The sequence below is a fragment of the Tsukamurella sp. II2bb genome (assembly GCF_057815145.1).
The window spans coordinates 57672-114594 of record NZ_JBYPZI010000008.1; the positions used below are offsets into that span (position 1 = coordinate 57672).

Genomic DNA, 56923 nt, shown 5'->3' on the forward strand with positions numbered 1-56923 from the left:
CCAGGATCGTGGGCGTCACGGCGGCGTACCGCAGCGCCGCCGCGGTCCGCTCCTCCTCGGGCAGGTCCATCAGCGGCTGCTCGCCGAGGCCGAGTGCGGCGAGCGCGACGCGCAGCGCGTGCATCGGCTCGGTCCCGGGAGCGACGCTCGCGCGCAGCAGGTCGACGGTGCGTCCGTCGAGCGCCCGGAGCGCGCCCACCCGGCGGCGGAAGGCACCGTCGGGCCGGGGGAGCGAGCCGAAGAGCACGAGGTGCCAGGCGTCCTCGAAGGTGACCTCGGCGGCGAGCCGCGCCGCGTCGTGGCCGCGGTAGTGGAAGAAGCCCTCCTCGCCCCGGACATCGCCGAGTTCGGTGTCGGTCACGATGACGTTCTTGAGCCCCGCCGGGGCGATGAGCGGTGTGGTCATGGCACGAGTGTGAGCGATCTTGATCAACACCCGCAATGTTGATTGAATCAAGCTCGTGGACAGGTGGATCACGACGTCCGAGGCCGCCGAACGTCTCGGAGTCAAACGCGGCACGTTGTACTCCTACGTCAGCCGCGGCGTGCTGCACTCGCGGCGGATGCCGGGGCAGGCGGAGTCGCTGTTCGACCGCACACAGGTGGACTCGCTGGCCGCCGCGAAGCACGACGGCCGGCGCGAGGCCGAGCGGCTCCTGCGGTTCCGGGCGGTGACCACGCGGGTCTCGGTCCTGCAGGGCGACGCGCTGTACCTGCGCGGGCGCCCCATCGCCGAGGTCTGCTCCACGATGGACTTCGCTGCGGCCGCCCGCTTCGTCCTCGAGGCCGACGATGCCGTGCCCCCGCCCGCCGTGGACCTCGACGCCGCGCGGGCGGTGTCGCTCGAACGCCGGATCCCGCTGGCCGTCGCGCTGCTCGCGGCGCAGGATCCGGTGCGGGCGGACCGGTCCCACACCGCCGAGCGAGCCCTCGGGTTGCTGCCGGTGCTGGCCGGACTGGTGCCGGAGGTCCGGTTGGAGCATCCCTGGGTCGACGCGCTCTCCACCTCCCTGATCGACAACGGTCTCGCCGCGTCGACGACGGCCGCGCGCGTCGCGGCGTCGGCTCGGGCGGGCCTCTACGATGCGCTGCTCGCGGGCTACGGCGCACTCGCCGGGCCGCTGCACGGCGGGGCGCCCGCGGCCGCCTACGACCTGCTGGGCCGCGTGCTCGACGGCGGCGACGCCGACCGCGCGATCGCCGACGCGTCGCGGAGCGGGCACCTCCCGGGCTTCGGGCACCTCGTCTACGCGGGGGACGATCCGCGCGCCACCGTCGTGCTGGACCTCGTCCGCGCCGATCGGCCGGACGCGCCCGTCCTGCGCGCGGTGCAGGCGCTCGTGGACCGGGTGGGGCGCGCCGTGAACATCGACCTCGCGGGCGCGGCGGTCGCGCATACCCTGGGGCTGCCCGCACACGCCACCGAGGTGCTGTTCCAATACGGACGCACCGTCGGGATGGCGGCGCACATCGCCGAGGAGTACGAGGAGGCGCCGCTGCGCTGGCGCGGCGCGAACAGCGGGGGAGCACGATGACGGAACTGGTCGACGGGATCCGGGCCCGGCTGCGCGCGGAGGCGGATCCGGGGCGGGCACCGACCATGCAGACGTACATGAAATCCGCGATGCCCTTCCTGGGCGTGCCCTCGCCCGCTGTGCGCAGCATCACCGCCGCCGTGCGCCGCGAGCACCCGCCCGCCGACCTCGACGAGCTGCGCGCCGCCGTGCTCGCGCTGTGGGACGACGCGCAGTTCCGGGAGGAGCGGTACGCGGCCCAGAACCTCCTCCGCTACCGGCTGGGCCGGGGAGACCCAGCGCTGCTGCCGCTCCACGAGCACATCGCCGTGACCGGCGCGTGGTGGGACCACGTCGACGAGATCGCCCGGCACATCGCCGATCTGCACGACGCCCGTCCCGCGGACACGGCCGAGGTCGTCCGCGCCTGGAGCCGCGGCGAGAACCTGTGGTTGCGGCGGCTGGCGATCATCTCCCAGCTGGGCCGAAAGGACCGGCTGGACGCGCAGCTCCTCGAGGATGTGATCGAGCCGGCCCTGGCATCGTCGGAGTTCTTCCTGCGCAAGGCGATCGGCTGGGCGCTGCGCGAACACGGCAAGACCGATCCGGACTGGGTGCGGGCGTACGTCGCCGAGCACGAGGACCGGCTCAGCGGACTGTCGCGGCGCGAGGCGCTCAAGCACCTGTAGTGGCTGGTCAGCCGCGGGGGCTGCTGCGCGTCAGCAGCCGCAGGACCTGCGGACGACGATCTCCGGCACGATGACGGGGGCTTCGTCGAAGGGCCGCCCCGCTATCGCCGCGAGCATGGCGCGCCCGGCTCGGCGGCCCACCTCGGCCGGCGGCCCGGACAAGGAGGTGAGCGGCGGCTCGAACAGCTCGGCCGCATCGATGTCGTCGAAGCCGACCACACGGACGTCCGACCCCAGGCCGGCGTCGTGGAGCGCCCGGTACAGGCCCATGGCGACGGTGTCGCTGTGGCAGAGCACGCCGTCGGGGAGCGGGCCCGCGGCGATCAGGTCCCGGCCTGCGGCGTAGCCACCGCGGGCCGTGGTGGGGGCGTGGATCTCGGTGACGGGGTCGGCGAGGCCGTGGTCCGCGGCGGCGGCGCGCGCGCCCTTCACGCGGTCGATCCGGGCGATGGCGTCGGGCCGGCCGCCGAGGTAGACGAGGGTGCGGCAACCGTGCGCGGCGATGAGGTGCTCGGCCGCGAGCCGGCCGCCCGCGACGTCGTCGGTCCCGATGTAGCTGTTCAGCGCGGCCCCGCTGGTGGCGCGGGACAGATTCACCAGCGGGAGCCCCCGGGCGACGAGGGAGTCGAAGGCGTCCGTGGGGGTGTCGAACGCCGGGACCACGACCACCCCGGCGACGGGGGTCTCCTGCAGGAACCGGACGAGCTCGGTCTGCCGGACCACGTCGTTGAGCGTGTTCGCGATCGTCGTCACGTAGCCCGCGCGGCTCAGTTCTTCCTCGAGCCCGATCAGGACCTCGGCGAAGAAGGGATTCGCGACGCTGGTCACCAGGGCACTGACGACGTTGCTCTCGGGCGAGCGCAGGGCCGCGGCGCTGCGGTTGTAGACGTACCCCAGCTCCTCCATGGCGGCGTGCACGCGGTCCCGGGTGGCTTGGGAGACGCGGCCGGTGCCGCGTAGCACGAGCGAGGCGGTCGCGCGGGACACCCCGGCCCGCGCGGCCACGTCGACGAGGGTCACCCGGCTTCCGCCCATGGGCCTATTCTCGCATCGCCTCCCTCACCCGCTTCGCCTGGGCGCGGGCCACCTCGGGGGAATTGCCCACGTACCGGCCCGGTTCGAGCAGCGCGTCGATCTCGGCGGGGGAGAGGTTCTCGGAGACCCGCGGGTCGGCGGCCAGCAGCGCCGCGAACGAGGTCCGGGGGTCCTGCGCGGCCCTCTGCGCGGCGCCGTAGACCACGTCGTGCGCGTTCTGCCGGCCGATCGTTTCGCCCAGCGCGAGCATGATCGCCTCGGACATGATCAGGCCGCCCGAGATCGCGAGGTTCGCCCGCATCCGGTCGGCGTGGATCTCCAGGCCGGTGGCGATGACATCCACCCGGACCAGTGATTCCGCCGTGAGCGAGCAGGCCCGCGCCACGGTGTCGAAGACGAGCGACGGCCGGTTGTCGGCCTCGTGTTCACTGATCGCCGCCTCGAGGGCGAGCGGGACGAGCGCCCGGACCTCCGAGGAGATGCCGATCACGTCCTGGCACAGTTGCGGATTGCGCTTGTGCGGCATCGTCGAGCTGCCGACGGTGCCGGCGGGCATCGGCTCCTCCGCCTCGCCGTACTCCGTCTTCATCAGCTGGTAGATCTCGGAGCCGAACTGCCCGGCGACGACCGCGACGAGGCCCAGCACCGTGGCGAACTCGGCGATGTGATCGTTGATCGCACGGGACGGGACCGGCATCGCGGTGAGTCCGAGCCGCGCGGCGACGTCCGCCTGCAGCGCGGTTGCGTGCGTGCCGAAGCCCGCCGAACTCCCCGCCGCACCGCCGAGGAGTGAGACGGCGAGCCGGGGCCGCAGCTGGTCCATCCGCTCGACGGCGCGGAGGAACTGATCGCACCAGCCGGCGGCCTTGAGGCCGAACGTGATCGGGACCGCGTGCTGTCCGTGGGTACGCCCGGCCATCGGGGTGTCGGCGGTGCGCTCGGCGAGATCGCCGAGCGCCCGGACGATGCCGCGCAACCGCTGCGTGAGCAGGTCGTGCGCCCGGACGAGCAGCGCGACGTCTCCGGTCTGGGTGATGTTCTGCGACGTCGCGCCCCAGTGCACCCAGCCGCCGTGCGGATCGCCCACGGCCCGGCTCAACTCGACCACGAGGGGCATGAACGGGTGGCTCGTGCGCCGCATCTCCCGCCGGACGCGCTCGGGGTCGAGGTCGTCGACGTGGCACGCCGCGGCGATGGCGCGGCCGGCCTCCGGCGGGATCATGCCGAGTTCGGCCTGCGCGAGGGCGAGCTGCGCTTCCACATCGAGCCACGCCTGCCATTGCGAGGTGGTGTCGAACAGGTGCTCCATCCCGGTCTCGGGGACGCGTCCGGCGGTGAACCGTTCACTCACGGTGCTCATTCTCCTTTTCGTGGGACTGCGGGCGGGTCGGTTCGCGCCGCCTACGTGGCCGTGGCGACGGCGACGTTCTCGCGCGAGGACGTCCGGTCCCGGGCGAGGAGGTTGTTCACCACGAGGACGACGAGGATCAGCGCGATCTGCAGGCTGCCGTAGGCGGCGGCGGTGCCGAACTCCGACGAGTAGATGCGGTTGAAGATCTCCACCGACAGCGGCGGGTACGCGGCCGGGTAGATCACGACCGACGCCACGTACTCGCCGACGCCGTCGACGAAGGCGAGCAGCGCCCCGGCGATGATGCCCTTGGCGATCAACGGCACCGTCACCGTGCGGAGCACCCGCAGCGGGCCCGCGCCCAGGTTCCGGGCCGCCTCCTCGAGGGACGGGTCCACGGTCTCGAGCGCGGCGTTCGTCGAGCGGAAGACCAGCGGGACGAAGCGCACGAAGTACGCGACGGGCAGGATCCACAGCACACCGACGAGGGTCAGGCCGAGGTTGGACGGCTGGGGCTCGTTGAAGGCGTTGACCAGGTTCACGCCGATGACGGTGCCCGGTACGGCCCACGGGAGCATCACCATCAGGTCCACGGCGCTCTTGCCGGGCCCGCGCCAGCGCGCCACCACGTACGAGCCCGCGACACCCACGAGCACCGCGGCCGCGGTGGCGACGACGCTCATCTGCACGCTGACCGAGATCGGCAGCAGGCTGCCGGGGTCGGTGAACAGGGTGCCGTAGTTGCTCAGCGTGTACGACGGCGGAACGATCTGGTTCGTCCAGCTGTTGTCCGCGGAGAACGAGACCAGGACGATCACCGCGACGGGCGCCATCAGGAAGACCGTCAGGAGCGCCGAGCCCGCGCCCGCGAGCCAGCGGACGGGTCCCTGGCTGCGGGCGCGATCGCGCTGCACGCCCTTGGACAGGCTGCGGTGCACCCGGCGGCCCTGGTACCACTTCATGCCGATGAGGAACAGGATCGACACCACGGCCAGCACGGTGGCCTGAGCGGCGGCGAGCTCCTGGTTGCCCACCGTCTTGGTGGTCACGATCTGCATGGTCAGGGTCTGCACGTTGTAGAGCTGGGGTGCGGTGAAAGAGGCCATGGAGATCATGAAGGTGAGCAGCGCGCCGGACACCAGGGCGGGCGTGAGCATCGGGAGGATGACGGTGCGCCACACCCGGCCCCGGGTCGCGCCGAGGTTCTGCGCGGCCGACTCCAAGGACGAGTCCATCCCCGCGAGGCCCGCCGAGACCGGCAGGTAGAAGAAGGGGTACATGGTGAGCACGTGCACCAGGAGGACGCCCGAGATGCCGGTGACGGACACCGTCGACGGATCGGCGCCGAACCAGGCGGCGAGGGCCCGGGGGACGATGCCGGTATGGCTGTAGAGGAGGACGAAGGAGACCGCGCCGATCAGCGGTGGCAGGGCCATCGGGAGGATGGCCACCGTCTCGAGGACGCGGCGCCCGGGGAAGTCGAACCGGTTGAGCAGCACCGCGAGACCGGTCCCGATCAGGCCGGCGCCGAGCACCGAGCCGACGGAGATGATCACGGACAGGAACAGCGCGCTACCGGACGCGCCGCCGAGGAAGGTGCCGTAGTTCTTGGCGGCGCCGTCCCCGTGAGCACTGGTCACGGCGGTGTAGGTCATGGGCATGACGACGAAGAAGGCGAGGATCGCGATGACCGGGGCGGCCAGGACGTAGACGAACCGGTCGCTGGAACTGCCCGGCATGCGCGACATCATGCTCCTGCTCATTTCTGCACCGCCCACGCCGTGCCGGAGGTGAGCCCGAGGGAGACGGTGTCGCCGACCGTGGGATTGCCGGGGTGGTAGGCGGCGGTGATCTCGATGCTGCTCGCGTCCGGTGTCCGCACCACGAACCGGCAGCTGGCGCCGGTGAATTCGACCTCGGTGACCGCGCCGGAGTACAGCCCGCGGTCTTCCTCCACGAAGCCGAGGGTCTCGGGCCGCAGCGAGACCGAGGTCTCGTCCCCGGCCTTCAGATCGAAGGAGGGGCGCGGTGCCGTCGTCGTGGTGCCGTGCGGGAACCGCAGCCCGACGGTGTCGGTGCCCACCTCGGTCACCGTCGCCGTGACGACGTTGCTGCGTCCGATGAAGCGCGCGACGAACTCCGTCGCGGGCCGGTGGTACACCTCGTGCGGTGAGCCGATCTGGTGGACGCGCCCGGCGTCGAGCACCGCGATCCGGTCGCTCATCGCCATGGCTTCGGCCTGGTCGTGGGTCACGTACACGGCGGTGATCCGGGCGTCGGTCTGCACGCGGCGGATCTCGGCACGGGTCTCCTCGCGCAGCTTGGCGTCGAGGTTGGACAGGGGCTCGTCGAGCAGGAGCACCGAGGGCTCGATGACGATGGCGCGGGCGAGCGCCACGCGCTGCTGCTGGCCGCCCGACATCTGGTCGATGCGGCGATCCCCGTAGCCCGTCAGGCCGACCTGCTCGAGGGCCTTGGCGATCCGCGGCTCCCGGTCCTGCTTCGGCACCTTGCGTGCCTTGAGCCCGTACGCGGTGTTCTCGGCGACGGTCATGTGCGGGAACAGCGCGTAGTTCTGGAACACCATGCCGGTGTCGCGGACGTTCGGCGCCGCGTACGTGACGTCGCGGTCGCCGAAGAGGATGCGGCCGTCGGTCGGCTTGACGAAGCCGGCGATCATCCGCAGGAGAGTGGACTTGCCGCAGCCCGACGGGCCGAGCAGCGTGAACAGCTCGCCCGCGGCGATGGTGGTGTCCATGGTGATGTTGGTCGTGGGTCCGTAGACCTTCGTGAGCTTGTCGAGAACGATGGGGATCACTGGTTACTCCGGGGTGGTGAGGTGGAAGCGGGGCGGTCGAAGGCGGGTGCCGGGGAGGTCAGCCGCGACCCTTGATGTTCTGGGCCCAGTAGTTGAGCCAGGTCTTCTCGTGCTGGTTCACCGCGGGCCAGTCGACGGGCAGCTCGCGCAACCCGATCTCGGCGAGCCAGGCCGGTTCCTTCGGCAGGGGCACCGTCGGGAGTTGGAAGAACTTGTCGGCCAGGGCCTGCTGCTGCCCCGGACTGAGCAGGAACTGGAGGAAGTCGTCGGCGGCCCCGCCGTGGGGCGCGTCCTTGAGCTTGGCGACACCGTCGAGCAGGATGGGCGCGCCGGAGGCCGGCATGACCGGCGTGAACGGGGCTCCCTTCGCGCGCTGGATGAGGACGTCCTGCAGGTTCCACAGACTCAGCGGTGCCTCCTGGCGCCGGACGCGTAGGTAGAGGTCGCTGGGGCTCGCGACGTAGTCCTTGGTGTTGCGGTCGAGCGCGCGCAGGTAGTCGTAGCCCTGGTCGGGGCTGTGCGTGGTCGCGTAGGTCTGCCAGATCATCGCCGAGTAGATGCTGCGCATCGTGCCCGACGGCGCGACGTCGCGGATGAGGATCTTGTCCCGCCACTGCGGCGCGATCACGTCGGGCCAGTCCTTGGGGGCCTGTTCGGGCGTGATCATCGCGTGGTTGTAGAAGAGCACCTCGGCCATGCGCATTTCGGCGAGCCACGCGTCGCCGGTGCCGCGGTACTGCGCGGGGACGGCGTCGACGACGGTGCGCGCGGCGGGAGCCAGGAGGCCGTTCTTCGTGGCCTGCTCGAACTGCTGGCTCGTGCCGCCCCACCAGATGTCGGCCTGGGGGCGCCTGGCTTCGGCGCGGACGCGCTGCAGGGCCTCCGCCGCGCCGAGGCTCAGAATCCGGACCCGGCCCTTGTACTCGGGCTTCGCCTTCTCGAACGCGGCGAGGACGTTCTTCTGGATGTCTTTGGTGCGCGGCGTGTAGATGGTGAGCGCCGTCGCGGTGGGGCCCGACGTCAAACCGCAGGACGTCAAGAGGGTGGCGAGTACCGCAATCACTGCGAGGTACGCGCGGCGAGGGGTGGATCTCATGGGCGGGGGACTCCTCGGACTTCACGTGGTAGATCGATCTATCACTGTGACGGAGATTACGTGACGATCAGGTCGGAGGTCAATGTTTTCGGCGGGATTCGCAGGGTGGTCGACTCATGACGTGTCGAAAGCTGTTGCGGCGGAGTGATTGTCATGCATTTCATGCATGCGCCGGCGGCGATTGGTACTGGATCGAGCTCAACGGCGGCATGCCTGTGGGGTGCGCCCAAGACTGAGGAGGTTGCTGCGCCGGCAGCGCCACGAACGGAAAGCCGCCGAAGCCCACGCACGACAGCGGGCGGAGGAACGCGCCGCAGCCGAAGCCGCCGGCCAGGCCTACGACGAGAGTGCTCCGCTCAAACCCCCACCCTTTTGAGTCGGGGCCCGGCCGTCAGCTCCTGACCCAAATGGCCTGCGCTGCGACGTCTCCCAGGTCGAGGGGGGCACCGTCGTCGACGGTGACGGCGATGGTCCCGAGGAACTTGCGCAACTCCACCACGGCGATCCGTGCGTCGGGGGCGATGCCGACCTCCTGGAAGTAGCGCAGCATCTCGGAGTCCGAATCGGAGATCCGGGCGACGGTGCCGGACTGCCCGGCCTCGAGTTCGGACAGCAGGCAGGCCTCGGGCGTGGGGACGGTGCCGTCGGGCTGGGGGATGGGATCGCCGTGCGGGTCGCGATCCGGGTAGCCGAGCCGCTCGTCGAGACGCGCGAGGAAACGCTCGGAGACGGCGTGCTCGAGTACCTCCGCCTCGTCGTGCACCTCGTCCCAGCCGTAGCCCAGCTCGGAGACGAGGAAGGTCTCCAGGAGCCGGTGCCGGCGGACCATCGCCGTCGCGGCGGTGCGGCCGTCGTCCGTGAGAGTCACCGCCCCGTACTTCTCGTGGTCGACCAGCCCCTGGTCGGCGAGCTTGCGGATGGCCTCGGAGGCGGTGGACGCCGAGACGCCGAGCGCGTCCGCGAGCGACTTCGTGGTGACCTTCACATCCGACCATTCCTGGGCGGTCCAGATCTGCTTGAGGTAGTCCTGCGTGACCGCGGACAGCTCGCCGACGGGGCGCGGCGAATCGGGCAGGGGAGGCTTAGTCACGCACCCACCATAGGCCGTCCGATAGGGTGAGTGCGTGCTTCGCTGGCGAGGGCTCGATGACGTTCCCGCGGACTGGGGACGCTGTGTGGTGACGATCGGCGTGTTCGACGGTGTACACCGTGGTCACGCCCAATTGATCGCACGTGCGACCGCGGAGGCCCACCGGCGTGGGCTCCCGGCCGTCCTGATGACGTTCGATCCGCATCCCGCCGAGGTGGTGCGCCCCGGGTCGCATCCGCCGCAGCTGACGACGCTGACGCGGCGGGCCGAGCTCGCGGAGGAACTCGGCATCGACGTCTTCTGCGTCATGCCCTTCACCGCGAACGTGATGGCGCAACCCGCCGAGGACTTCGTGCACTCGGCGCTGGTCGAGCGGCTGCACGCCGCCGCGGTCGTCGTCGGCGACAACTTCACGTTCGGCTACCGTGCGCTCGGCAATGTCGAGATGCTCGAGCAGCTCGGCCACAAGTTCGGTTTCTCCGTCGACTCGGTGCCGCTGCTCACCGAGCACACGGTCACCTACTCCTCGACCTACATCCGGTCCTGTGTGGACGCGGGCGATGTGAAGGCCGCCGCCGAGGCCCTGGGCCGCCCGCACCGCGTCGAGGGCGTCGTCGTGCGCGGCGACGGCCGCGGGCGCGAACTCGGATTCCCCACCGCGAACGTGGCGCCGCCCATGTTCGCGGCGATCCCCGCCGACGGCGTCTACGCCGCGTGGTTCACGGTGCTCGGGGCCGGTCCCGTGGTCGGGCAGGTCACGCCGGGGGAGCGCTATCCCGCGGCCGTGTCCGTCGGCAGCAACCCGACCTTCTCGGGGCGCACCCGCACCGTCGAGGCCTTCGTTCTGGACACCTCCGCCGATCTGTACGGCCAGCACGTGGCCGTGGACTTCGTGGACCGCGTGCGCGGCATGGAGCGGTTCGAGTCGGTGGAGGCGCTGCTCACCGCGATGGGCGGCGACGTGGACAAGACCCGCGCGATTCTGGGAATCCCCTGATCCCTGGTAATGTGGCCACTCGTGCCTGCTGCAGTTCGCGGCGGCGGTACGGAATTCTGACGACGCGATACTGAAACAAGGAGCAATCCATGTCGCTCACCACTGAGCAGAAGAAGTCGATCCTGGCCGAGTACGGCCTGCACGAGACCGACACCGGTTCCCCCGAGGCGCAGGTCGCCATGCTGACCAAGCGCATCGTCGACCTCACCGAGCACCTCAAGAAGCACAAGCACGATCACCACAGCCGTCGCGGTCTGCTGCTGCTGGTCGGCCGTCGTCGCCGCCTGCTGAAGTACGTCGCCTCGGTCGACATCAACCGCTACCGTTCGCTCATCGAGCGCCTCGGCCTGCGTCGCTAAGAGCTCTCACCGAACCGCCCGTCCCTGGTCGCCAGGGGCGGGCGGTTCGCCGTTTCCGGGTTCGACGGTGCGCCGGCCACGCGGTCGTCGCCGCTCAGCTCAGGATGTCGGGTCTGGAGCAGGTACGAGTGTCGTCGCGCACCTCTGACCGCGCAGAACCCGACATCCTGAGCAGCGCCCCGGATACCGCTATGCGTAGGTCAGCACGACCGCCCGGTCGAAGGGCAGGCGGTGCCGCTCGCGGTGGTGGCGAAGACGCCATGGGGCGCGCGGGATGCCGAGACCGCCGCCACCGTGGCCTCGGTGACCTCACCCGGTGACGACACCCACGGCAACCCGCTCACGGCGAGAATCCGCGGGATCCACAGCGTATTCGGCCGGCGAGCACCCTACGACTCGGGTGAACGCGGTGGTGAACGCCGTCGCGGACCGGTACCCGAGGCGGTGGGCCAGCTGAGCGACCCCCGGTCGTTCGGTCCGCAGCGACTCCTTGGCCACGGCGACCCGCCACTCCAGGAGGTACCGCATGGGCGGTATCCCCACGGTCCGACGGAATCTCTCGGCGAACACCGCGCGCGAGACCGACGCCGTGTCGGCGAGCCGCCCAACGGACCAGCTCTCCGCGATGTCACGATGCATCGCCCGCAGCGCGGGGGCGACCACCGGGTCCGCCAGCCCGGCGATCAATCCGCGGTCCCGCAGGCCCCAATCGGACGTGGCGGGGACCCGCATCGCCTCGATCATCAGCACCTCGACGAGATGCCGGAGGATCATGTCGCGGCCCGGCCCGTCGACCTCCACCTGCTCCGCAATCAGTTCGACGATCCGCCGTAGTCGGGGGGCTCCGGGCTGCGCGCTCCGGACCAGGACCATCGACGGAAGGAGCGCGACCAGCAGAGCGGCGCTGGCCGGGTCGAAGCGGAAGTAGCCGCCGAGCATGCGCATGGTGACCGGATCCGTCGGACAACCGTGGTGGGTCGCACGGGAGTGCTGGAGGGGCGTGAAGATCGGGGCCAGGTCGGGAGCGCTGCGCATGGTGAACTCCGGTGTCTGCGGTAGTAGCAGGAAGTCGCCGCGGCGGACCTCGACGGGGTCGAGCCCGTCGACCTCCAGCACGCACGAGCCCTCCAACAGCAGGCAGAAGGCGGGGTCGCCGTAACGCGGCTTGCGAATGCTCCACGGCCCGGCCCCGGTGATGATCTTGGCGAGCACGGCCTCGGGACGAAGGAGCGACATCAGTTCCTCCAGCGGTTCCACGTCACCCATGCCGCTGACGGTAGCGCGCAGGTCGCTCAGTCCGTGTCCGCCAGCGCGACAGCGTCAGGGCCGGCCGGATACCTGAGCCGCTCCGAGGTGTCCGTCGCGGCGCGGTACACGACATCGGCGACGTCGTCGGGCGTGGTGACAGCACCGGGCTGGGCGAAGGCATCCAGAATCGGCGACGCGAACGGCAGGTAGTCCTCGGGGATCAGCCCCGCCATCCGGGCGGCACCGTTCCGGGTGAAGGCCGTCGACGGACCGTATCCGGGCTCGACGAGCTTGACCCGCACGCCGAAGAAGCCCAGCTCCAGGGCGAGTGACCCGGAGAAGCCCTCGATCGCGGCCTTGCTCGCGGTGTACACGGCGGCCAGCGGCATGTCCGCCAGGGTGACGCTGGAGGTGACGTTGACGATCACCCCGCCGCCGCGCGAGCGCATCTGCGGCACGACGGCCCGGGTCATCGCCATGACGCCGAAAGTATTGGTGTCGAACAATTCTCGCGTGAGCTCCATGGGGGTCGCTTCGAACGCTCCGATGGACCCGATCCCCGCGTTGTTGACGAGGACGTCGATCCTTCCGCTCGCGTCGACCGCAGCCGCGATGCTGTCCGCGTCGGTCACGTCCAGCGGGAGAACGGTCAGCCGATCCGAGGGCGGCAAGACATCGGACTGCGGCCTTCGCATCGTCGCGACGACCTCCCAGCCCGCGTCGAGGAACCTCCGCGCGGTCGCCAGACCGTAACCGGAGGAACAGCCCGTGATCAGTACTTTCGTCATTCCCGGAACGCTATTGCGCGTTCCGGGCGCCGACAACGCCGCGGCGTCCGAGATCGCTTCGAGATCGTCTTGACCGCGCCCCAGGGCCGACGCCCGGGGCCGACGCCCGGGGCCGACGCCCGGGTCGAGGTCAGCGGTCCTGGGGCTTGACGAACGGGAAGGCCAGGGTGGCACGGATGTTCACGCCGGCCAGCAGCATGACGACGCGGTCCACGCCGATGCCGAGGCCGCCGGTCGGCGGCATCGCGTACGAGAGCGCGTCGAGGAAGGACTCGTCGAGCTCCATCGCCTCCGGATCGCCCGCCGCGGCGGCCATGGACTGCGTCGTGAGCCGCTCGCGTTGATCGATCGGATCCGTGAGCTCGGTGTACGCCGTGCCGAGTTCGGCGCCGAAGCCCACCAGGTCCCACTGCTCGGTGAGCCGGGGATCGTCGCGGTGCTTGCGCGCCAGCGGTGAGACCTCGATCGGGAAGTCGCAGTAGAACGTGGGGAACTCGGTCTGCTTCTCGACCAGCGCCTCGTACAGTTCCATCACGAGCTTGCCCGCGCTCGCTCCGCGCGGTATCGCGACGTGGTGACGTGCGCACACGGCGGCCACCACGTCGAAGGTCGACGCGGAGGTCAGTTCCACGCCCGTCGCGCGCGAAACCGCTGCGTGCACGGTGACGACCGGCCACTCGGCGGTGAGGTCGACCTCTCGGGTGCCGCCGGCCCCGTCGGGCCGCACGGCCACCGGCCGGCCGTTGACGGCGACGGCCACGGCGAGGATCACCTCGCGGGTGAGCGTCCGCATCGTCGTGTAGTCGCCGTACGCCTCGTAGGCCTCGAGCGAGGTGAATTCGGGGTTGTGGGTGGCGTCGGCGCCCTCGTTGCGGAAGTTGCGGTTCAGCTCGAAGATCCGGCCCATGCCGCCGACCGCCAGCCGCTTGAGGTACAGCTCCGGCGCGATCCGCAGGTACAGGCCCATGTCGTAGGCGTTGATGTGCGTCGTGAACGGCCGGGCCGCGGCGCCGCCGTGCACGGACTGCAGCATCGGCGTCTCGACCTCGGTGTACCCGCGCTCGACGAAGACCGACCGCATCGCCGCGACCGCCCGCGAGCGCCGGTACAGCAGGTCGACGGCACCGTCGTCGGTGATCAGCTCCAGCGGGCGGTTGCGCGCGCGGGTCTCCTCGCCCAGCCGCACCCGCACCTTCGGGACGGGGGAGAGGCACTTGCCCGCCATCGCCCACGACGTCAGCAGGATCGACGGCTCGCCCGTGCGGGAGCGGATCGGCTCGCCCGTCACGGAGACGAGATCGCCCATGTCGATGGATGTGCGCCACAGTGCCCGCGCCTCCTCGGGGGTGCGGGAGCGCTCGGCGATCACCTGCAGGTGCGTGCCGTCCTCGTGCAGGTCCACGAAGGTCACGCCGCCGTAGTCGCGCACCGCCCGCACCCGGCCGGTGACGGAGACGACGGTGCCGGGGGCGTCGCCGGAGTCCTCGAACTGCTTCCGGACCGCCGCGAGCGAGGTCGTGCGCGGGACGGACGGGGGGTAGCCGGGCATCCCGGCCGCTTCGAGGGCCTGCAGCTTGCGCCGCCGGACCCGTTGCTGTTCGGACAGTCGCACCGGCGGAGCCTCCCGGCGCAGGAGGCGCTCCTCCTCCGCGAGCAGGCGGTCCACGAACTCCGGTTCCCTGGGGAACTCATCGGGGATCGACGGCCCCGCCAGGAACTTCGGGCCGATCTGCGGCAGGAAGCCCTCCGCGGTGCCCACGGCGATGCCGGCGCGGACCGCGGTGAGCGAGGGGTCGTAGCAGAGGATGCGGGGCACCCACTCGGGGCGGTACTTGTCGTTGGATCGGTACAGCGATTCCAGCTGGTAGAACCTCGACGCGAGACTGAGGACCGAGTCCACCATGCGGGTGACGGGCCCGGCGCCCACCCGGTCGGCCTCGGAGAAGACGGAGCGGAAGACCGCGAAGTTCAGGGAGATCCGGCGGATCCCGAGCTCGCCGCACCGTTCGATCAGCGTGGCGACCATGTACTCGTTGAGGCCGTTCTCCGCGTCCCGGTCGCGCCGCATCAGGTCGAGCGAGAGTCCACGCGTGCCCCACGGGACGAAGCTCAGGAGGCCGCGGACGGTGCCCTCCGCGTCGTGGGCGGAGACCAGCACGCAGCGGCCGTCCACGGGATCGCCGATCCGGTTGAGGGCCATGGAGAATCCGCGCTCGGTCTCCTCCCCGCGCCACTTCTCCGCCAGTTCCGCGACCTCCGCCAGTTCGGCGGCCGAGAGTTCCGAGTGGCGCCGCACCCGCAGGCTGTACCCGGCGGCGCTCACCCGCGTCACGGCCTGCCGCACGGCGCGCATGTCCCGGCCCTTGAGGGTGAAACCGTCGACGTGGATGATCGCCTCGTCGCCGATCGTGAGCGTGCGCAGGCCCGCGTCCTTGTAGACGTTCGCGCCGTCGGCGCTCGCCGCGAGGACGGCGGGGTAGAGGCTGTGCGAACGGCAGTCCTCGATCCACGCGGCGACCGCCGCCGGCCAGGAGTCGCGGTGGCCGATCGGGTCGGCGCTCGCCATCGACACCGGCCCGACGGCGCGACAGGTCACGACCGCCCTCCGGTCCGGGGACGAGATCACGGCCTTGTCCCGGCGGGTCGCGAAATAGCCCAGCGAGTCGTCCTCGCCGTATTCGAGGAGCAGCCGCCGGACCTCGAGCTCCTCCGGCTCGGTCATCAGCTCGTCGCCGCGCCCGGCGCGCCAGAACGCCATGAGCGCGAGGATCAGGACCGAGGCCGAGAGCACGCCGGCCAGGGAGTAGATCCAGACGGGGCCGCTGTGCCCGTTGAGCGCCAGGTCGAGCCGGCGGGGCACCGCGACGCCGAAGGTCGACCGGAACGACCAGACCAGGATCTCGACGGTGCCGTTCAACCGGCTCGGGCCACGGCCGGGGAAAGTGGAGGCCAGCGCCACCACGACCAGGTAGACGCCGATGAAGCCGCCCACCAGCACGCCGACCGCGGCGCGCCGGGACCCGCGGGCGAGCCGCGCGGGGAAGCGTGGCCGGGCGAGTACCACCAGAGCCAGGCAGGCCGCGCTGATGGCGGCTGTGAACGCCGCGCCGGGGAGCGAGTAGCGCACCGCGGCGTAGGTCTCGAGATAGGACGGAAGATGGCGGGTCTCGGCGGGATCGAGCGGCTCCAGCGTGATGATCGCGACCATCGCCAGGTTCACGAGCACCTGGAGCGACATCATGATCACGGCCACCGTGTGCGCGGCGCGCAGCCGTCGCCGAAGTGCTCCGCTGAGCACGGTCAGCGCCGCGACCAGCAGCAGGCTCGGGTGGGCGGGGATACCGACGATGCTCAGCAGATCGACCGCGAAGGGGAGCACGCGGTCACCACGGATGACGGCGCTCAGGAGGGAGACGATCGCCGCGACCAGCGTCATCCGGGCGATCCACGCCGCGGTCACCTCCTGAGCGCGTCCACGGCTCATCAGCGACACGGCGAATCCTCCTCGATGTGTACGGGGCACGGCGTGTGCGACTCACGTGGAAACGACCCCCGATGATAACCTTGTCGCAGGTCCGTCCGACGTCGGTGCCGGTAGATCCGGCCACGACCTCTGCGGGTGCGCCGTCCTGGTGTCACTCCCCGCGGGGTGGTCCTCGGTAGTGGTTGCCGGAAACCTCGCCCACCAGGGGCGAGCGGGTCCGGCGGCTTCGATCGATGACCGCGCCCCCGGCGCCCCGCCGCCATGTCGAACGACTCCGGCCGTGCGCACCATGCGCGCCGCCAGGTGGGGACGGTCCGCGCGAGGAAAGGTTTCTTCCCCAGAACATGTCAGACAACACCCAGATCGACTTCGACGACGACATCACCGAAGCCGTCGCCGTCATCGACAACGGTTCCTTCGGCACCCGCACCATCCGGTTCGAGACCGGCCGGTTCGCGCAGCAGGCCGCCGGCTCCGTCGCCGCGTACCTCGACGACGAGACGATGCTGCTCTCGGCCACGTCGCACAGCAAGCACCCGAAGGAGCACTTCGACTTCTTCCCGCTGACCGTCGACGTCGAGGAGCGCATGTACGCCGCGGGCCGCATCCCCGGCTCGTTCTTCCGTCGTGAGGGCCGTCCGTCCACCGACGCGATCCTCACCTGCCGCCTGATCGACCGGCCGCTGCGTCCGTCCTTCGTCGACGGCCTGCGCAACGAGATCCAGGTCGTCGTGACCGTCATGTCGCTCGATCCCAAGGATCTGTACGACGTGGTCGCGATCAACGCCGCCTCGGCGTCGACCCAGATCGCCGGCCTGCCCTTCTCCGGCCCCGTCGGCGGTGTGCGCGTCGCCCTCATCGACTCCCAGTGGGTCGCCTTCCCGACCGTCGAGCAGCTCGAGCGCGCCGTCTTCGACATGGTCGTCGCCGGCCGCATCGTCTCGGGCTCCGGCAAGGACGCCGATGTCGCGATCATGATGGTCGAGGCCGAGGCCACCGAGAACGTCATCGAGCTCATCGCGGGCGGCGCCACCGCGCCGACCGAGGCCGTCGTGGCCGAGGGCCTCGAGGCCGCCAAGCCCTTCATCGCCGTGCTCTGCGAGGCGCAGAAGCAGCTGGCCGCCGGTGCCGCGAAGCCGACCGGCGAGTTCCCGCTGTTCCCGGCCTACCAGGACGACGTCTTCGCCGCCGTCGAGGCCGCGGGCGCCGCGAAGCTGAACGATGCGCTGTCGATCGCCGGCAAGCAGGAGCGCGACAACGCCACCGACGTGGTCAAGGCCGAGGTGCTCGAGGCCGTTGGCCCGCAGTTCGAGGGCCGCGAGGGCGAGATCGGCGCGGCCTTCCGCTCGCTGACCAAGAAGCTCGTGCGCCAGCGCATCCTCACCGACCACTTCCGCATCGACGGCCGTGGCATCACCGACATCCGCTCGCTCAGCGCCGAGATCGGCGTGATCCCGCGCGCCCACGGCAGCGCGCTGTTCGAGCGCGGCGAGACCCAGATCCTGGGCGTCACCACGCTGGACATGGTGAAGATGGCGCAGCAGATCGACTCGCTGGGACCCGAGACCAGCAAGCGCTACATGCACCACTACAACTTCCCGCCGTACTCGACCGGTGAGACCGGCCGCGTCGGCTCGCCGAAGCGTCGCGAGATCGGCCACGGCGCGCTCGCCGAGCGCGCCCTCGTGCCGGTCCTGCCCTCGGTGGAGGAGTTCCCCTACGCCATCCGCCAGGTCTCCGAGGCCCTGAGCTCGAACGGCTCCACCTCGATGGGCTCGGTCTGCGCGTCGACGCTGTCGCTGCTCAACGCCGGCGTGCCATTGAAGGCCCCCGTGGCGGGCATCGCCATGGGCCTGGTCTCCGACGAGGTCGACGGTCAGGCCCGCTACGTGGCCCTGACCGACATCCTCGGCGCCGAGGACGCCTTCGGCGACATGGACTTCAAGGTCGCCGGTACCGCCGACTTCGTCACCGCCCTGCAGCTGGACACCAAGCTCGACGGCATCCCGTCGCAGGTTCTGGCCGGCGCGCTGGGGCAGGCGAAGGACGCCCGCACCACGATCCTCGAGGTCATGGCCGAGGCGATCGACACCCCGGACGAGATGAGCCCGTACGCTCCGCGGATCACCACGATCAAGGTGCCCGTGGACAAGATCGGCGAGGTCATCGGACCCAAGGGCAAGACGATCAACTCGATCACCGAGGAGACCGGCGCCAACATCTCGATCGAGGACGACGGCACCGTCTTCGTCGGTGCGGCCGACGGCCCGTCGGCGCAGGCGGCGATCGACCGGATCAACGCCATCGCCAACCCGCAGCTGCCGAAGGTGGGCGAGCGCTTCCTGGGCACCGTGGTCAAGACCACGGCGTTCGGCGCCTTCGTCTCCCTGGTCCCCGGCCGCGACGGCCTGGTCCACATCAGCAAGCTGGGCAACGGCAAGCGCGTGAACAAGGTCGAGGACGTGGTGAACGTCGGTAGCAAGCTGCAGGTCGAGATCGCCGATATCGACGAGCGCGGCAAGATCAGCCTGATCCCCGTCGTGGAGGAGAAGGCCGAGGAGGCGGTCGCCACCGCCGCCGCTCCCGCGGGCGAGGAGTAGGAACTGAGCAGCCTGACATCACGGGCTGCGCGGACGGGGGTATCCGGATCGGGTGCCCCCGTTCGTCGTAGCGTGCTCCCCGGTGGCCTGCGGGTGGTCACGGAGACGGTTCCCGGTTCCCGGTCCGCCGCCGTCGGCCTGTGGGTCGCGGTCGGCTCGCGCGACGAGCACCCGGCCTCCGCCGGCTCGGCGCACTTCCTCGAGCACCTGCTGTTCAAGGCGACCCCGCATCGGGACGCGGCGTCGCTGGCCGCCGAGGTGGACGCCGTGGGCGGCGAGATCAACGCCTTCACGTCCAAGGAGCACACCTGCTACTACGCGCACGTGCTCGACACCGACCTGGACCTCGCCGTCGACGTCGTGACCGATGTCGTCCTGGGCGGTCTGTGCCGGCCGGCGGACGTCGAGGTCGAACGCGAGGTCGTGCTCGAGGAACTCGCGATGCGCGACGACGATCCCGAGGATCTGGTCAACGAGGCCGCGACCGCGGCGCTCCTGGGCGATCACCCGCTGGCCCGCCCGGTTCTCGGCACCGAGGAGTCGGTCTCGGCGATGACCGCCGCGCGCCTGCGCGGCTTCCACCGCCGGCGCTACACGCCCGAGCGGATGGTGCTCGCCGTCGCCGGCAATGTCACGCACGCGCAGGTGGTCAAGCTGGCGCGGAAGGCCTTCGAGGGCAGGCTCGACGGTGCCGCCGAATCGGCTCCGGTGCGGACGGGGATCCGCCGCCGGCCGGGCGCACCGTCGTTGGAGGTCGTCAGCCGGGACGGGGAGCAGTCGCACCTCGTCGCGGGGACCCGTGCCTACGGGCGGTTCCACCCGGACCGCTGGGCGCTGTCGGTGCTCAACACCGCCGTCGGCGGCGGCCTGAGTTCCCGCCTGTTCCAGGAGATCCGGGAACAGCGCGGCCTGGCCTACACCGTCTATTCCGCCGTGGACACCTACGCCGACACCGGGCTGTTCTCGATCTACGCCGGGTGCTCGCCCGAGCGCCTGGGCGAGGTGGCGACGGTGGCGCGCAAGGTCCTCGAGGACGTCCGGGACGACGGCCTGACCGCTGAGGAGCTGGCCCGCGCGAAGGGTTCGCTCCGTGGTGGGCTCGTGCTCGGCCTGGAGGACGCGCAGTCCCGCATGCACCGGATCGGCCGCAGCGAGATCAACTACCAGAACCAGCGCACCGTGACCCGCACCCTCGCCGCGATCGACAAGGTCTCGGCGGCCGACGTGAACCGCGTCGCGCGGGACCTGCTCTCGCAGCCCTTCGGCGGCGCCGTCCTCGGTCCGCACCGCGGCAAGCGCGGCGTCCCCGCCCCGGTCCGGAACTGGCTGGGCTGAGCGCGGCTAGTCGGTACGGGGGGTGGCGACGCTCCGTCGTACGTGCTCGCGCAGTGCGGCTCCCGCCGCGAGCAGGGGGTCCGGGCTGCGCAACGACCGGGCGAGGATGAACGCGCCCTCGAGGGAGCTCAGCACCGCCAGCGTCAGTTCCCGTGCCGCGTCCTCGGCGAGACCACGCGCGGCGAAATACACGGTGCCGCGGGCGATCCAGTCCGTAAAGACCTCCGCGGCCGCGGACGCCACCTCGGGCTCGGAATCTGCGACCTCCCCGGCCACCGTGCCGACGGGGCACATCGTGATCCATCCCGCCTCGGCGATGTGCTCGGCCGCCAACGCGAAAGCGCCCGGGATCGCGTCCGCGACGTCCGGCGCACCGTCGAGGAGCGCGGGGAGCAGGGCGATGTACGCCTCACCGGAGGAGCGCAGTGCCGCTGCGGCCACCTGGGGCTTCCCGCCGGGGAAATGGTGGTACAGCGAGCCCATGGTGGCGCCTGCGGTCTCGGTGAGCTGCTTGACGGAGGTGGCCCCGTATCCCTGGCGCCGCAACAGTTCTCCCATGGCGACGATGAGGCGTTCGCGCGTGGGTATTGACCGGTCGATCATCACGCCCTACATTCTAGAGCAAGCGTTCTAGAGTGAATGCTCTAATGGGAGGTGATCCACGATGCCGGAGGTTCGAGTGCCCGCAGGCCGGGTCCACTACGAGGAGATCGGCGACGGTCCGCCGGTGGTGCTGCTGCACGGCCTGCTGATGGATCACACGGTGTGGGATGACGTCCTGCCGCTTCTGCCGTCGGGGTATCGATACGTCCTGCCCGACCTGCCGCTCGGCGCGCACCCGATCCCACTCGACCGGGGCGCCGATCTGTCGAACCAGGGGATCGCGCATCTCATCGCCGATGTCCTCGACGCCCTCGATCTGCGTGATGTCACTCTCGTGCACAGCGATTGGGGCGGAGGCCTGCTCCTGACCTCGCTCGGCCGCGACGAGCGCATCGGGCGTCTGGTGATCCTTCCGAGCACCGCCTTCGACAACTTTCCGCCCGGCCTCCCTGGCAAGGTCGCTGCGCTGGCCGCGCGACTCCCCGGCTTCGGCGTCGGGCTGCGCGCGATGAGAATAGGGGCCGTTCGGCGCCTGCCCCTGCTGTTCGGACACATGGCGCGGCACATCCCCGACGCGACGATGCGCGCGTGGACCGGGCCCGCGATCACTGACCCGCTGATCCGCCGGGACCTGCTTGGACACGCCCGCGCGCCGTACGATCCAGCGGATCTCACCCGGCGCACCGAGGCGTTGCGCGACTTCACGGGACCCGCGCTGGTCCTATGGTCGACTGAGGGGTCGGTGATGCCGCGTGAGCACGGGCGTCGACTCGCCGAGCTGTTGCCTCGCGGTCGCCTCGTGGAACTGGATGACTGTTACGTCCTGTCCATGCTGGACCGTCCGGATGCCGTCGCCGCCGAACTCGCCGAGTTCCTCGCGGAATCGGCGCCGGCCCCACGGGACTGAGCCGCGCCGGATCATTTCGTGAACGACGGTGGCAGCGGCCTGCCCTCGGTCGCCAGCACGCCGCGCAGGCGGGTGGGGTAGTCGGTGATGATGCCGTCGACGCCGAGGGCGAGCTGCGCGCGCATGTCCTTGTCCTCGTTGACGGTCCACGGGATCACCTTCAGGCCCGCCGCGTGCGCGGCGCGCACCGTCGTCGGGTCGGAGAGCGAGTAGTCGGGGGAGAGCACGTCGAAGCCCGCGGCCTTCGCGGCGCGGACGACGTCACCGTCGAACTGCTCGAAGGTGACCGGCCCGAGCCAGGCCGAGCCCCTCTTCCAGGTGGTCGCGTCGTAGAGCGCGACCAGCGGCACCGTCGGCGCCTGGGCCCGCACGAGCGGCAGCGAGCGCCAGTCGAAGCTCTGGATCTCGATCCGGTCCAGCACGCCGGCGCGACGCGCCGCGCCGAGGATCTGCGTCACGAACGCGGCGGGCTCCGCAGACTTCGACCGGTCCTCGGCCTCGATCTTGGTCTCGATGTTGAACCGCACGGTATTGCCCCGGTACTGCGCAGCGAGGTCGAAGAGTTGCGGCAGCGTAGCGATCCGGTTGCCCTCGACCACCTTCGCCGCGGGGAACTTCGCCAGCTTCTTCGCGCACACCAGCGTCTGCACCTGGGCGTACGTGAGGTCGTGGATCGTCTTGCCCACGTAGGGGAACTGCCTGTCCCCGGGAGTCGCGGGCGCGGTGTCGGCGCACTTGTCGGCCTGCACCGTCGGGTCGTGCCAGATCAGCGGGACGTCGTCCTTCGTCAGCACGATGTCCAGTTCGAGCGTGGTGACCCCGAGCTCGATCGAGCGGGCGAAGCCGTACAGGGACTCCTCCGTGTGCTCGCCCCTGCCGCCCCGGTGCGACTGCAGGTCGACGGTTCCCGACGGTGCCGCCTGGACCGGGGACGTCAGGGCGCCGCCGCCCAGCGCGACGAGGGCCACGGCCAGTGCGGCGAGGCGGGCGAGGGGACGAGAGTGCAGGGACATGGCCCGCACCGTAGCGGCGACGGATGAATCGCCGGTGAACGTGGAACACCCGCCGGCGGAACCGGCGGGTGTTCGCGAGCGTGTGCGCGTTACTTCTTCGCGTCGTCCAGCGACCAGGTGGGGGCGAGGTCGCCGCCCGTGTGCTCGATGACCTTGGGCTTCACCGCGATCCAGCCGACCACGAGGATGACGATGAAGGCCGGGATGCCGAGGACGACGACGATGAGGTTCGTCTTGTCCCAGAAGCCGCCGTCGGACTTGTAGCCCGAGTAGGCCATGCCGACGAGGACGAGCGCCAGGAAGACCAGTCCGACGTAGCTCATCATCGGCGCGAGCGGGGCCCGGAACGGGCTCTTGGTGACGATTCCCGCGTCGGAGAGCCTCCGGTAGCGGATGTGGCACAGGAAGATCATGCTCCAGACGCCGACGACCGCGATCGCCGATGCCTCGAGGGCGATGTCGAAGGCGTTGCTGGGCACGACGGCGTTGAGCACGGCGCCGAGCACGTAGAAGATCGACGTGACGATGATGCCGGTCGCCGGGACGCCCGACTTGCTCATCTTCATGAACATCGACGGTGCCTCGCGGCTGGCGGCGAGGCTGCGCAGCATGCGGCCCGTGGTGTACAGGCCGGCGTTGAGCGAGCTCATGGCGGCGACGATGAGGACGCCGTTGATCAGCGTCGCCATCCAGCTGATGCCCATGCGCTCGAAGACCGTGACGAAGGGCGATTCGAGATCGCCGTCGGCGTTGCGGGTGCCGTACTGGCTGGTGGGCAGGATGCAGACGAGGAGGAAGATCGAGCCGCAGTAGAAGACGCCGATCCGGAGGATCACCGAGTTCACGGCCTTGGGCACCTCGCGCTGCGGGTTCTGCATCTCGCCCGCGGCGATGCCGACCATCTCGATGGCGGCGTAGGCGAAGACGACGCCCGACATCACGACGATCGGCGCTATCCAGCCGAAGGTCTCGCTGTGCGGCCAGAACCCGCCCGGGTTCGACCAGAGGTTGGAGATACCGGCCTTGTGGGCCAGATCGCCCGTGCCGACGGTGATCTGGCCGACCACGATGACGATGCCGACGACGAGGAAGACGACGATCGCGGCCACCTTGAGCACCGACGCCCAGAACTCGAACTCGCCGAAGGCGCGGGCCGAGAGGAGGTTGATCACCAGGACCACGCCGAGCGCGATGATCACCGAGACCCAGTTGGGCAGGTCCCACCACTTCCGGACGTACACCGCCACGGCGGAGAGCTCGGCGACGCCGGTGAGCGCCCAGAAGATCCAGTAGAGCCATCCGGCGGCGTAGGCGGCCGCCTCGCCGAAGAACTCGCGGGCGTAGGAGACGAAGGCGCCTGAACTCTGGCGGTAGAGCACCAGCTCGCCGAGGGCGCGCATCAGGAAGAAGGCGATCACGCCGACGAAGGCGTAGCTGAACAGAAGCGCCGGCCCCGTGCTGTTGAGGCGGCTGGCGGATCCCAGGAACAGGCCGGTGCCGATGGCACCGCCGATGGCGATCATCTGTACATGTCGGCGGCCGAGGGTCTGCTTGTAGCCCTCCTGCTCGGCCGCGAACTTATCGACGGGTTGCGTCATGGATGAGTCTTTCTCCTCAACGTTTCGTTGCGCGTAGGAGTGTGCGCGGGATGAATGTAGACCTCGCAACGGTTCCGCGGATGCGTTACCGAGAGATGACTTCGAGATGTCGATCGACGGGGACGTGTAAACATAGGGCCATGACGGACTTCTCGGACCTGGGAGAGCTGTTCGCCTTCCTGTCCGGTCACGCGCCCTTCGACGGCCTTCCCGACGACGTTCGTGCACGTCTCGTGGCTGAATCGTCGATCAGCGAGTTCCCCGAGGGCGCAACGATTCTGGACGGTTTGTCCGCTTCGCCCGATCATGCCTACGTGGTGCTCGCCGGCCGGGTGGGCGTGTGGAACTTTCCGGCGCGGGCCGCGACCGAGCCGGGGGACGTCGACGAGGTGGTCGGCCCGGGCGGCGTCTTCGGTTACGTGGTCATCCTCGTGGGCGCCAAGGGCGGCCCGCGGGCGGTGGCGCTCTCCGACGTGACCCTGCTCCGCCTGCCGGCCTGGGCGGTGGCGGACATGTTCTCCACACCCGCCGGGGCCGCCTTCCTCGCGACCGAGCTCGCGCGCCCGGTCACTCCGCTCGCGGCCGATGAGGTCCGCGAGCGCACGGCCGGGGAGATCGTGCGGCGGGCACCGGTCACGTGCCCGCCCACCGTGACCATTCAGGAGGCCGCGACCACGATGACCGCGGCCAGGTCCGGCTACATCGTGGTCGAGAACACCTCGCGCGAGCCGCTGGGCATCGTCACCGATCACGACCTGCGCGCGCGGGTGATCTCGGCGGGGCGGCCGGTGACCGAGCCCGTCGCGACGGTGATGACGGCGCCGCTCGCCGCGGTCCCGGAGACGGCCCTCTCGTCCGATGTGCTCATCGAGATGCTCGACCGCAAGCTGCACTACATGGCCGTGCTCGACGAGCACGCCGCCGTCATGGGGGTCGTCCAGGACGTGGACTTCCTCACCGTCCCCACCACGTCCACTTTCGCGCTGCAGCGCAGGATCGAACGAGCGGCCGCGGCGGAGCTGCCGGAGATCGGCGCCACGATCAGGGAGATCTTCCCGGTGCTGCTGGGACAGCAGGCGCCGGTCCGGCACATCTCCGGCGTCGCCGCCGTCGCGATCGAGGCGATGGTCCGCCGCTGCATCGAGCTCGAACTGCCCGTGCACCCGGAACTGCGCGAGGGCGACTTCACCTGGCTCTCGCTCGGCAGCGTCTCCCGCCGCGAGGTCGTCCCGAGTTCCGATGTGGACAGCGCGATCATTCTGCGGGACATGCCCGGCGCCACGCCGGAGGAGATCGAGGTCCGACGGTCCGCCGCGCTCGCGCTGGCGGCCGCGGTACACGGTCGCCTGGAGGAGTGCGGCATCCCGTCGGACACCAACGGTGCCGTCGCCGCGCAGCCCCGGTTCTGCCGTACCGAGGCCGAGTGGCTGTACGCCGCCGGCGAGTGGATCGAGGCCCCACTGTCGAACAACGCCATGATGATGGCGTCGCTGCTCGTGGACGGCCGCCCCGTCTGGGGCGACCTGACTCTGCAGCCGGTGGCCGGTGTCTATCAGCATCTCTCGGAGCATCCGCGGGCCTTCATTCTGATGTTGCGGGAGGCGCTCACGGCCAAGGCGAGGCTGCGGTCGGTGCGCGATGTGATCTCGTTGCGGGGTGGAACCTTCGACATCAAGGCGCACGCCCTGGTGCCGGTGGTCAACATCGCCCGGTGGGCGGCGCTGAGCCGAGGCTCCACGAAGCTGCAGACCCGCAACCGGCTCGCGGCCGGCGCGGATTCGCCCGTTCTGCCGGACGATTCGGCCGAGGTGCTGCTCGAGGCCTTCTCGATTCTCGAGCGGATCCGGATGGAGCATCAGGTGGAGCAGATGGCCGCGGGGCGCACCCCGGGCGACGTGCTGTCGATCCGCCGGATGCCCTCCCTGGACCGCGGCCTCCTCGAGCAGTGCGTGCGCGAGGTGGCCGCGGTGCAGCGGCGCATGGCCAACCTCGCCCAGTACCTCGACGCGGGCGAGTGGTGAGCCTCAGGCCAGCACGCCCTGCGGCTCCTTCGACGGGATGTCGAGAGCCGCACCGACGCTCGCGTTGAGCAGCACGCCGTCGTGGGTGGACAGGCCGGCGGCGAGGGCGGGGTCCTCGGTGCACGCCGTCCGCCAGCCCTTGTCGGCGATGCGCAGGACGTAGGGCAGCGTCGCGCCGGTCAGCGCGAAGGTGGACGTGCGGGGCACCGCGCCGGGCATGTTCGCGACGCAGTAGAAGACGGTCTCGCCCACGGTGAAGGTCGGGTCGTCGTGCGTGGTGGGCCGGGAATCGGCGAAGCAGCCGCCCTGGTCGATCGCGATGTCCACCAGCACGGCGCCGGGCCGCATGCGGTGCACGAGCTCGGTGGAGACGAGCTTCGGGGCTGCAGCACCGGGGATCAGCACGGCGCCGATCACCAGGTCCGACTCGACCACGGCCTCCTCGAGTGCGAGCGACGTCGAGTAGCTGGTGTGCACCCGGCCGCCGAACTGCGCGTTCACGGCGCGCATCTTGCGCACGTCGAGGTCGAAGACGGTGACGTCGGCACCCATACCGGCGGCGATCTGCGCCGCGTTGATGCCGGAGACACCGCCGCCGATCACCGTGACCTTTGCGGGCGCGGTGCCGGGGACGCCGCCCATGAGCACGCCGCGGCCGCCCTTGGAGCGCATGAGGTGGTAGCTGCCGACCTGCGGGGCCAGGCGGCCGGCGACCTCGGACATCGGCGCAAGCAGGGGGAGCGAGCCGTCCTCAAGCTGCACGGTCTCATAGGCGATGGAGGTGGTCCTCGATGCGAGCAGCGCGTCGGTGCACGGACGGGACGCCGCCAGGTGCAGGTAGGTGAAGATCGTCTGATCGGCGCGCATGCGGCCGTACTCGGCCTCGATCGGCTCCTTGACCTTGAGCAGCAGGTCGGCCTCGCCCCAGACGTCGTCCGCCGTGGGAACGATGCGCGCGCCCGCCGCGACGAAGTCCTCGTTGCCGATCGCGGAGCCGAGGCCCGCCCCGTCCTCGATCAGCACCTCGTGGCCGCGCCGCGCGAGCTCGGCGACGCCACCGGGCGTGATGGCCACGCGGTACTCGTTGTTCTTGATCTCGGTGGGGATTCCGACGCGCATCGTGTGCTCCTGTCAGGCGGGGTGGCTTGTGTCACATAGTCTGAAGAAGCGTCGAGAAGTGATCAAGGGATTGGTAGAAGATTCTGTAGAATCTAACGATGAGTGAAGTATCTTTCGGCAAGTCGGCATATCGCGCCCCGTCGTCGAACGATCGTCGCCCCCTGCTCGATGACGCCGACCGGCGCATCCTCCTCGCCCTGCAGCGCGACGGGAGGGTCTCCAACGCGGCGCTGGCCGAGGAGGTGGGGCTCGCACCGTCGACCGTGCACACCCGCGTGCGCCGCCTGATCGACGCGGGGGTGATCCGCGGCTTCTTCGCCGATGTCGATCCCGCCGCCGTGGGCCGGCCGCTCCGCGCGATGATCGCGGTGACCCTGCGCTCCACCGCGCGGCACCGGATCCGGCAGTTCGTGGAATCGGTGATCGACCTGCCGCCGGTGATCGACGCCTACTTCCTCGCCGGCGGCGACGACTACCTCCTGCACGTCGCCGCGGTCGACACCGACGACCTGCGCCGTCTCGTCGAGTACCTCAGCGCGCGCGACGAGGTCGCGGGAACCAACACCTCGCTCGTCTTCGAGCACGTCCGCGGCTCCGCGCCGCTGTAGATCCGCAACCCGCTGCACCTGTTCGACGGGGTCGTGGCGACGATCGCGGTCTCAGCGGCCGGCGCGGGTGCTTCCTCCGCGGTCCGAACCGTTGGTCGTCGCAATAGCGGCGATCCGTTCCACTGCCTCGGCGGCGCCGTTGCGAGCACGGATCTCGCGGCCGAGCGCCGCGGCCGCAGCGCGATGGCGCGGCTCGCCGAGGACGGACTCGACGGCATCGCGGATCGCGCGGGTCGACGCCGACCGGCGGAGGGCCAGGCCCGCACCGGAGGCGGCCACCGTCCGCGCGAGGATCGGCTGGTCCGTCATCGGATTGGAGGGGAGAAGGACGAGGGGCACGTCGTGCGCGAGCGCACGGACCGTCGTCGAGTGGCCGCCGTGGCCGATGACGAGCGAGCAACCGGGCAGGAACGTGAGGTGATCGGCGTAGCCCACCACCTCGACGTTCGCCGGCGCTGTGAACGTACCCGGCTCGAAGACCTCGCCCGTGGTCACCGTCGCGCGTACGGGTAGTGCGCCGAGCGCGGCGATGATCCGGCGGAGGGTGCGGCGCTGTCCGGGGAATCCGTTGGTCGACAGGCTCACCAGGACGTGCGGTGGACCGTCGGGGACCGGGCCCGGAGCGCCGGCGGGGCCGACGACACCGGTCCAGTACACGTTCGCCGGCTGCGGCCGGCCGGCGGCCCGATCGAGCGACGGCGTGGTGGCCACGAGGTTGGCCCGCGCGCTGTTCCACAGATCCGCGACATCGTATCCGGCGAGACGGGCGAGCGGCGCGGACGTGAACCGGTACGGACCGTCGAAGAAGGCCTTCACCGTGTGGGTGAGCACGATCCGGGGGATGCCGAGTTCCTCCACCGCCGCATGCGCGGGCACCAACATGCAGTCGACCACGACCGCGTCGGGCCGTCGCTTTTCACATACCCGGCGAACCTCCGTGCGGATCCGGCGGTCGAGGAGCATCCGCGCCCACGGGGAGAACGGACTGTTCGCGGGTCGCGTCCCAGGTGAGGGTGTTCCGATACGCGGTGAGCGCGAGTCCGCGCTCCGTGGTGCGCGGGCGCAACCGCTCATGACCGAGTACACGCACGTCGTGCCCGGCCGCTGCCGCCGCCGCGGCGATATCGAGCATCGGCGGCACGTTGCCGCCGGCGTCCATCGTGATGAACAGCAGGTCACTCATCGTCGTGCTCCTCGGATCGGGTGAGAACGGCCCAGCACAGGGCGTGCATGTGCGCGGCGGTCTGCTCGGGGCTCAGGCCGCGGTCGCGTCGCAGGAGCTTCCAGGTGTAGAGGTCCGTGGCCACGACGAGAAGGCGCTGGTCACGCTCGTTCCCCGGCACGAAGGTGGTGGTCACCCATTCGTCGTGGAAGTGCCGCCCCAGGTCGGTGATCCGCCGCGCGAGCGGGTCGGTCGCCTCCTGGCCGAGGAAGAGCAGGGTGCGATCGCCGTACTCCTCGTAGTGGTCGACCACGACGTCGACCGCGGCCCGCGGATCACCCGGAGCCACGAGTCGCTGATGCCGGACGGCCTGCGAGAAATGCTCCACGGTCCGTTCGAGTAGGTCGTCGCGGCTGCCGAAACGACGCAGCACGGTCTGTACGGTGACGCCGGCCCGTGCCGCCACGTCGTTGAGCGTGATCGACGCGAGAGGCATCTCGGCCGAGAGGTCGAACACGGCCGTGAGGACCCGCGAGTGGGTGCGCTCGGCCGCCTCTGCCCTCGCCCGTTGCCGATAGGCGCGCTTTCCGGGCTCTCCGCTTTTCATGTTAGTTGACATTAAACTGAAAGTGGCCTTCGCGCCAGAGTGTGCCTCCGTCGAGTCCGCAACCCGCTGCAACGTTCGACGGGGACCCGCCACCGGGACGAATGTGGGCTGTGTCACACGCATCGATCAGGAGGCCAGCCATGCGAGCAGCGCGCTACTACGACCGAGGAGACGTCCGGATCGAGGAGGTTCCGGCGCCCGAGACGGCGCCCGGCACCGTCGCCATCGACGTCGCGTGGTGCGGGATCTGCGGAACCGACCTGCACGAGTACGTCGACGGCCCGATCTTCGTCCCGCCGCACGGCCATCCGAACCCGGTCAGCGGCGAGGCGGCGCCGCTGACCATCGGGCACGAGATGTCGGGCGTGGTCGCCGCGGTCGGCGACGGCGTCGACGACCTCGCGGTCGGCGATCACGTCGTGGTGGAGCCGTACATCATCGCCGACGACGTGGACACCGGCCCGGGCAGCACCGACTACCACCTCTCGCCCAACATGAACTTCATCGGTCTCGGCGGCCGGGGCGGAGGACTCTCCGAGCGGATCGTCGTGCAGCGGCGGTGGGTGCACCGGATCTCCAAGGACGTACCGCTGGACCAGGCCGCGCTCGTGGAGCCGCTCGCCGTCGGCTATCACGCCCTGCAGCGCTCCGGCGCCGAGGCCGGAGCATTCGCGCTGATCACCGGTGCCGGCCCGATCGGGCTGCTCACCGCGGCGGTGTGCACGGCGAAGGGGCTCACCGTCGCGATCAGCGAGCCCAGCCCCCTGCGCCGTGCTCGCGCCGCCGAGACCGGCGTCGCCGCGCACGTCTTCGACCCCACGCAGGTGGACGTCGTCGAGGCGGTCCGTGAGCTGACGGGCGGACGGGGCGCCGACGTCGGCTTCGAGTGCACGTCCGTCCAGCCCGCCCTCGACACCCTGTTCGACGCCCTGCGGCCGCAGGCCGTCCTCGTGGTCGTGTCCATCTGGGGGCACCTCGGCACCGTCGACATGCAGAAGCTGGTGCTCAAGGAGATCGACATGCGCGGCACCATCGCCTACGTCAACAACCACGCCGAGACGATCGCCCTGGTCGAGAGCGGCACCGTCGACCTGGCGCCGTTCATCACGGGCAGGATCGGCCTGGACGAGCTCGTCACCGTCGGCTACGACACACTGCTCCATCACAACGAGACCGCCGTGAAGATCCTCGTCTCGCCGTCCGGCGCGGGGCTGCCGGCCGAAGCCTGACGGTGCCTGCGCCTACGCTGGCCGGGTGAGTGAGAGCAGGATCATCCGGGAGGCCGATCGGACGCACTGGCGTGGCGACGGCCTGTACACCCGCCAGTCCTTCCCCTTCACCGGGAACTTCGACCTGGGCGCGAACGCGCACGGGCAGTTGCTCGTGCACAACGACGACCTGATCGATCCCGGCTCCGGCGTCGACCGGCACTTCCACCGCGATGCCGAGATCATCACCTGGGTGATCGCGGGCGAGGTGCACCACGACGACTCCTCGGGCGCGAGCGGCGTGGTCCGGGCCGGGCAGGTGCAGGCCATGAGCGCGGGAACCGGAGTGAACCACCGCGAGCAGAACCCGCGTGCGACCGGTGTGGTGGCCCGGGTGATCCAGATGTGGCTGCCGCCGAACGAGCCCGGCGGCGAGCCCGAGTACCGCACCGCCGACGTCCCGCTGGACGGCCGCGGCCTCGTGCTCGTCGCCTCCGGGATCGAGGGCCGCGATCCGGCCGTCGTGATCGCCAACGACGCCGCGGCGCTGCACGCCGCGCGGCTCGCGGCGGGGGAGTCCGTGGTCCTGCCGGCCGCGCGGTACGGGCACCTGTTCGTGGTCTCCGGATCCGTCACCGTCGGCGGGCAGCGGCTCGCCGAGGGCGACGCGCTCCGCACCGTCGGGTCCACGGACCTGCGCGTTCGCGCTGACGAGGGCGGCACGGAGGTCCTTTTCTGGGAGATGTACGTTCAGGCCCGTTCGGCTTTGGCTTAGGCCCACCGGCCGCGGGACCGCGCGGTGTGTAGGAAAATCCTCCGGTGCAGAACACGGAATCGACGGCCGAACACCGCCGCCTCGCCGAGAGCCCCGGCCCCGACGGGCCGTGGCGCCTCTGGGGCCCGTACCTCGCGGGCCGGCAATGGGGCACCGTCCGTGAGGACTACAGCGTGGGCGGTGACGCCTGGGGGAGCTTCGGCTTCGAGCAGGCGCACCGCCGCGCGTACCGGTGGGGCGAGGACGGCCTCGGCGGCATCTGCGACCGCTTCGGTTTCCTCAATCTGGCCGTCGCCCTGTGGAACCACCACGACCCGGTCCTCAAGGAGCGCCTGTTCGGCCTGACGAACGCGCAGGGAAACCACGGCGAGGACGTCAAGGAGTACTGGTGGCCCATCGACGGGACCCCCTCGCACAGCTGGATGCACTGGATGTACCGGTACCCGCAGGCCGAGTACCCGTACCAGCAACTCCGCGATGCCAACGCCGCTCGTGACCGCACCCAGCGCGAGTACGAGCTCGCCGACACGGGCGTGCTCGCGGACAACCGTTTCTTCGACGTCCACGTGCGCTACGCCAAGGCCGCGCCCGACGACATCTGCGTCGAGATCGAGGCCGTCAACCACGGACCGTCCGCGGCGCCGCTCGACCTGCTGCCGCAGCTGTGGCTGCGCAACACCTGGGCCTGGGGCCACGACGACCGGCGCGGCGAGATCACCCGCGTGCACGCCCCGCAGGCCGGCGGACTCGAGGCCGTCCGGGTGACGCACCAGTGGCTCGGCGAGTACCACCTCGCGGCGGAGGGCTCGCCGCAGTTGCTGTTCTGCGACAACGAGACCGATGCCGTCGAACTCTTCGGCGCCGAGGCCAACGCCTCGCCGTACCCCAAGGACGGGATCACCAAGCGGGTGGTGGGCGGCGACGAGGCCGCGGTGAACCCGCAGGAGCGCGGCACCAAAGTGGCGCTCTGGTACCGGTTCGGCTCCGTCCCGGCGGGTGAGAGCGTGACGGTGCGGCTGCGCCTGTCGCGGTCGGCGCCCTCGATGGACACGTTCGGCTCGGGCTTCGACGCCGTCTTCGCCGACCGGCGCGCGGAGGCGGACGAGTTCTACGCCACCGTGATCCACGAGGACGTGCAGGGCGACGACCGCGCCGTGGCCCGGCGCGCCTACGCCGGCATGCTGTGGAACAAGCAGCTCTACCGCTACGACGTGGGGTCCTGGCTCGAGGGCGATCCGGCGGTGGACCCGGCACCGCGCGAACGCACCGACCCCGGCCGCCGGAACACCACCTGGAAGCACTTCTCGCTGGCCGACGTCATCTCGATGCCGGACGAGTGGGAGTACCCGTGGTTCGCCGCGTGGGACCTCGCCTTCCACTGCATCCCGCTCGCGCACGTCGACCCGGAGTTCGCCAAGGAGCAGCTCCTGCTCATGTGCCGGGAGTGGGCGATGCACCCGAACGGCCAACTCCCCGCGTACGAATGGGAGTTCGGCGATGTCAACCCGCCCGTGCACGCGTGGGCGGCCTGGCACGTCTACCGCATCGACGGCTGGCGCGATCAAGACTTCCTCATCCGCGTCTTCACCAAGCTGCTGCTCAACTTCTCCTGGTGGGTCAACCGCAAGGGGTCCGACGACACCGGCGTCTTCGAGGGCGGCTTCCTCGGCATGGACAACATCGGCTTCTTCAACCGGTCCGCGCCGCTGCCGCCCGGATACCGGCTGGAGCAGTCCGACGCCACCAGCTGGATGGCCTTCTACTGCCAGCAGATGTTCAAGATCGCCATCGAGCTGAGCCGGCACGACCCGGTGTGGCAGGACTGCGCGACGAAGTTCCTCGAGCACTTCCTCCAGATCTCCAAGGCCACCTACAACTTCGGCTCGCACAGCCTGTCGCTGTGGGACGAGGAGGACGGCTTCTTCTACGACGTCCTCGTCCGGCCCGACGGCAGCGCGCTGCCGATGCGCGTGCGCTCGATGGTGGGCCTGCTGCCGCTGCTCGGCGCCACCGACGTCCCGTCGTGGGCGGCGCAGGAGTGCCCCGAGGTCACGGCGCGGCTGAACTGGCTGCGCGCACGGCGTCCGGAACTCGTGGAGCCCGTGCTCTCGGGCGCTTCCGAGGACGGTGCGGGCGACGGCCGGATGCTGCTCTCCCTGGTGAGCCCGGACCGGCTGCGCCGCGTGCTGGAGCGGATGTTCGATCCGGCGGAGTTCCTGGCGCCCTACGGCATCCGGTCGCTGTCGAAGATCGAGCAGCAGGTGACCGAGGACGCCGACGGGAACACCGTCTTCATCCAGTACGAGTCCGGCGAGTCGACCACGGGCATGTTCGGCGGCAACTCCAATTGGCGCGGCCCCGTGTGGTTCCCGGTCAACGTCCTGCTCGCCGACAAACTGCGCACGTACGGGCGGCACTTCGGCGACTCCTTCACCATCGCGGTCCCGACCGGTTCCGACAACATGTGCACACTCGAGGAGGCCGCGGACGTCATCGACGAGGGACTCGTCGGGCTGTTCCGCCCCGTCTCCCCGCCCGGCGGCGGCGGTGCCCGCCGCCCTGCCGACGCGGGCCGGATCGAGGGCAGCGACAACCCGCTGTGGGCGCAGCACCCCACCTTCTACGAGTACTTCGACGGGGACACGGGCGAGGGCCTCGGTGCGACGCATCAGACGGGGTGGACCGGCCTGGTCGCGCACCTGCACAACCCGCGCCTGCCGATGGAGCCGCCGCCCCGCGTCACGCCGTCACGAGGGGAATGAAGTACGCCGTCGCGGCGACGGCGAGCAGCAGGTAGGCGCCGGGGAAGGCGATGTTGTAGTAGACCCCGGCGCGGACGTGGGCGACGACGGCGCCGACGAAGAAGGCCACCAGGCCGATCCCCGCGGCGAGGCCGAGCCAGGGCGCGCCGAGCAGCCCGACCGCCAGTCCTGCCGCGCCCGCGAGCTTGAGGGTCGCGAGCACGGGCAGGGCGCGAGGGGGAACGTGCACCTCCGCCGAGTTCTTCAGGACGAACGGCGCGCGGGCGTAGTTGGCGAGGGCGTCTCCCGCGTTGACGACGATGCAGGCGACGGTGGCGACGAGCAGTGCTGTGGTCATGATCGTGAATTCCTTTCCCGGGTACGGTGTCGACCGACCGACGTCCCGCCCTGACCAAAGGTGACAGCGTGATCGATGCCGGCGAATTCGAGGCGGCGCGACCGCTCCTCGTCGCGGTCGCCTTCCGTCTCCTCGGTTCGGTGCACGACGCCGAGGACGCCGTCCAGACCGCATGGCTCCGCGTCGACGGCACCGTCGACGTGCGGAATCCGGAGGCCTGGCTGACGACGGTGGTCACCCGGATCTGCCTGGACCAGTTACGGGCCCGCGCTCGGCGGGGCGAGCACCCGTTGTTCGCGGACGAGATCCCCGCGGAGGCGGTGGCCGCCGACGAGCGCTACCTCCAGCGCGAGCAGGTCTCGCGCGCCCTGCTCGTGGTGCTCGACGTGCTGACTCCGGACCAACGGGTCGTGTACGTCCTGCACGAGGCCTTCGGCCTGCCGTTCCGCGAGATCGCGACGGTGCTGGGCGGCACCGTCGACGCCGCGAAACAGCATGCGAGCCGGGCCCGGCGACGGATCGCGGCCGCGGAGCCACCGGCCGCCGGCACGGCGGACAGGGAGGTGGTCGACGCCTTCCTCGATGCCGCCTCGGGCGGTGATGTGGCGGCGATGGTGGCGCTCATGGCCGAGGACTGCGAGCGGTCCGTCGACCCGGCGCTGGTCCCGCCGACGGTGCCGGCCACGGTGCGCGGCAGCCGCGCCGTGGCGACCGAGACCGCCGGATTCGTGGACCGGATCCGGGCCGCGGTCGCGATGGTGCTGGACGGCCGGACGACCCACGTCATCGCGCCGGGCGGCCACGCCCTGGCCCGGCTGGACATCGAGGTCGACGCCGGTCTGGTGCGGCGGATCAGGATAATTCGATTCGATAAGACAACCGAGATTGATCTGGGTTTGTGAAGCAGTGAAATAGGTTTCAGCAGGAGTAGGATCCTCCCCAAGTGGGTACCCGGCACCCGCACCGAGTGTGGGAAGGGACGTGATGCGGGCGACGGATTCGGGGGACGACGGGGCTGTTGTGGACGTGGTCGGGATCGGATTCGGTCCCGCCAACCTCGCGTTGGCGATCGCCCTCGCCGAGTCGCCCGACCCGCGGCGGACGGTGCGGTTCCTCGAACGCCGCGACGGCTTCGCCTGGCACCCGGGGATGCAGCTACCGGGTACCTCGATGCAGATCAGCTTCCTCAAGGATCTGGTGACCCTGCGGAACCCGACGAGCCCGTTCTCCTTCGTCGCCTACCTCAGCGCTCGGGGCCGGCTGGTGGACTTCGTCAACCGCGCCGTCCTGACCCCGGAGCGGGCCGAGTTCGCGGACTACCTCGCCTGGGCCGCAGGCGCGTTCGTCGACGATGTCCAGTACGGCCGCGAGGTGGTCGATCTCGCCCACGACAGCGGCGACGCCCGGTTCGCCGTCACGCACCGCGGCGGCGACGGGCGCCGGACGGTGACGCGGGCGCGGTCGGTGGTGGTGGCCGGCGGCCTTCGCCCGGTGCTGCCCGCGTGGACCGCCGGGCACGATCCGGCACGCGTCTTCCACAACATCGAGACGGTCCCTCGCCTCGACGCACTCTCGGGGGCACTGCCCCGCGGGTTCGCCGGTGCCCGGTTCCTCGTGGTCGGCGGCGGACAGTCCGCGGCGGAGGTGGCGCTCCACCTCCACGACGCCGGGGCGCGGGTCGACGTGAGCTTCCACGGTTTCGGGCTCGCCGACGTCGACGAGAGTCCCTTCGTCAACCAGGTCTTCGATCCGGAGGTCGTCGACGAGTTCGATGCGGCCTCGCCCGACGTCCGCCGCGACCTGCTCGAGCGCCACGGCAACACCAACTACGCGGCGGTGGAGCACGCACTGACCAGGGAGCTCTACGAACGCTGGTACCGCGAACGGGTCACCGGTCCCCGTCGGCTCCGGGTGCACCGCACGAGCGAGGTCGTGGGGGCACGGCCGGGGCTGGACGGCACCGTCGAGGTGGACCTGCGGCGCATCACCACCGGGGAGCGCTCGAGCGGGGCCTTCGATGCGGTGGTGTGCGCCACCGGGTTCGAGCCGGGTGGGCTGACCGGCCTGGACGGCATCGCACCCGCAGGGTCCGAGGTCCGGGTGGCGCGGTCGCACCGCGCCGTGATCGACGGACGGGAGATCCCCGGGCTCTACGTCCAGGGGGCCGACGTCCCCGCGCACGGCCTGGGAACGACCCTGCTCTCGACCGTCGCCGTCCGCGCGGGCGAGATCGCCCGCGCGCTGGAACAGGAGGAGATGCGATGACACAGCGCGTACCGGCGGGCACCGTCCTGTTCGCCGCCACCGGGCGGACGCCGTTCACCACCTTCGTGGCGGACGACCCGCTCGACATCGAGCGGGCGCAGGCGCTGCGCTACGACGCCTTCTCCACCGAGCTGGGCGCCCCGCTGCCGGGCGCCGTCGTGAGCGAGCGACTCGGCCGGCTGATCGACGTGGACCGTTTCGACGACTACAGCACGCATCTGCTGGTGCGCCACGAGCCGACCGACGAGATCGTCGGCTGCTACCGGATCGTCCTGCCGGCGCCCCGCGGCGAGCGGGAGGTGTTCACCACCAGCATGTTCCACCTCAGCCCGGCCTTCGAATCGTTCGCCGACGAGGTCGCGGAATGGGGCCGCGCGACGATCGCCGCAACGTACCGCGGCGGCGTGGTCTCGGTGCTGCTGCGGCTCGCGCTGGTCCTGTTCTACGAGCGCGCCGGCTTCGAGTACGCGATGGGCTGCATGTCGGTCCGGATGGAGGACGGCGTCCATCCGCGCGCCGCACTGGTGCGCGCTGCCCTCGGCTTCCTCACCGACCACGACGCCCTCGCGACCGGCGAGGTGCGCGCGGATCCGATCCGGCCCGTCGTGGTCGACGGGGTCCCGATCGAGTACCTCCCGCGGCCCGAGGGTGCCGACGAGGACCTGGTGGCGCCGACGATCCGCGCGGCGGTCCGGTACGGCGGCACCGTCTGCGGCATGCCCTCGTACGATCCGGATTTCGAGATGGCCGACTTCCTCGTCCTGTTCGAGGCCGAGCGGCTGCGCCGGGCCGGCACGATCGACGAGGTCCGCGCCTTCCTCGCGGCGCTGTGATCGGCGCCCTGACCCGCGCGGTCGCGGCGCGGCCCCGCACGATGCTCATCGCCGCGGCTCTGCTGCTCGCGGTCCTCGGCGCGCTGGGCACCGGCGTCGGAGGAGCGCTCAAGAGCGGCGGCAGCACCGACCCGCACGCGGAATCCGCCCGCGCGCAGACGGTGCTGGAGCAGGACTTCCGGCGCGGCGGTCCCTCGCTCGTGCTCGCCCTGCACGCCGAGACGCCCGAGGCCGTGGCCGCGGCAGCGGAGTACGGCCGCACGATCACCGAATCCCTCCGGCAGGCGCCCTCGGTCCGCTCGGCGGTCTCGGCGTGGAGCGACCCCGCCGCCGCGGCGCGGCTCACCTCCTCGGACGGGCGCACCGGCCTAGTGGTCGCGAGTCTCGCCGGCGGCACGGGGGAGGCGCCGGATCATGCGAAGGAGATCGTCGACCGGCTGCCCGCCCCGCCCGCCGGAGTGCGGCTCGACGCCGGCGGCGAGGCGACCACCTACCAGCAGATCAACGAGCAGTCCGGCCGGGACCTGCTGCGGGCGGAGCTGATCGCGCTGCCGCTCACCTTCCTCGTCCTGGTATGGGCGTTCGGCGGCCTGATCGCGGCGGCGGTGCCGGTCGTGGTGGGGATCGCCGCGATCATCGCCACGTCGGGGCTGCTGCGCCTGGTCGCCGAGGCCACCGACGTCTCGGTCTTCGCGCTCAACCTCATCACGGCGATGAGCCTGGCCCTCGCCATCGACTACACGCTGCTCGTGGTCAGCCGGTACCGCGAGGAGGTACCCGACCGCGGCCGGGAGGAGGCGCTGGTCATCGCGATGTCGACGGCGGGGCGCACCGTGCTGTTCTCCGCCGTCACCGTCGGCCTGAGCCTCGCCGCGATGGTGCTCTTCCCGATGTACTTCCTCCGGTCCTTCGCCTACGCCGGACTGGTGGTCGTCGCGTTCACGGCCTCGGCCACCCTCGTCGTGACGCCCGCGATTCTGACGCTCCTGGGCGACCGGATCGACCGTCTGCAGGTCGGTCGCGGTCCGCGGCCGGCGGACGAGTCCCGCTGGTACCGGACGGTGACCGCCGTGCAACGTCGCGCGGTCCCGCTCGGCATCGCCGGCATCGCACTCCTCGTGGCGCTGGGCGCCCCCTTCCTCGGCGTGAAGCTCGGCTACCCCGACGATCGAGCGCTGCCGGCCACCGCCTCCGCGCATCATGTGGGGGACGAACTGCGATCGGGTTTCCACCCGAACCCGGCGGCGGACGTGCTGATCCTGCTGCCGGAAGGCGCACCGTCGGGCAGCGAGGACTACGCCCGACAGCTGTCCCGGATTGACGGCACCGGCCCGGTGATCGGGCCCGACGGGACGTGGCTGCGCGACACCAGGATCGCGGACGGCGACCCCGCCGCGCGCGCGGGCTCCGGGCTGCTGGTGACGGTGACGGGGGAGTACGACCCCCGGTCGGAGGAGGGGCGTGCCCAGCTCGCCGCGCTGCGCGCGGTGCCGGCACCCGGACCGACCCTGTTCGCCGGTGCGGCGCAGGCGGATCGGGACGCGGTGGACTCGATCCTCGGGGCGGCGCCACGCGTGCTGCTGACGATCGCGGTCACCACCTTCCTCCTGCTCTTCCTGCTCACCGGCAGCGTGCTGTTGCCGGTGAAGGCGTTGGTGCTGGGCGTTCTCTCGCTGTCGGCGACCTTCGGCGCGATGGTCTGGATCTTCCAGGAGGGGCACCTCGGTGGGCTCGGGACGACCGTGACGGGTCACCTCATCGCGGACATGCCGGTTCTCATGTTCTGCATCGCCTTCGGGCTGTCGGTGGACTACGAGGTCTTCCTGCTGGCCCGGATCCGCGAGGAGTGGCGGACCGGAGCGGGGCGGGACCGGGCGGCGAACGACGAGGCCGTGGCGCGGGGCATCGCGAGCACCGCCCGCGTGGTCACCGCCGCCGCGCTGCTCATGGCCGTGATCTTCGCCGCGATCGGCCTCGCCGAGGTCTCCTTCATGCGGATGCTCGGGGTGGGCCTGGCCATCGCGGTGCTGCTCGATGCGACGCTGGTGCGGCTGGTTCTGGTGCCCGCGTTCATGCGCGTGGCGGGGACGGCGAACTGGTGGCCGCGCGGGCACCGGTCAGCTGTTGAGCGTCCAGACCGAGTAGTTGAGCGCCGTGGCGAACAGGATCCAGGCGAGGTAGGGAAGGAGCAGCACGGCCGCTGAGCGCCGCACACCCCAGAACGCGGCGATCGTGGCGATCACCAGCAGATCGAGCAGGACGATCACGCCGAACGCGACGCCCCGCAGCTGCAGGCCGAAGAAGAGCGGCGACCACGACAGGTTCACCAGCAGCTGCACGGCGTAGAGCTGGATCGCCCGGTTCCCCAGTGACGGGGCCGCCCGCCAGACCAGCCACGCGGCGATCGCCATGAGCAGGTACAGCACGCCCCACGCGGGCCCGAACAGCCGGCTCGGCGGTGCCCACGAGGGTTGGGCGAGCCGCGCGTACTCGTCGGCCGCGCCCGCCGAGGCGAGGCCGCCCAGGGCGGCCACCGCCGCGACCGCGACGAGGGAGACCAGCAGGGCGGGCAGATGCAGGGAGCCGCGGGAACCGGGCGAGCCGTTCATGATTCGAGACTAGGCGCCGGGGGAGCGCGGCGCCCGGCGAGCTCGGGGCGATCAGAGCCAGCCGCGGCGTTTGAACGCGGTGTACAACCCACCCGCGAGGAGCATCATCATCACCAGGCTCAGCCAGAAGCCCCACTCCTTCCCGAAACCGGGATAGGGCACGTTCTGCCCGAAGTAGCCCGTGATCGCCGTGGGGACGGCGATGATCGCGGCCCAGCTCGTGAGCTTCTTCATCACGGTGTTCAGCTGGTTGTCGACCAGCGCGAGGTTCGTCGAGCGGACCGACTCCACCGCGTCCCGCAGTCCCTCGGTCCAGTCAGCGGCGCGCATCGTGTGGTCGTAGACGTCCTCGGCGTAGGGCAGCAGCTCATGTTCCTCCGTCGACGCGGAGACGCGCCGGAGCAGCGAGCCGACCACATCGCGCATCGGGAGCACGATCCGGCGCAGCTCGCCGACGTTCTTGTGCAGTTCGAAGGTGATCTGCGAGACGCGGTCGCTGGCGCGGTTGTCGAAGAGGATCGACTCCACGTCGTCGAGCCGCTCGTCGACGGCCGTCACCCGCGCGGTGTAGCCGTCGACGACGGCGTCGAGCAGCATCAACTCCAGTGCGTGCGGGCCGAACCGGAGGAGGTCCGCGTTGTCGGCGATGCCCGTGGCCACCGCGTCCACGTCGAAGCCCGCGCCGAGGCGCACCGTCAAGACGCCGTGGGTGAACAGGAACATCGAGATCCGGCTCGTCGCACCGTCCTCCGTGACCGTGTAGGCGGTCACGAACAGCACCTCGCCGTACCGCAGCGACTTGGGTCGCTCGTGCACCGTGAGGGCGTCCTCCACCGCGAGCGGGTCGAGCCGCAGGGCGGAGGCGAGCGGCGCGAACTCGTCCTCGGCCGGGTCGAGCACGTCCACCCAGACCAGGCCCGACGGTGCCGCGAGCGCCTCCTCGGCGGCGGCGACGCCCGCGTGGTCCGTGCGGTCGAAGCAGGGCTCGCCGGCGGCACCGTCGTTCCAGATGCGGAGGGTCACGTCCATGCGCGCAACCCTAGGACCCGTCGGCGGGAGGGCGCTCGATCTGCGACGCGAGCACCTCCGGCGCCTGCACGCAGTAGGAGTCGGTCAGCAGCTCGGCGACCTCCTCCCAGTCGGTGTTCTCGTCCAGCATGATGCCGACGGTGCTCTCGCCCCAGTTCACCCGGAAGTACGGATCGCCCAGGTTCTCGAACGCGGGCACCTCGCCGGGTTCGGCGCGGAAGATCAGGCGGAAGAGCTGATCCTCACCGCCGAAGACGTGGGCCACCGTCGCGCCGCGGACCCGCCAGCGCGTGCCGACCCATGCCCGGTCAGCGAGGCATTCGGGGAAGGCCTCGAGGATGTCGGCGAGGCGGTCGACCCATTCGTCGGGAACGTCTGGTCGGGCGGTCACGGTGCAAGGGTATCGTCGGGCGCATGCTGAACGTGGGTGTCCTGGGGTCCGGCGGCAAGGTAGGCCGCGCGATGGTGGACGCGGTCGACGCGGCCGACGATCTGGCGCTGAGCGCCACCGTGGACGCCGGGGACATGTTGACCGGCTTCCTCGACACGAACACGCAGGTGGTGATCGACTTCACCCATCCCGACGCGGTGATGGACAACCTGGAATTCCTCATCGACAACGGGATTCACGCAGTCGTCGGCACCACCGGTTTCACCGATGACCGGCTCGACACCGTGCGGGGCTGGCTCGCCGAGAGGCCCGAGGTGGGCGTGCTCATCGCGCCGAACTTCGCGATCGGCGCCGTGCTGTGCATGCGCTTCGCCGCGCAGGCCGCCAAGTACTTCGACTCCGTCGAGGTGATCGAGCTGCACCATCCGCACAAGGCGGACGCCCCGTCCGGCACCGCGTCCCGCACCGCGGAGCTGATCGCCGAGGCGCGCGCGGAGGCCGGTCGCGGCAAGATGCCCGACGCCACCTCCGCCGAGTTCGACCGTGCGCGCGGCGCCCGCGTCGACGGGGTGCGCGTGCACTCCGTCCGCGTCGCCGGTCTGGTCGCGCACCAGGAGGTGCTGCTGGGCACGCAGGGCGAGACGCTGACCATCCGGCACGACTCGCTCGACCGCAGCTCCTTCGTCCCCGGCGTGCTGCTCGGCGTGCGGGGCATCTCCTCGCGGCCCGGCCTGACGGTGGGCATCGAGCCGTTCATGGACCTGTGAGCGCCGTGGAGCGTCGCGACCGGGGGAACCTGGGCCAGCTGCTGGTCATCGGATTCCTCTCGGTCGCGCTGCTCACGTACATCGGCCTGATCGGGGTCTGGGCGTGGATGATCGTCCGCCGCGGCGGTGCCGCGAACCTCGGTCTCGGCTTCGGCATGGTGCTCGTGGGCCTGGTGGGGCTGTGGATCCTGTGGTCGGTGCTCAGCAACGGCTACGCGCATCAGAGGCTGGCCGCGTCCGCGAAGGCCCTCGGTCGTGATCTCGACGTCTCGGATCTGCCGACGATGCCCTCGGGTCGCGTCCGGCGCGATGCCGCCGATGAGCTGTTCGCCCAGGTCAAGGCCGAATACGAGGCCGAGCCCGAGTCGTGGGTGAACGCCTACCGGCTGGCCCGCGCCTACGACTACGCCGGCGACCGCTCCCGCGCGCGGGACTGGATGACCCGCGCCGTCTCGATGGAGAAGAAGGCCCGCTGATGGCCGTGCTCCTCGTGATCCACCACACCCCGTCTCCGCACTGCCAGGAGATGTTCGAGGCGGTGATCGCGGGGGCTTCCGACCCCGAGATCGAGGGCGTCGAGGTGGTTCGGCGGGCGGCGCTGGCGGTGGCTCCGTCCGACGTGTTGGCGGCCGACGGGTACGTGCTGGGGACGCCTGCGAATCTCGGGTACATCTCCGGCGCGCTCAAGCACGCCTTCGACACGATCTACTACCCGTGCCTCGATTCCACCCGCGGCCGACCTTTCGGGCTGTATCTGCATGCGAACGAGGGCGGCGACGGCGCCGTGCGCGCGGTCGATTCCATCACTGCCGGCTTGGGGTGGGAGAAAGTGACGCCGTACGTCGTGGTGTCCGGGAAGCCGGCGAAGGCCGATCTTGAGGAGTGCTGGAACCTCGGCGCGACGGTCGCTGCGCAGCTGATGGGGAGCTGAGATGGCTGGCCGAGTGTTTGCCCACCGTTGGACATCGGATACTCAGATTGAGGAATCCAAGCTGCAGGCCAATGCCGGTGGCGTAGGCAAGAAGCATCATCACGTGCCTCAAGTCTACCTGCGTAGATGGGCAGATGACGCGGGAGAGGTCAGAGTTACGAAGGCTGCGACGGGGGACAGCTATCTTCAGCCGACCAAGGATATCGCGAAGAAAACGAACCTGTATACGATATCGGCTGATGACCTTGAGTCGAATTATCCCGCGCTGTGGTTCGAGAAGCATATGTCCCGGATCGAAAGCGAGGCCGCAGGGTGGATTGATGCGCTGGAATCGCTCCCGGATGGCCGTATTACCGATGTCGAGTTGATCGCAAACTTGGCTGTGTTTGTCGGGTTGCAGGAGCAGCGGACGCTCAAGAAGCATGCGCAGGAGTTGCGAATCGAGGATGCGCTCAACCACTTCGGTCGGGCCAAGGTTGTGAGTGAACTCCTACCGGCGTTGTGCGCCGTCAACGGTATTCCGTATTCACTAGATCGACACGATGAGCTCGTTCAACAGATGCTGGATGTGCCGCTGCTCAGCGCAGAGCGCAAGCCCCGAGCGTTGGAGAGCGCGATTGGTGTCTGGCGATCTCATGCGGTCCCGCACCTCGCCTACGCGCGCAGTTGGTGGTTAGTCTCGACGGAAGCACCACTCATTACCTGCGATGAACCCGTCGTCTGGCTTGGAGGTCCGGCGCGCGATAGGTGTGAGCCCGCGGCCTGGGCGCGGTCGTCTCACGGAATCTATCCGGTTGGTCCCAATAGGCTGCTTGTTCTTGTTTCGGCGGAGTTTCACCCGCTGTCTCCGCCATTCGCCTTGAGTGCTGATGAGACTCGTGAAATCAACTTCGAGATCGTCGCTGCGTCGCAGGAATTCTGCTACGAGGGCCCGGGCACGAGCGTCGCTGCGACGTTCGACGTACCTCCTCGTCCGGACTTCGATGCCGCGAGTGCATCATCGTTCATGGAGGCTGTGCTCGAGCCTTCCAGGTGGGCGCGCGGAGAAGGTCCGCCGTGGTCGGTTGAACGTTGGTACCGGTGACATCGCGCCGCTCCTCCAAGCTGGATGTTTGATCGTTCTCTCAGGATCGAAAACTTGTCGGTGGGTCGGCGTACCGTGATGTCATGGACGAAAGCGATGGTGTGCAGGAGGATCCGCCTCCTGAGGTGAGTGTTATCGATCGGTTGCGTTCGAGTCATGTCGCTCGGTGTCGGGCGGTGTTCGAACAGTACGGGTTGGCGGCGGAGCTGCTGCGACAGCGGGTGTGCGAACGTATCGCCGCCGGACTGCCGCAGGACAGGTGGCAGCAGGGCGTGGCGGCGGAGGTCGGCCTGGCTTTGCACATGTCGCCCAACACGGCCGCCAAGTTCGTGGCGCGGGCGGTGGAGTTGGAAAAGCACATGCCGCACCTCCGCGCCCGGTTGCGGGAGGGCGACCTGTCGCCGGAGGCGATCCCAGTCATCGTCGCCGGCCTCTCCCACCTGGATGCCTCTGATCGGTGCCTGGCGGATGAGCAGTTGTGCGCTGACCCTGCGACCCTCGCTGGGATGGGTCTCAAGCAGCTCGGGGCGCGGGTGGAGCAGATCGCCTACCAGCTGGACGCGCAGGGCACCGTCGACCGGAACGCCTCCGCGGAGAAGGATCGCACCGTCACCATCCGCCCGCTACCGGAAGGCATGACCCGGCTATCGCTGCTGCTGCCGATGGCGCAGGGCGTCGGGGTGTACGCGGCGCTGCGCAGGCGCGCTGACACCCTGATCGGCGTTGCCGGGGATCTGCGTACCCGCGGGCAGATCATGGCCGACACCGCGTTCGCGCGGATCACGGGCCGCGAGGCCGTGGAGGGCCAGCCCGTCACGGTGAACCTGACCATCCCCGCCGCCGTGCTGCTCGGCGACCGGCCGGGCACCGGACACCTGGACGGGGGTGAGACGATGCCGGCGGAGATCGCCCGCAACCTCGTCGGCGGCGCCACCGCGGCTGGGGTCGCGTGGGTCAAACGCCTGTTCATCGCTCCCGAGTCGGGTGCGGTGGTCGCGATGGACTCCCGGGCGCGGTGCTTCCCCGACGGGCTGGCGGAGATGATCCGCGCGCGGGACCGCTACTGCCGCACCCCGTACTGCGACGCACCGATCGCGCACACCGACCACGTCGTCCCGCACGCCGCAGGAGGTCCCACCGAGTTCGACAACGGTCAGGGCCTGTGCGCGGCGTGCAACTACGCCAAGGAGGCCGCCGGCTGGACCAGCATCGTCATCCCGGACCCGAGCGGGCGGCACACCGTCGAAACCCGAACCCCGGACGGGCATGCGCACCGGTCCACCGCACCACCTCAGGCGGCCTGAGGGGAGGGCTGTTCCGTCGAGCGGCTCCGGCGCGGCACGCGACCGGCGAATTACGCGCAATCGCCGCCGACGGCGGGAGTGTCACGAGAGACTGCTCGATAGTCGCGCGACGGCGCTCGCCGCCGCGTCCCGTGCTGCATTTCCGCGGAGTGAGAGAACACCATGGACCACTACGACCTCGTCGTCATCGGCTCCGGCCCGGCCGGCCAGAAGGCCGCCATCGCCGCAGCGAAGCTGGGCAAGCGCGCCGTGGTGGTGGAACGCCGCGACATGATCGGCGGCGTCTGCATCAACACCGGCACCATTCCGTCGAAGACGATGCGCGAGGCGGTGCTCTATCTCACCGGCCTGAACCAGCGCGAGCTGTACGGGGAGTCGTATCGTCTCAAGAACGACATCACGGTTTCGGACCTCTCGGCCCGGACCATGCACGTGGTCGGCAAGGAGGTCGACGTCACGCAGAGTCAGCTGGCGCGCAACCGCGTCGCCATGATCCTCGGCAGTGCGCGCTTCACTTCGCCCCACGAGCTGGAGATCGAGGCGGCGTCCGGTGACATCAAGCGAGTGACGGGCGACAAGTTCGTGATCGCGGTGGGCACCCGTCCGGCGCGCCCGGCCACCGTCGATTTCGACGGTGCCACCATCGTCGATTCCGACCAGATCCTAGGGATGGACCGGGTGCCGACGTCCATGGTCGTCGTGGGTGCGGGCGTGATCGGGATCGAGTACGCGTCCATGTTCGCGGCGCTCGGCACCAAGGTCACCGTCATCGAGTCGCGCTCGTCGATGCTGGACTTCTGCGACCGGGAGATCGTAGAGGCGTTGCTCTACCAGTTGCGCGAACGCGGCGTCACGTTCCGCTTCTCCGAGCGGGTCAAGACCGTCGAGCGGCACCCCTCGGGAACGCTGACCGTGCTCGAATCGGGCAAGCAGATCCCCGCCGACACGGTGTTGTACTCCGCGGGCCGACAGGGCGTCACCGACGTTCTCGAGGTGGAGAAGGCTGGACTGGTCGCAGACTCCCGCGGGCGCCTGACGGTGGACGAGAACTGCCTGACCGAGGTCGACCACATCTACGCCGTCGGTGACGTGATCGGCTTCCCCGCCCTGGCGGCGACGTCGATGGAGCAGGGCCGGCGGGCCGCCTACCATGCGTTCGGCGAACCGGTGGGGGAGCAGCACGCGGAGCTGCAGCCGATCGGCATATATTCGATCCCGGAGATCAGCTACGTGGGCTCCACTGAGGAGCAGCTCACGGCCGCGAACACCCCGTTCGAGGTGGGGATTGCGCGGTACCGGGAGCTCGCCCGCGGCGCGATCATGGGCGACTCCTCGGGGATGCTCAAGCTGCTGGTGCACGCCGACGAGCGCACTCTGCTCGGTGTGCACGCCTTTGGGCACAGCGCCACCGAGCTGGTGCACATCGGCCAGACGGTGATGGGGTGTGGCGGTACCGTCGACTATCTCGTGGACTCGGTGTTCAACTACCCGACGCTCGCCGAGGGGTACAAGGTCGCCGCGCTCGACGCGGTGAACAAGATGCGCGCGGTCCAGAAGGTCCGAGCGGAAGGGCACGAGGGCGAGCTCGACCTCGCGCTCTGATGGAACCGATCGCACCCGGATAGGGTCGAGGGGTGGCTGAAACGCGGCTCGACCTCCTGCGCTGGCAGTTCGACCTGACCTGGGCCCTCGGCGAGGTGCACCTCGCCGAGCTGACGCCCGACGACTTCCGGTGGGAACCGGCGTCGCTGTGCTGGACGATGCACCGCGACGACAACGGAGGGTGGGTCGCCGACTGGGCGGAGACCGAGCCCGACCCGATCCCGGTGCCGAGCATGGCGTGGCTCAGCTGGCACATCGGCTGGTGGTGGGGCACAGTGGCGGACCATCTGTTCGGGCGCGGGATCCGGGAACGCGAATCCGTGCGGTGGCCGGGCCCCGATGGGGTGGTGGCCTGGCTGACGGCGCTGCACGACGAATGGCTCGCCGTCCTCGACGCGCTCACCGAGGAGCGACTCGACGAGCTCTCGTCGTACCCGTGGCCGGCTGACGCGGGGCTGACCGTCGGGCACCAGGTCGCGTGGGTCAACGCCGAGCTGATGAAGAACCTCGCCGAGATCGGCCAACAGCGGCTCGCCCGCGCAGTGCTGAACGCCGGGTGACCAGTTCGTCCGACCGTGCGATCGAATCTGTGTGGATGACCTAGTCTCCGCGACTCTTGTGGCGCGCGGCGAGGCTTCGGGTGCCGTTTGCGGTCTCCGTCGCGATGATCTCTATCTCCTCGGTAGGAAACACTGCCACCCCATGCGCGAACCCGGCATTGAATATCTCACCGTACTTAAGAGGTGCGGGCCTTACTTGGACACGAATTTCGTAAACGATCTCGTAGTTCAGGATTCTCTCAAGCATATCCGAGTTTTCGGTTCCGGCTCTTCTTAGATAGAGTTCCAATTCAAGTTCATTTGTGGTGAGATCTCGCTCGACGGTTAAGAATGTGTGTTCTTCGTTGGCATTTCCGAAGGTAGGGTCGCTCATGTCCAGGATCTGTGCGACCGCCGTGGCGAATTCTGTTACTGTGCTGATTCTGGCACCATTCTTGTCGTAGATTGCGTCTATGAGAAGGCTAGGTTTGGCGGCCGGTGTGGTCTCGACGTCGACCGAATCCTCGCCGGTCTGAAAATTCACCCTGACTGGGGTGAGGTCGAACCTCTTGACTGTTAGTGAATCGGAGATCGAGGAAATGAATTCGCTGAAGCGATGTGAGTCGATTTCGGACGGTTCAACCGTCGTGATATTGAGTGATTTCGCCTTCTTTACTGCCGATGCAGTGAATCCGGATGAAGAGGTAAGTACTAGAAGATTTGTCGGAAGTCTGATGTGTTTGGTGTGCATTTCTTCTATCCATCCGACACTCTGCTTGCGGCGATGGTCTCTGCACTCGAGGGATATTATTACTTCGTGGCCGCCGATAAGTGACCTGATGCAGACGTCCACTTCGCGCAGCTCGCCTGAGACTACGTCTCGTAGCATCGCGGATTCTTCGACTGCGGCCCCCGGTGCGAGTTCAGACTGAATGGATGCAACTAGCCGTTGAAATAGATTCGATCGTTTAGGCACGAGGAGATTCTATTATGTGGAGATCGCTCACGCGGTTTGATTATCACATCCTGCCCTGGCGGGTGTCCTGTGTCTCGACCGGTGCTGTGTGGCGCATGCGCTTCCGCCCATCATGCCTACACTGAGGGTGTGATCGCGACGCCCTATGAAGACCTGCTCCGCGACGTGATGGAGAACGGCACGCACCGGCCGGACCGCACCGGCACGGGGACGCGCAGCGTCTTCGGGCGCCAGCTCCGGTACGACCTGTCCCAGGGCTTCCCTCTGATCACCACCAAGCGCGTGCACATGAAGTCGATCGCGTACGAGCTGCTGTGGTTCCTGCGCGGGGACTCGAACGTGACGTGGCTGCAGGACCACGGCGTCACCATCTGGGACGAATGGGCCTCGCCCGAGGGTGAACTCGGCCCCGTCTACGGCGTGCAGTGGCGCAGCTGGCCCACCCCGAACGGCGAGCACATCGACCAGATCAGCAAGGCGATCGAGATGCTGCGCACGAACCCGTCCAGCCGGCGCAACATCGTCTCCGCGTGGAACGTGGCGGAGATCGAGAACATGGCGCTCCCGCCGTGCCACGCCTTCTTCCAGTTCTACGCGGCCGACGGCCGGCTCAGCTGCCAGCTCTACCAGCGCAGCGCCGACCTCTTCCTCGGGGTGCCCTTCAACATCGCCAGCTACGCGCTGCTCACCCACATGGTGGCCGCGCAGGTCGGCCTCGAACCGGGCGATTTCGTGTGGACCGGTGGCGATTGCCACATCTACGACAACCATGTCGAGCAGGTCACCGAGCAGCTGCGCCGCGAGCCCTTCCCGTACCCGCGGCTCGAACTCGCGGAGCGGCCCAGCATCTTCGACTACCGGTACGAGGACATCACGGTCCACGACTACCGGCACCACCCCGCCATCAAGGCCCCGGTGGCCGTCTAAATGATCGGCCTGATCTGGGCGCAGGCGCGTGGGGGAGTGATCGGCGCCGAGGGTGGTATTCCCTGGCACATCCCCGAGGACATGAAGTTCTTCCGCGAGACCACCGCGGGCGCCACGGTTCTCATGGGCCGGCGCACCTGGGACTCGTTGCCGCCCCGGTTCCGGCCCCTCCCGGGCCGCACGAACATCGTCGTCACGCGTGACCGGTCCTGGCGGCCCGACGGTGCTCCGCTGGTTCGAGTCCAGCACGACCCGACGCCGCCGGCGGGCGACGTCTGGGTCATCGGCGGCGGCGAGATCTACGCCGCGGCACTGCCGCTCGCGGACCTCCTGGCGGTCACGGAGGTCGACGCCGACATCGCGGGCGACACCCGCGCACCGTCGATCCCCGTCGACTTCACGCTCGAGCACGACGCGGCCTGGCGCGAGTCCTCGTCGGGCCTGCGGTACCGGCACCTGACCTACCGGCGTAAGCCCTAGCCAATAGCAACGATCCGCGATCGGGTGGGTAGCCTTAGCGCTTATGAGTGCGACCCCGGCGACCACAACGCCCACCACCCCCTTCGGCGCGATCTCCGTGGCGATGGTGACCCCGTTCAAGGCGGACGGCACGCTGGACCTCGAAGCCGGACAGAAGCTCGCGGCGCACCTCGCGGACCAGGGGTGCGACGGACTGATCGTCGCCGGAACCACGGGCGAGTCGCCGACCACGCAGCCGTGGGAGAAGATCCAGTTCCTCAAGGCCATCCTCGAGGCCGTGGGCGATCGGGTGAAGATCACGGCCGGTGTGGGCACCTACGACACCGACGAGTCCGCGGTCTTCGCGCGCGACGCCGCCGAGGCGGGCGCGCACGGCCTGCTCGTCGTGACCCCGTACTACTCGCGGCCCCCGCAGGCGGGCCTGCTGGCGCACTTCACGACGGTGGCGGACGCCACCGACCTGCCCGTGCTGCTCTACGACATCCCGCCGCGCTCCGTGGTTCCGATCGAGACCGCCACGCTGCGGAAGCTGTCCGAGCACAAGAACATCATCGGTGTGAAGGACGCGAAGGGCGACCTCGGTGCGGGCGCGCGCCTGATCGCCGAGACCGACCTCCAGTTCCTCTCCGGCGACGATCCGCTGAACCTGCCCTGGCTCTCCGTGGGCGCGGTCGGCTTCGTCTCGGTGATCGGGCACGTCGTCGCGCCGCAGCTGCGCGCGATGCGCGATGCCTACTTCGCGGGCGATGTCGCCCGCGCCAAGGACATCAACGCCTCCCTCGGACCCGTCTACGAGGCCATGGCCGGCCTCGGCGGGGTGACCTTCTCGAAGGCGGCACTGGCCCTGCAGGGCCTCGACATGGGTGTACCGCGCCTCCCGCAGGTGCCGCCCACCGGTGAACAGCGCGACCGGCTCGCAGCGCTACTGACCCAAGCGGGGGTGCTCTAAACAATGACCGACGGTGCAGCAGGTGGAGCCCGACGGGGCCGCAAGGCCACCCGACAGGCGGGGCCGCCTGCCGAGCCCAAGCCGGTGATCTCCACCTCGGCGGCGCGGGTCGTCGCCCCGGAGCCCGCCCCGGTTCCGGTGCAGGCTCAGACCCCGGCGGCGCAGCCGCAGAAGTCCGGCTCCCGGAACGGTGGGGGACGCCGCGGCGGCGGGCGCCGCGGGAACGATCGGCAGAAGGCACCGTCGGCGGCCGTGGAACGGCTGGGCGCGCCGCCCAAGCTGCCCAAGGGCGGCATGCGGGTGGTCGCGCTCGGCGGCATCAAGGAGATCGGTCGCAACATGACCGTCTTCGAGTACGACGGCAAACTGCTGATCGTCGACTGCGGCGTGCTCTTCCCCGAGGACCAGCAGCCCGGCGTCGACCTGATCCTTCCGGACTTCCGGTACATCGAGGACCGCATCAAGGACGTCGAGGCGATCGTGCTCACGCACGGCCACGAGGATCACATCGGCGCGGTGCCCTTCCTGCTGCGCCTGCGGCCCGACATCCCCGTCGTGGGCGCCAAGTTCACGCTCGCGCTGGTCAAGGCCAAGTGCGACGAGCACCGGCTGCGGCCGAAGCTCGTCGAGGTGCGCGAGGGCGAGTCGACCAGCCACGGTCCGTTCGAGTGCGAGTACTTCGCCGTGAACCACTCCATCCCCGACGCGATCGCCGTGGCGATCCACGCCGGCGGCCAGGTCGCGCTGCACACCGGCGACATCAAGCTCGACCAGCTGCCGCTCGACGGCCGGCTCACCGACCTCGCGGGCTTCTCCCGGCTCGGCGACGCCGGCGTGGACCTCTTCCTCGTCGACTCCACGAACGCCGAGGTCCCGGGCTTCGTGACCCCCGAACGCGAGATCGGGCCGGTGCTCGACAACGTGATCGGCCGGGCCAAGGGCCGCGTGATCGTGGCGTCCTTCGCCTCGCACGTGCACCGCATCCAGCAGATCGCCGAGGTCGCCGTCGCGCACAACCGCCGGATCACCTTCGTCGGCCGGTCCATGGTCCGGAACATGGCGCTCGCGCAGGAGCTCGGCTACATGCACCTGCCGGAGGGCGTCGAGGTCGACCTCGACACCGCGGCGTCGCTGCCCGACGACCGCGTGGTGCTGATCTCCACCGGCTCGCAGGGCGAGCCCCTGGCCGCGCTCTCGCGCATGGCCCGCGGTGAGCACCGCAACATCACGATCTCGCCGAACGACCTCGTCGTGCTCGCCAGCTCGCTCATCCCGGGCAACGAGAACTCCGTCTTCGCCGTGGTCAACGGGCTCTCCAAGCTGGGCGCCAAGGTGATCACGCAGCAGAGCGCCAAGGTCCACGTCTCCGGGCACGCCAGCGCCGGCGAGCTGCTGTACCTCTACAACGCGGTGCGCCCGCGCAACGCGATGCCGGTGCACGGCGAGTGGCGCCACCTGCGCGCCAACGCCGCGCTCGCCGTCGCGACCGGGGTGCCCGAGGACCGGGTCATGCTCGCCGAGGACGGCGTCGTCGTCGACCTGGTCGACGGTGTCGCCAAGATCGTCGGGCAGGTGCCCGTCGGCCACGTCTACGTGGACGGCAGTTCCGTCGGTGACGTGGGCGAATCGACTCTGTCCGACCGCCTGGTCCTGGGCGAAGGCGGCTTCATCTCCATCAGCGTCGCCATCGACAAGGAGGGCAACGCCGTCAGCAAGCCCGAGGTCAGCGGTCGCGGCTTCTCCGACGACCCGACGGCGCTCAAGGAGGCGGAGCAGCTCGTCGAGGACGTGCTCGCCGACCTCGCCGCCGAGGGTGTCAAGGAGGCCCACCGCATCGCGCAGGGCGTGCGGCGGGCCGTGGGGCGCTGGGTCGACAAGGCGTACCGTCGCCGCCCGATGATCGTTCCCACCGTGATGGTGGTCGGGGAGTAGCGAACAACTATCGAAGCGTTCTGCGACGATTCACGAGGGAATCGTCGCAGAACGCTTCGAAAGATGTCGAGATCGACGCCGCGGTGGCGAGCTCGATCACGCAGGTGGCGAATCGTCGGGCGATCACGGCTGCCGCTCCACCTTGGCGACCTGCGCGCGCAGGACCTGCCAGAACGTGTCCGCATCCGCGGGCGAGCGGCTCGTGCCGCGGGCCGTGACGTTCACAGAGACTCCGCGGATATCGGCCCACGCCTGGAACTCGTCGGCGTCCCGGAAGATGAACGGCTGCAATCGTGCGAGGTCAGCGGGAGCGGCGAGGACCGTTGACCGTCTCGACTGCGCCACGTCGGCCTCGCAGTTCGGGAAGGTCTCCGCCATCAGCGTGGTCATCGTGCGGTTCACGACCGCGGTGTCGATTCGAGTGGACCCACGGACGGCACCCGCCTCGGTGACCCGTGCGCCGTCCAGTCGCTGGAGCATTCTCGCGACGTTGCGTTGGCATGCGGTCGGCGCACCCGCACCCTGGGGAGTGGTGGCCGTGGCATTGATCGGCAGCGTTTCCGTCGTCACCCGGTAGCCGGTGCTCCCGGCCGGGAACTCGGGGCGGAGAGGATGGCCTGCGAGGTGTTCACCGGGGCCGCGTGCGCGACACCCGGGGCGCCGACGGCGGCGAGGACCGCCACCGTCGACCCGCCCAGGAGGTGACGGGCCCGCATCAGCGCGCCGCCTCGACCTTCCTGACCTGCGCGCGGAAGACCTGCCAGAAGCGGTCCGTGTTCGCGGGGGTGGCGCTGAGGCCGGCGACGTAGACGTCGACGGTGCGGCCGGCGACGTCGGCGACACCCTCGATCGCCTGGATCCGGCCGCCGGTGCGGTAGGTCAGCACCACCGGGTTGACCCGGGCGAGGTCGGCGGGGACCGGGAGCTCCGCGGCCGGGCCGCCGCACGCGCGGGTCGCATCGCGCCACACCGACGCCTGGACCGGCGTGACGACGGAGCTGAGCATGAAGGAGTAGCCGTTGCGGGCCGAGGCGCTGAGCCCCTGCGCGGCCGCCGAGGCACGGTTCACCCGCTCGATCGCCGAGGTGCACGCGGGCGTGGGATTGTCGTCCGCCCCGAGCTTCGAGGCGCGGGGAGTGCCGGTGCGGTAGTCGTTCGAACCCGCGGGGAACTCGGCCTTGGTCAGCACCAGGTTCGGGCCGACGGGGGCGGCGGAGGCCGCGGGCGCCACGAGGCCGGCGCCGGCCACGACGGTGAGAAGCGCGGCCGCCGAGGCGAAGCGCGCACGGCGGGATGGCGTATTCGCGATCATGCGGTGAAGCATAGAGCACTGTGTCTTGATTTCAGTACGTGAAATCGGTACCCGGGCCGACGGCTGCGGCGCATCGTCGAGGACGACTAGGGTTGGCCCTGTGAAGCCCGCTCGTAGCGAACGCGCCGCCCTTGTCGAGGCGGCGCGCGCCGCCGGTCCCGATGCGCCCACCCTGTGCGGTGAGTGGACCGTGCGCGAACTGCTCGCGCACCTGATCCTCCGCGAGGGGCGGCCCGACGCCATGGCCGGCATCCTCGTCCGGCCGCTGGCCGGGTACACCGAACGCGTCCAGGCCGAGATCGCGGCCCGCCCGTTCGACGACCTGCTGGCGGCGGTCGCGGCCGGTCCGCCCTGGTTCTCGCCGCTGCGCCTGGTCGACGAACAGGCGAATCTCGGCGAGTTCTTCGTGCACACCGAGGACATCCGCCGGGCGGTACCGGGGTGGACGCCCCGCACGCTGGACGACGGGGTCGGCCGAGGGCTGCGGACGGTCGTCGGGCGCATGGCGCGGATGACGATGCGGGGCGCTCCGCTGCGGATCAGCCTGACTACGGAGGAGGGCACCGTCGTCGCCGTGGGAACGGGCCCGGAGGTCGCCGTGATCGGCGCGATCGGCGAGGTCACGATGTGGGCCTTCGGGCGCGACGAGGCGCTCGTGACCTTCGAGGGCTCCGATGCCGAGATCGATCTTCTCGGCACGGTGGTCCGCTCGCTGTAACGACTCGCCGCCGGGCCACCTGTTACGGGTGTGGCACTTGATGCGAGTGGGGTCGTTGTCGATAGACTGCCCCCATGGCATCGAAGACGAGCACCCGCGCGCGCGGCGCCGCCAACTCTCGCTCCGGCGGCGCGCGCAGCAGCCGCGCCTCGAGCTCCACGCGCAGCCGTCAGCCGGCCCCGCGCACCCGCGGTAAGCAGGCCGGCGCCGCCCCGAAGGGCGCTTCCGGCGCCGGTGGGGGAGTGGCCCGCGGTCTCGGTGCCGGATGGAAACTGCTGGCGAAGGGGATCGGCGGGGCCGTCCGCACGGGCAGCCGTCCGGAATCGACGGAGACGTCGGGCGAGGCGACCCCGCCGCGGCCGACGCACTCGCGCGACGGTCTCGCGCTCGCGCTCTTCGCCGTCGCCATCATCCTCGGCGCGGCCGTCTACTTCGACGCCGGCGGGCCCGTGGGCTCGTTCTTCTCGACCGGCGTCCGGGCCGTGGTCGGCTGGTTCGCCGTACTCGTCCCGCCGCTCGCGATCGCACTCGGCGTGGTCATGATGCGCCGCCCCGACAATCCGGCGGCGCACGTGCGGCACCGCGTCGGCTCGGCGCTCATCGTGCTGCCCTTCCTCGGGCTGCTGCACATCGCGTCCGGCGGGCCGTCGAGCTTCGACGAGCGCGCCGCCGCCGGCGGCTACCTCGGCTACGTCGTGGGCGGGCCGCTCACCGACGGCTTCACCGCCTGGATCTCGGTGCCGCTGCTCGTGCTGGTCGCGGCGTTCGGGCTGCTCCTGGTCAGTGGGATGACGGTGCGCGAGATCGTCGACCGGCTCAAGTACTACTTCGGCGTCGACATGAGGGAGCAGTACGGCGACGAGGAGCCGTTCGCGGCCGAGGACGACCTCGACTCGCCGTTCGCCTCCTTCGGCTCCGGCCGCGCCGACACCGAGACCCGCGCCCTGACGCCGTACGACAACTACCCGGCCGACCCGGAGCCGCCGAAGCGCAGCCGCCGCCGGAAGGCCGCCGAGCCGATCGAGTCGGTCGAACCGGTCGATCAGGCACCGTCGGACCAGGTGACGGCACCGATCGCGCCCGAGCCCGCACCGTCGGAGGAACCGACGGTCGAGGTGGAACCGGCGGCCCCGCCCGCCCGCCCGCGCCGC

54 protein-coding genes (2 of these 54 only partly in view) are annotated in these 56923 nt (G+C 70.1%); 29 read left to right on the forward strand and 25 right to left on the reverse strand.

Annotation, left to right across the window (positions count from 1 at the left end; all coding sequences use genetic code 11):
* Positions 1-406, reverse strand: the beginning of a protein-coding gene (locus AC21LY_RS17590; protein WP_489047853.1) for a citrate/2-methylcitrate synthase. Its footprint begins 707 nt before the window's first position; only the first 406 of its 1113 coding nucleotides appear in the window; the start codon lies at positions 404-406; its stop codon lies off the left edge, out of view.
* A 55-nt stretch (positions 407-461) separates the two neighbouring features.
* Between AC21LY_RS17590 and AC21LY_RS17595 the strand changes: the two genes are divergently transcribed.
* Positions 462-1535 (forward strand): citrate/2-methylcitrate synthase, encoded by a 1074-nt coding sequence (locus AC21LY_RS17595; protein WP_489047854.1) that lies wholly within the window; start codon positions 462-464, stop codon positions 1533-1535.
* The gene (locus tag AC21LY_RS17600) at positions 1532-2203 is read left to right on the forward strand and encodes a DNA alkylation repair protein (RefSeq protein ID WP_489047855.1); all 672 of its coding nucleotides are present in this window, start codon (positions 1532-1534) and stop codon (positions 2201-2203) included. The genes AC21LY_RS17595 and AC21LY_RS17600 overlap by 4 nt, the downstream gene beginning before the upstream one ends.
* A 30-nt stretch (positions 2204-2233) precedes the next feature.
* Here AC21LY_RS17600 and AC21LY_RS17605 read toward each other — a convergent pair whose 3' ends face one another.
* The 6 genes from AC21LY_RS17605 to AC21LY_RS17630 all read right to left on the reverse strand — a co-directional run bounded on the left by AC21LY_RS17605 (position 2234) and on the right by AC21LY_RS17630 (position 9593).
* Positions 2234-3238 (reverse strand): LacI family DNA-binding transcriptional regulator, encoded by a 1005-nt coding sequence (locus AC21LY_RS17605; RefSeq protein WP_489047856.1) that lies wholly within the window; start codon positions 3236-3238, stop codon positions 2234-2236.
* A 4-nt stretch (positions 3239-3242) separates the two neighbouring features.
* Positions 3243-4589 carry a class-II fumarase/aspartase family protein gene (locus AC21LY_RS17610; RefSeq protein ID WP_489047857.1) on the reverse strand — a complete coding sequence of 449 codons (1347 nt, stop codon included), beginning with the start codon at positions 4587-4589 and terminating at the stop codon, positions 3243-3245.
* Between the two features lie 50 nt (positions 4590-4639).
* Entirely contained in the window at positions 4640-6328 is a 1689-nt protein-coding gene (locus AC21LY_RS17615; RefSeq protein WP_489047858.1) for an ABC transporter permease, read from the reverse strand.
* A 20-nt stretch (positions 6329-6348) separates the two neighbouring features.
* Positions 6349-7407, reverse strand: coding sequence for an ABC transporter ATP-binding protein (locus tag AC21LY_RS17620; RefSeq protein ID WP_489047859.1), 1059 nt, complete (start codon positions 7405-7407; stop codon positions 6349-6351).
* A 58-nt stretch (positions 7408-7465) separates the two neighbouring features.
* The gene (locus AC21LY_RS17625; protein ID WP_489047860.1) at positions 7466-8503 is read right to left on the reverse strand and encodes an extracellular solute-binding protein; all 1038 of its coding nucleotides are present in this window, start codon (positions 8501-8503) and stop codon (positions 7466-7468) included.
* A gap of 391 nt (positions 8504-8894) precedes the next feature.
* Positions 8895-9593 carry a metal-dependent transcriptional regulator gene (locus tag AC21LY_RS17630; protein WP_489047861.1) on the reverse strand — a complete coding sequence of 233 codons (699 nt, stop codon included), beginning with the start codon at positions 9591-9593 and terminating at the stop codon, positions 8895-8897.
* Between the two features lie 34 nt (positions 9594-9627).
* On the opposite strand from AC21LY_RS17630, the gene AC21LY_RS17635 reads away from it, so the two are divergent.
* Positions 9628-10590, forward strand: a complete 963-nt coding sequence (locus AC21LY_RS17635; protein WP_489047862.1) for a bifunctional riboflavin kinase/FAD synthetase — start codon at positions 9628-9630, stop codon at positions 10588-10590.
* Between the two features lie 89 nt (positions 10591-10679).
* The gene (gene rpsO, locus AC21LY_RS17640) at positions 10680-10949 is read left to right on the forward strand and encodes a 30S ribosomal protein S15 (RefSeq protein WP_489047863.1); all 270 of its coding nucleotides are present in this window, start codon (positions 10680-10682) and stop codon (positions 10947-10949) included.
* Positions 10950-11258: 309 nt separating this feature from the next.
* Here rpsO and AC21LY_RS17645 read toward each other — a convergent pair whose 3' ends face one another.
* The 3 genes from AC21LY_RS17645 to lysX all read right to left on the reverse strand — a co-directional run bounded on the left by AC21LY_RS17645 (position 11259) and on the right by lysX (position 16469).
* Positions 11259-12215, reverse strand: a complete 957-nt coding sequence (locus tag AC21LY_RS17645) for an AraC family transcriptional regulator (protein WP_489047864.1) — start codon at positions 12213-12215, stop codon at positions 11259-11261.
* A 26-nt stretch (positions 12216-12241) separates the two neighbouring features.
* A complete protein-coding gene (locus AC21LY_RS17650; protein ID WP_489047865.1) occupies positions 12242-12985 on the reverse strand; it encodes an SDR family oxidoreductase in 744 nt (247 codons plus the stop codon).
* 130 nt (positions 12986-13115) lie between these two features.
* Positions 13116-16469: a bifunctional lysylphosphatidylglycerol synthetase/lysine--tRNA ligase LysX gene (gene lysX / locus AC21LY_RS17655; protein ID WP_489048038.1), complete on the reverse strand. Its 3354-nt coding sequence runs from the start codon at positions 16467-16469 to the stop codon at positions 13116-13118.
* Between the two features lie 344 nt (positions 16470-16813).
* Here lysX and AC21LY_RS17660 point away from each other — a divergent pair, with 344 nt between their 5' ends.
* Positions 16814-19069, forward strand: a complete 2256-nt coding sequence (locus AC21LY_RS17660; protein WP_489047866.1) for a polyribonucleotide nucleotidyltransferase — start codon at positions 16814-16816, stop codon at positions 19067-19069.
* Positions 19070-19072: 3 nt separating this feature from the next.
* Positions 19073-20404 carry a M16 family metallopeptidase gene (locus AC21LY_RS17665; protein ID WP_489048039.1) on the forward strand — a complete coding sequence of 444 codons (1332 nt, stop codon included), beginning with the start codon at positions 19073-19075 and terminating at the stop codon, positions 20402-20404.
* A 6-nt stretch (positions 20405-20410) separates the two neighbouring features.
* Here AC21LY_RS17665 and AC21LY_RS17670 read toward each other — a convergent pair whose 3' ends face one another.
* Positions 20411-21007 (reverse strand): TetR/AcrR family transcriptional regulator, encoded by a 597-nt coding sequence (locus AC21LY_RS17670; protein ID WP_489047867.1) that lies wholly within the window; start codon positions 21005-21007, stop codon positions 20411-20413.
* A gap of 61 nt (positions 21008-21068) precedes the next feature.
* Here AC21LY_RS17670 and AC21LY_RS17675 point away from each other — a divergent pair, with 61 nt between their 5' ends.
* Complete coding sequence (locus AC21LY_RS17675) at positions 21069-21914, forward strand: alpha/beta fold hydrolase (protein WP_489047868.1); 846 nt, start codon at positions 21069-21071, stop codon at positions 21912-21914.
* Between the two features lie 11 nt (positions 21915-21925).
* On the opposite strand, the gene AC21LY_RS17680 is transcribed toward AC21LY_RS17675, so the two are convergent.
* Together AC21LY_RS17680 and AC21LY_RS17685 are read right to left on the reverse strand one after the other, a co-directional pair.
* Positions 21926-22927, reverse strand: a complete 1002-nt coding sequence (locus tag AC21LY_RS17680; protein ID WP_489047869.1) for a glycerophosphodiester phosphodiesterase — start codon at positions 22925-22927, stop codon at positions 21926-21928.
* 89 nt (positions 22928-23016) lie between these two features.
* Positions 23017-24525, reverse strand: coding sequence for an amino acid permease (locus tag AC21LY_RS17685; RefSeq protein WP_489047870.1), 1509 nt, complete (start codon positions 24523-24525; stop codon positions 23017-23019).
* Positions 24526-24665: 140 nt separating this feature from the next.
* On the opposite strand from AC21LY_RS17685, the gene AC21LY_RS17690 reads away from it, so the two are divergent.
* Positions 24666-26546, forward strand: a complete 1881-nt coding sequence (locus tag AC21LY_RS17690) for a putative nucleotidyltransferase substrate binding domain-containing protein (RefSeq protein WP_489047871.1) — start codon at positions 24666-24668, stop codon at positions 26544-26546.
* Between the two features lie 3 nt (positions 26547-26549).
* On the opposite strand, the gene ald is transcribed toward AC21LY_RS17690, so the two are convergent.
* The gene (gene ald, locus AC21LY_RS17695; protein WP_489047872.1) at positions 26550-27665 is read right to left on the reverse strand and encodes an alanine dehydrogenase; all 1116 of its coding nucleotides are present in this window, start codon (positions 27663-27665) and stop codon (positions 26550-26552) included.
* 98 nt (positions 27666-27763) lie between these two features.
* On the opposite strand from ald, the gene AC21LY_RS17700 reads away from it, so the two are divergent.
* Positions 27764-28273, forward strand: coding sequence for an Lrp/AsnC family transcriptional regulator (locus tag AC21LY_RS17700; protein ID WP_489047873.1), 510 nt, complete (start codon positions 27764-27766; stop codon positions 28271-28273).
* Between the two features lie 51 nt (positions 28274-28324).
* On the opposite strand, the gene AC21LY_RS17705 is transcribed toward AC21LY_RS17700, so the two are convergent.
* Genes AC21LY_RS17705 through AC21LY_RS17715 form a run of 3 tightly spaced genes read right to left on the reverse strand, consistent with a single transcriptional unit; the run spans position 28325 to position 30042 of the window.
* A complete protein-coding gene (locus AC21LY_RS17705) occupies positions 28325-29155 on the reverse strand; it encodes a glycosyltransferase (RefSeq protein WP_489047874.1) in 831 nt (276 codons plus the stop codon).
* A 34-nt stretch (positions 29156-29189) separates the two neighbouring features.
* Complete coding sequence (locus tag AC21LY_RS17710; RefSeq protein WP_489047875.1) at positions 29190-29456, reverse strand: hypothetical protein; 267 nt, start codon at positions 29454-29456, stop codon at positions 29190-29192.
* Positions 29449-30042, reverse strand: a complete 594-nt coding sequence (locus AC21LY_RS17715) for a TetR/AcrR family transcriptional regulator (protein WP_489047876.1) — start codon at positions 30040-30042, stop codon at positions 29449-29451. The genes AC21LY_RS17710 and AC21LY_RS17715 overlap by 8 nt, the downstream gene beginning before the upstream one ends.
* A 140-nt stretch (positions 30043-30182) precedes the next feature.
* Here AC21LY_RS17715 and AC21LY_RS17720 point away from each other — a divergent pair, with 140 nt between their 5' ends.
* From AC21LY_RS17720 to AC21LY_RS17730, 3 genes are read left to right on the forward strand one after another with little or no spacing between them, the layout of a single operon-like run.
* Positions 30183-31271, forward strand: coding sequence for a 2,3-butanediol dehydrogenase (locus AC21LY_RS17720; protein ID WP_489047877.1), 1089 nt, complete (start codon positions 30183-30185; stop codon positions 31269-31271).
* A gap of 25 nt (positions 31272-31296) precedes the next feature.
* Positions 31297-32025 (forward strand): pirin family protein, encoded by a 729-nt coding sequence (locus AC21LY_RS17725; RefSeq protein WP_489047878.1) that lies wholly within the window; start codon positions 31297-31299, stop codon positions 32023-32025.
* 44 nt (positions 32026-32069) lie between these two features.
* Entirely contained in the window at positions 32070-34787 is a 2718-nt protein-coding gene (locus AC21LY_RS17730; protein WP_489047879.1) for an MGH1-like glycoside hydrolase domain-containing protein, read from the forward strand.
* On the opposite strand, the gene AC21LY_RS17735 is transcribed toward AC21LY_RS17730, so the two are convergent.
* A complete protein-coding gene (locus AC21LY_RS17735; RefSeq protein ID WP_489047880.1) occupies positions 34765-35124 on the reverse strand; it encodes a DoxX family protein in 360 nt (119 codons plus the stop codon). The genes AC21LY_RS17730 and AC21LY_RS17735 overlap by 23 nt on opposite strands.
* A 68-nt stretch (positions 35125-35192) precedes the next feature.
* On the opposite strand from AC21LY_RS17735, the gene AC21LY_RS17740 reads away from it, so the two are divergent.
* From AC21LY_RS17740 to AC21LY_RS17755, 4 genes are all read left to right on the forward strand, one after another.
* The gene (locus tag AC21LY_RS17740) at positions 35193-36026 is read left to right on the forward strand and encodes a sigma-70 family RNA polymerase sigma factor (RefSeq protein ID WP_489047881.1); all 834 of its coding nucleotides are present in this window, start codon (positions 35193-35195) and stop codon (positions 36024-36026) included.
* An 82-nt stretch (positions 36027-36108) separates the two neighbouring features.
* On the forward strand, positions 36109-37389 hold the full coding sequence (locus AC21LY_RS17745; RefSeq protein ID WP_489047882.1) for a lysine N(6)-hydroxylase/L-ornithine N(5)-oxygenase family protein: 1281 nt from the start codon (positions 36109-36111) through the stop codon (positions 37387-37389).
* Entirely contained in the window at positions 37386-38222 is an 837-nt protein-coding gene (locus tag AC21LY_RS17750) for a GNAT family N-acetyltransferase (RefSeq protein ID WP_489047883.1), read from the forward strand. The genes AC21LY_RS17745 and AC21LY_RS17750 overlap by 4 nt, the downstream gene beginning before the upstream one ends.
* Positions 38219-40426, forward strand: coding sequence for an MMPL family transporter (locus tag AC21LY_RS17755; RefSeq protein ID WP_489047884.1), 2208 nt, complete (start codon positions 38219-38221; stop codon positions 40424-40426). Before AC21LY_RS17750 ends, AC21LY_RS17755 begins: the two co-directional genes overlap by 4 nt.
* On the opposite strand, the gene AC21LY_RS17760 is transcribed toward AC21LY_RS17755, so the two are convergent.
* Genes AC21LY_RS17760 through AC21LY_RS17770 form a run of 3 tightly spaced genes read right to left on the reverse strand, consistent with a single transcriptional unit; the run spans position 40340 to position 42251 of the window.
* Positions 40340-40831 (reverse strand): TspO/MBR family protein, encoded by a 492-nt coding sequence (locus AC21LY_RS17760; RefSeq protein WP_489047885.1) that lies wholly within the window; start codon positions 40829-40831, stop codon positions 40340-40342. The two genes, AC21LY_RS17755 and AC21LY_RS17760, sit on opposite strands and share 87 nt — an antisense overlap.
* A gap of 51 nt (positions 40832-40882) precedes the next feature.
* Complete coding sequence (locus AC21LY_RS17765) at positions 40883-41860, reverse strand: magnesium transporter CorA family protein (RefSeq protein ID WP_489047886.1); 978 nt, start codon at positions 41858-41860, stop codon at positions 40883-40885.
* Positions 41861-41870: 10 nt separating this feature from the next.
* The gene (locus AC21LY_RS17770; protein WP_489047887.1) at positions 41871-42251 is read right to left on the reverse strand and encodes an MmcQ/YjbR family DNA-binding protein; all 381 of its coding nucleotides are present in this window, start codon (positions 42249-42251) and stop codon (positions 41871-41873) included.
* A 23-nt stretch (positions 42252-42274) separates the two neighbouring features.
* Here AC21LY_RS17770 and dapB point away from each other — a divergent pair, with 23 nt between their 5' ends.
* From dapB to AC21LY_RS17805, 7 genes are all read left to right on the forward strand, one after another.
* Complete coding sequence (gene dapB, locus AC21LY_RS17775; protein ID WP_489047888.1) at positions 42275-43018, forward strand: 4-hydroxy-tetrahydrodipicolinate reductase; 744 nt, start codon at positions 42275-42277, stop codon at positions 43016-43018.
* Positions 43015-43494 (forward strand): hypothetical protein, encoded by a 480-nt coding sequence (locus tag AC21LY_RS17780; protein ID WP_489047889.1) that lies wholly within the window; start codon positions 43015-43017, stop codon positions 43492-43494. The genes dapB and AC21LY_RS17780 overlap by 4 nt, the downstream gene beginning before the upstream one ends.
* Complete coding sequence (locus AC21LY_RS17785) at positions 43494-43949, forward strand: flavodoxin family protein (RefSeq protein ID WP_489047890.1); 456 nt, start codon at positions 43494-43496, stop codon at positions 43947-43949. The genes AC21LY_RS17780 and AC21LY_RS17785 overlap by 1 nt, the downstream gene beginning before the upstream one ends.
* Before the next feature lies 1 nt (position 43950).
* Complete coding sequence (locus tag AC21LY_RS17790) at positions 43951-45033, forward strand: DUF4238 domain-containing protein (RefSeq protein WP_489047891.1); 1083 nt, start codon at positions 43951-43953, stop codon at positions 45031-45033.
* 83 nt (positions 45034-45116) lie between these two features.
* Positions 45117-46337, forward strand: coding sequence for an HNH endonuclease (locus tag AC21LY_RS17795; RefSeq protein ID WP_489047892.1), 1221 nt, complete (start codon positions 45117-45119; stop codon positions 46335-46337).
* Between the two features lie 162 nt (positions 46338-46499).
* Positions 46500-47939, forward strand: coding sequence for a Si-specific NAD(P)(+) transhydrogenase (gene sthA / locus AC21LY_RS17800; protein WP_489047893.1), 1440 nt, complete (start codon positions 46500-46502; stop codon positions 47937-47939).
* Positions 47940-47971: 32 nt separating this feature from the next.
* Positions 47972-48499, forward strand: a complete 528-nt coding sequence (locus tag AC21LY_RS17805; RefSeq protein WP_489047894.1) for a DinB family protein — start codon at positions 47972-47974, stop codon at positions 48497-48499.
* 40 nt (positions 48500-48539) lie between these two features.
* Here AC21LY_RS17805 and AC21LY_RS17810 read toward each other — a convergent pair whose 3' ends face one another.
* Complete coding sequence (locus tag AC21LY_RS17810) at positions 48540-49454, reverse strand: hypothetical protein (protein ID WP_489047895.1); 915 nt, start codon at positions 49452-49454, stop codon at positions 48540-48542.
* Between the two features lie 129 nt (positions 49455-49583).
* Between AC21LY_RS17810 and AC21LY_RS17815 the strand changes: the two genes are divergently transcribed.
* Genes AC21LY_RS17815 through AC21LY_RS17830 form a run of 4 tightly spaced genes read left to right on the forward strand, consistent with a single transcriptional unit; the run spans position 49584 to position 53742 of the window.
* Entirely contained in the window at positions 49584-50381 is a 798-nt protein-coding gene (locus AC21LY_RS17815; protein WP_489047896.1) for a thymidylate synthase, read from the forward strand.
* A complete protein-coding gene (locus tag AC21LY_RS17820) occupies positions 50382-50861 on the forward strand; it encodes a dihydrofolate reductase (protein ID WP_489047897.1) in 480 nt (159 codons plus the stop codon). It begins immediately after the preceding gene.
* A gap of 43 nt (positions 50862-50904) precedes the next feature.
* Complete coding sequence (gene dapA / locus AC21LY_RS17825; RefSeq protein ID WP_489047898.1) at positions 50905-51810, forward strand: 4-hydroxy-tetrahydrodipicolinate synthase; 906 nt, start codon at positions 50905-50907, stop codon at positions 51808-51810.
* A gap of 3 nt (positions 51811-51813) precedes the next feature.
* Entirely contained in the window at positions 51814-53742 is a 1929-nt protein-coding gene (locus AC21LY_RS17830) for a ribonuclease J (protein ID WP_489047899.1), read from the forward strand.
* Between the two features lie 123 nt (positions 53743-53865).
* On the opposite strand, the gene AC21LY_RS17835 is transcribed toward AC21LY_RS17830, so the two are convergent.
* From AC21LY_RS17835 to AC21LY_RS17845, 3 genes are all read right to left on the reverse strand, one after another.
* Positions 53866-54222 carry a hypothetical protein gene (locus tag AC21LY_RS17835; RefSeq protein WP_489047900.1) on the reverse strand — a complete coding sequence of 119 codons (357 nt, stop codon included), beginning with the start codon at positions 54220-54222 and terminating at the stop codon, positions 53866-53868.
* Between the two features lie 86 nt (positions 54223-54308).
* The gene (locus AC21LY_RS17840) at positions 54309-54458 is read right to left on the reverse strand and encodes a hypothetical protein (RefSeq protein ID WP_489047901.1); all 150 of its coding nucleotides are present in this window, start codon (positions 54456-54458) and stop codon (positions 54309-54311) included.
* Entirely contained in the window at positions 54458-55054 is a 597-nt protein-coding gene (locus tag AC21LY_RS17845; RefSeq protein ID WP_489047902.1) for a hypothetical protein, read from the reverse strand. Before AC21LY_RS17845 ends, AC21LY_RS17840 begins: the two co-directional genes overlap by 1 nt.
* Before the next feature lie 100 nt (positions 55055-55154).
* On the opposite strand from AC21LY_RS17845, the gene AC21LY_RS17850 reads away from it, so the two are divergent.
* Both AC21LY_RS17850 and AC21LY_RS17855 read left to right on the forward strand, forming a co-directional pair.
* Positions 55155-55772: a TIGR03085 family metal-binding protein gene (locus tag AC21LY_RS17850; RefSeq protein ID WP_489047903.1), complete on the forward strand. Its 618-nt coding sequence runs from the start codon at positions 55155-55157 to the stop codon at positions 55770-55772.
* A gap of 74 nt (positions 55773-55846) precedes the next feature.
* A protein-coding gene (locus AC21LY_RS17855; RefSeq protein WP_489047904.1) for an FtsK/SpoIIIE family DNA translocase crosses the window boundary here: on the forward strand, positions 55847-56923 show its 5' portion. The gene runs 1575 nt beyond the window's last position; the window shows 1077 of its 2652 coding nt (coding positions 1-1077); it begins with the start codon at positions 55847-55849; its stop codon lies beyond the right edge, outside the window.

Coding starts and splice junctions, on each gene's coding strand:
- AC21LY_RS17735 (WP_489047880.1), bottom strand. CDS start 35,124: ATGACCACAGCACTGCTCGTCGCCACCGTCGCCTGCATCGTCGTCAAC.
- AC21LY_RS17625 (WP_489047860.1), bottom strand. CDS start 8,503: ATGAGATCCACCCCTCGCCGCGCGTACCTCGCAGTGATTGCGGTACTC.
- lysX (WP_489048038.1), bottom strand. CDS start 16,469: ATGAGCCGTGGACGCGCTCAGGAGGTGACCGCGGCGTGGATCGCCCGG.
- AC21LY_RS17750 (WP_489047883.1), top strand. CDS start 37,386: ATGACACAGCGCGTACCGGCGGGCACCGTCCTGTTCGCCGCCACCGGG.
- AC21LY_RS17675 (WP_489047868.1), top strand. CDS start 21,069: ATGCCGGAGGTTCGAGTGCCCGCAGGCCGGGTCCACTACGAGGAGATC.
- ald (WP_489047872.1), bottom strand. CDS start 27,665: ATGCGCGTCGGAATCCCCACCGAGATCAAGAACAACGAGTACCGCGTG.
- AC21LY_RS17680 (WP_489047869.1), bottom strand. CDS start 22,927: ATGTCCCTGCACTCTCGTCCCCTCGCCCGCCTCGCCGCACTGGCCGTG.
- AC21LY_RS17660 (WP_489047866.1), top strand. CDS start 16,814: ATGTCAGACAACACCCAGATCGACTTCGACGACGACATCACCGAAGCC.
- AC21LY_RS17605 (WP_489047856.1), bottom strand. CDS start 3,238: ATGGGCGGAAGCCGGGTGACCCTCGTCGACGTGGCCGCGCGGGCCGGG.
- AC21LY_RS17840 (WP_489047901.1), bottom strand. CDS start 54,458: ATGCGGGCCCGTCACCTCCTGGGCGGGTCGACGGTGGCGGTCCTCGCC.
- AC21LY_RS17835 (WP_489047900.1), bottom strand. CDS start 54,222: ATGCTCCAGCGACTGGACGGCGCACGGGTCACCGAGGCGGGTGCCGTC.
- AC21LY_RS17715 (WP_489047876.1), bottom strand. CDS start 30,042: ATGAAAAGCGGAGAGCCCGGAAAGCGCGCCTATCGGCAACGGGCGAGG.
- AC21LY_RS17745 (WP_489047882.1), top strand. CDS start 36,109: ATGCGGGCGACGGATTCGGGGGACGACGGGGCTGTTGTGGACGTGGTC.
- AC21LY_RS17650 (WP_489047865.1), bottom strand. CDS start 12,985: ATGACGAAAGTACTGATCACGGGCTGTTCCTCCGGTTACGGTCTGGCG.
- AC21LY_RS17830 (WP_489047899.1), top strand. CDS start 51,814: ATGACCGACGGTGCAGCAGGTGGAGCCCGACGGGGCCGCAAGGCCACC.
- AC21LY_RS17760 (WP_489047885.1), bottom strand. CDS start 40,831: ATGAACGGCTCGCCCGGTTCCCGCGGCTCCCTGCATCTGCCCGCCCTG.
- AC21LY_RS17700 (WP_489047873.1), top strand. CDS start 27,764: ATGAGTGAAGTATCTTTCGGCAAGTCGGCATATCGCGCCCCGTCGTCG.
- AC21LY_RS17720 (WP_489047877.1), top strand. CDS start 30,183: ATGCGAGCAGCGCGCTACTACGACCGAGGAGACGTCCGGATCGAGGAG.
- AC21LY_RS17785 (WP_489047890.1), top strand. CDS start 43,494: ATGGCCGTGCTCCTCGTGATCCACCACACCCCGTCTCCGCACTGCCAG.
- dapA (WP_489047898.1), top strand. CDS start 50,905: ATGAGTGCGACCCCGGCGACCACAACGCCCACCACCCCCTTCGGCGCG.
- AC21LY_RS17615 (WP_489047858.1), bottom strand. CDS start 6,328: ATGCCGGGCAGTTCCAGCGACCGGTTCGTCTACGTCCTGGCCGCCCCG.
- AC21LY_RS17600 (WP_489047855.1), top strand. CDS start 1,532: ATGACGGAACTGGTCGACGGGATCCGGGCCCGGCTGCGCGCGGAGGCG.
- AC21LY_RS17845 (WP_489047902.1), bottom strand. CDS start 55,054: ATGATCGCGAATACGCCATCCCGCCGTGCGCGCTTCGCCTCGGCGGCC.
- AC21LY_RS17645 (WP_489047864.1), bottom strand. CDS start 12,215: ATGGGTGACGTGGAACCGCTGGAGGAACTGATGTCGCTCCTTCGTCCC.
- sthA (WP_489047893.1), top strand. CDS start 46,500: ATGGACCACTACGACCTCGTCGTCATCGGCTCCGGCCCGGCCGGCCAG.
- dapB (WP_489047888.1), top strand. CDS start 42,275: ATGCTGAACGTGGGTGTCCTGGGGTCCGGCGGCAAGGTAGGCCGCGCG.
- AC21LY_RS17685 (WP_489047870.1), bottom strand. CDS start 24,525: ATGACGCAACCCGTCGATAAGTTCGCGGCCGAGCAGGAGGGCTACAAG.
- AC21LY_RS17670 (WP_489047867.1), bottom strand. CDS start 21,007: ATGATCGACCGGTCAATACCCACGCGCGAACGCCTCATCGTCGCCATG.
- AC21LY_RS17820 (WP_489047897.1), top strand. CDS start 50,382: ATGATCGGCCTGATCTGGGCGCAGGCGCGTGGGGGAGTGATCGGCGCC.
- AC21LY_RS17790 (WP_489047891.1), top strand. CDS start 43,951: ATGGCTGGCCGAGTGTTTGCCCACCGTTGGACATCGGATACTCAGATT.
- rpsO (WP_489047863.1), top strand. CDS start 10,680: ATGTCGCTCACCACTGAGCAGAAGAAGTCGATCCTGGCCGAGTACGGC.
- AC21LY_RS17710 (WP_489047875.1), bottom strand. CDS start 29,456: ATGAGTGACCTGCTGTTCATCACGATGGACGCCGGCGGCAACGTGCCG.
- AC21LY_RS17690 (WP_489047871.1), top strand. CDS start 24,666: ATGACGGACTTCTCGGACCTGGGAGAGCTGTTCGCCTTCCTGTCCGGT.
- AC21LY_RS17795 (WP_489047892.1), top strand. CDS start 45,117: ATGGACGAAAGCGATGGTGTGCAGGAGGATCCGCCTCCTGAGGTGAGT.
- AC21LY_RS17705 (WP_489047874.1), bottom strand. CDS start 29,155: ATGTTGGTGCCCGCGCATGCGGCGGTGGAGGAACTCGGCATCCCCCGG.
- AC21LY_RS17765 (WP_489047886.1), bottom strand. CDS start 41,860: ATGGACGTGACCCTCCGCATCTGGAACGACGGTGCCGCCGGCGAGCCC.